The sequence below is a fragment of the Psychrobacter sp. C 20.9 genome (assembly GCF_001921765.1).
GTDB lineage: Bacteria > Pseudomonadota > Gammaproteobacteria > Pseudomonadales > Moraxellaceae > Psychrobacter > Psychrobacter piscatorii_B.
The window spans coordinates 1-54,536 of sequence record NZ_MRYC01000006.1 but is presented as its reverse complement, the minus strand read 5'-3'; the positions used below and the strand labels follow the sequence as shown (position 1 = coordinate 54,536).

Annotated in this window: 73 protein-coding genes and 2 riboswitches (1 of these 75 running past the window's edge); of the genes, 59 read left to right on the top strand and 14 right to left on the bottom strand. The window is 44.9% G+C overall.

Annotation, left to right across the window (positions count from 1 at the left end; genetic code table 11):
* The 7 genes from BTW00_RS05535 to BTW00_RS13835 form a co-directional block, all read right to left on the bottom strand.
* On the bottom strand, positions 1 to 24 hold the start of the coding sequence (locus tag BTW00_RS05535; RefSeq protein WP_075106596.1) for a hypothetical protein. The gene continues 789 nt to the left of window position 1, outside the view; the window shows 24 of its 813 coding nt (coding positions 1–24); it begins with the start codon at positions 22 to 24; its stop codon lies off the left edge, out of view.
* Positions 25 to 35: 11 nt separating this feature from the next.
* The gene (locus BTW00_RS05530) at positions 36 to 284 is read right to left on the bottom strand and encodes a hypothetical protein (protein WP_075106595.1); all 249 of its coding nucleotides are present in this window, start codon (positions 282 to 284) and stop codon (positions 36 to 38) included.
* A complete protein-coding gene (locus tag BTW00_RS05525; RefSeq protein WP_075106594.1) occupies positions 284 to 523 on the bottom strand; it encodes a hypothetical protein in 240 nt (79 codons plus the stop codon). The genes BTW00_RS05530 and BTW00_RS05525 overlap by 1 nt, the downstream gene beginning before the upstream one ends.
* A complete protein-coding gene (locus BTW00_RS05520) occupies positions 524 to 805 on the bottom strand; it encodes a hypothetical protein (RefSeq protein WP_075106593.1) in 282 nt (93 codons plus the stop codon). It lies immediately after the preceding gene.
* Positions 806 to 815: 10 nt separating this feature from the next.
* Positions 816 to 1,166, bottom strand: coding sequence for a hypothetical protein (locus BTW00_RS05515; RefSeq protein WP_075106592.1), 351 nt, complete (start codon positions 1,164 to 1,166; stop codon positions 816 to 818).
* 63 nt (positions 1,167 to 1,229) lie between these two features.
* The gene (locus BTW00_RS05510) at positions 1,230 to 2,249 is read right to left on the bottom strand and encodes a hypothetical protein (protein WP_083603582.1); all 1,020 of its coding nucleotides are present in this window, start codon (positions 2,247 to 2,249) and stop codon (positions 1,230 to 1,232) included.
* 432 nt (positions 2,250 to 2,681) lie between these two features.
* Complete coding sequence (locus BTW00_RS13835; protein ID WP_083603581.1) at positions 2,682 to 3,380, bottom strand: LexA family transcriptional regulator; 699 nt, start codon at positions 3,378 to 3,380, stop codon at positions 2,682 to 2,684.
* A 131-nt stretch (positions 3,381 to 3,511) separates the two neighbouring features.
* Between BTW00_RS13835 and BTW00_RS05500 the strand changes: the two genes are divergently transcribed.
* The 52 genes from BTW00_RS05500 (at position 3,512) to BTW00_RS05250 (ending at position 37,241) form a co-directional block, all read left to right on the top strand.
* Positions 3,512 to 3,769 (top strand): YdaS family helix-turn-helix protein, encoded by a 258-nt coding sequence (locus tag BTW00_RS05500; RefSeq protein ID WP_075106591.1) that lies wholly within the window; start codon positions 3,512 to 3,514, stop codon positions 3,767 to 3,769.
* A 3-nt stretch (positions 3,770 to 3,772) separates the two neighbouring features.
* Positions 3,773 to 3,985: a hypothetical protein gene (locus BTW00_RS05495; RefSeq protein WP_075106590.1), complete on the top strand. Its 213-nt coding sequence runs from the start codon at positions 3,773 to 3,775 to the stop codon at positions 3,983 to 3,985.
* Positions 3,986 to 4,018: 33 nt separating this feature from the next.
* A complete protein-coding gene (locus tag BTW00_RS05490) occupies positions 4,019 to 4,204 on the top strand; it encodes a hypothetical protein (RefSeq protein ID WP_075106589.1) in 186 nt (61 codons plus the stop codon).
* A gap of 29 nt (positions 4,205 to 4,233) precedes the next feature.
* Complete coding sequence (locus BTW00_RS14175) at positions 4,234 to 4,368, top strand: hypothetical protein (protein ID WP_256714011.1); 135 nt, start codon at positions 4,234 to 4,236, stop codon at positions 4,366 to 4,368.
* Positions 4,361 to 4,570 (top strand): hypothetical protein, encoded by a 210-nt coding sequence (locus tag BTW00_RS05485; RefSeq protein ID WP_075106588.1) that lies wholly within the window; start codon positions 4,361 to 4,363, stop codon positions 4,568 to 4,570. Before BTW00_RS14175 ends, BTW00_RS05485 begins: the two co-directional genes overlap by 8 nt.
* A 9-nt stretch (positions 4,571 to 4,579) precedes the next feature.
* Complete coding sequence (locus BTW00_RS05480) at positions 4,580 to 5,107, top strand: hypothetical protein (protein ID WP_075106587.1); 528 nt, start codon at positions 4,580 to 4,582, stop codon at positions 5,105 to 5,107.
* 67 nt (positions 5,108 to 5,174) lie between these two features.
* Positions 5,175 to 5,837, top strand: coding sequence for a phage antirepressor KilAC domain-containing protein (locus tag BTW00_RS05475; protein ID WP_075106586.1), 663 nt, complete (start codon positions 5,175 to 5,177; stop codon positions 5,835 to 5,837).
* A 2-nt stretch (positions 5,838 to 5,839) separates the two neighbouring features.
* Positions 5,840 to 6,628, top strand: a complete 789-nt coding sequence (locus BTW00_RS05470; protein WP_075106585.1) for a helix-turn-helix domain-containing protein — start codon at positions 5,840 to 5,842, stop codon at positions 6,626 to 6,628.
* Positions 6,618 to 7,157: a hypothetical protein gene (locus BTW00_RS14065; RefSeq protein ID WP_075106584.1), complete on the top strand. Its 540-nt coding sequence runs from the start codon at positions 6,618 to 6,620 to the stop codon at positions 7,155 to 7,157. The genes BTW00_RS05470 and BTW00_RS14065 overlap by 11 nt, the downstream gene beginning before the upstream one ends.
* On the top strand, positions 7,154 to 7,915 hold the full coding sequence (locus tag BTW00_RS05460; RefSeq protein WP_075106583.1) for a phosphoadenosine phosphosulfate reductase family protein: 762 nt from the start codon (positions 7,154 to 7,156) through the stop codon (positions 7,913 to 7,915). The genes BTW00_RS14065 and BTW00_RS05460 overlap by 4 nt, the downstream gene beginning before the upstream one ends.
* Positions 7,916 to 7,926: 11 nt before the next feature.
* Complete coding sequence (locus BTW00_RS14060) at positions 7,927 to 8,064, top strand: hypothetical protein (RefSeq protein WP_178379259.1); 138 nt, start codon at positions 7,927 to 7,929, stop codon at positions 8,062 to 8,064.
* 1 nt (position 8,065) lies between these two features.
* Positions 8,066 to 8,515, top strand: a complete 450-nt coding sequence (locus BTW00_RS05455) for a RusA family crossover junction endodeoxyribonuclease (protein ID WP_075106582.1) — start codon at positions 8,066 to 8,068, stop codon at positions 8,513 to 8,515.
* Between the two features lie 105 nt (positions 8,516 to 8,620).
* Positions 8,621 to 9,037, top strand: coding sequence for an HNH endonuclease (locus tag BTW00_RS05450; RefSeq protein WP_075106675.1), 417 nt, complete (start codon positions 8,621 to 8,623; stop codon positions 9,035 to 9,037).
* Positions 9,038 to 9,442: 405 nt separating this feature from the next.
* Positions 9,443 to 9,772: a hypothetical protein gene (locus BTW00_RS05440; RefSeq protein WP_075106674.1), complete on the top strand. Its 330-nt coding sequence runs from the start codon at positions 9,443 to 9,445 to the stop codon at positions 9,770 to 9,772.
* Complete coding sequence (locus BTW00_RS05435) at positions 9,762 to 10,049, top strand: nuclease domain-containing protein (RefSeq protein WP_075106580.1); 288 nt, start codon at positions 9,762 to 9,764, stop codon at positions 10,047 to 10,049. The genes BTW00_RS05440 and BTW00_RS05435 overlap by 11 nt, the downstream gene beginning before the upstream one ends.
* Positions 10,050 to 10,280: a hypothetical protein gene (locus BTW00_RS05430; protein WP_075106579.1), complete on the top strand. Its 231-nt coding sequence runs from the start codon at positions 10,050 to 10,052 to the stop codon at positions 10,278 to 10,280.
* Positions 10,277 to 10,690, top strand: a complete 414-nt coding sequence (locus BTW00_RS05425) for an antiterminator Q family protein (protein ID WP_075106578.1) — start codon at positions 10,277 to 10,279, stop codon at positions 10,688 to 10,690. The genes BTW00_RS05430 and BTW00_RS05425 overlap by 4 nt, the downstream gene beginning before the upstream one ends.
* 162 nt (positions 10,691 to 10,852) lie before the next feature.
* Entirely contained in the window at positions 10,853 to 11,098 is a 246-nt protein-coding gene (locus BTW00_RS05420; protein ID WP_075106577.1) for a hypothetical protein, read from the top strand.
* The gene (locus tag BTW00_RS14055; protein ID WP_178379258.1) at positions 11,095 to 11,256 is read left to right on the top strand and encodes a hypothetical protein; all 162 of its coding nucleotides are present in this window, start codon (positions 11,095 to 11,097) and stop codon (positions 11,254 to 11,256) included. Before BTW00_RS05420 ends, BTW00_RS14055 begins: the two co-directional genes overlap by 4 nt.
* A gap of 11 nt (positions 11,257 to 11,267) precedes the next feature.
* Positions 11,268 to 11,600: a hypothetical protein gene (locus BTW00_RS05415; protein WP_075106576.1), complete on the top strand. Its 333-nt coding sequence runs from the start codon at positions 11,268 to 11,270 to the stop codon at positions 11,598 to 11,600.
* Positions 11,601 to 11,930: 330 nt separating this feature from the next.
* Positions 11,931 to 12,368, top strand: a complete 438-nt coding sequence (locus BTW00_RS05405) for a terminase small subunit (RefSeq protein ID WP_075106574.1) — start codon at positions 11,931 to 11,933, stop codon at positions 12,366 to 12,368.
* Positions 12,334 to 13,581 (top strand): PBSX family phage terminase large subunit, encoded by a 1,248-nt coding sequence (locus BTW00_RS05400; RefSeq protein WP_075106573.1) that lies wholly within the window; start codon positions 12,334 to 12,336, stop codon positions 13,579 to 13,581. The genes BTW00_RS05405 and BTW00_RS05400 overlap by 35 nt, the downstream gene beginning before the upstream one ends.
* The gene (locus BTW00_RS05395; RefSeq protein WP_075106572.1) at positions 13,578 to 15,119 is read left to right on the top strand and encodes a DUF935 family protein; all 1,542 of its coding nucleotides are present in this window, start codon (positions 13,578 to 13,580) and stop codon (positions 15,117 to 15,119) included. Before BTW00_RS05400 ends, BTW00_RS05395 begins: the two co-directional genes overlap by 4 nt.
* A gap of 381 nt (positions 15,120 to 15,500) precedes the next feature.
* Complete coding sequence (locus BTW00_RS05390; RefSeq protein ID WP_075106571.1) at positions 15,501 to 15,866, top strand: hypothetical protein; 366 nt, start codon at positions 15,501 to 15,503, stop codon at positions 15,864 to 15,866.
* A gap of 58 nt (positions 15,867 to 15,924) precedes the next feature.
* The gene (locus BTW00_RS05385; RefSeq protein WP_075106570.1) at positions 15,925 to 16,725 is read left to right on the top strand and encodes a phage minor head protein; all 801 of its coding nucleotides are present in this window, start codon (positions 15,925 to 15,927) and stop codon (positions 16,723 to 16,725) included.
* A 387-nt stretch (positions 16,726 to 17,112) separates the two neighbouring features.
* Positions 17,113 to 18,327, top strand: coding sequence for a S49 family peptidase (locus tag BTW00_RS05375; protein WP_075106568.1), 1,215 nt, complete (start codon positions 17,113 to 17,115; stop codon positions 18,325 to 18,327).
* Positions 18,327 to 18,695 carry a hypothetical protein gene (locus BTW00_RS05370; RefSeq protein WP_075106567.1) on the top strand — a complete coding sequence of 123 codons (369 nt, stop codon included), beginning with the start codon at positions 18,327 to 18,329 and terminating at the stop codon, positions 18,693 to 18,695. The genes BTW00_RS05375 and BTW00_RS05370 overlap by 1 nt, the downstream gene beginning before the upstream one ends.
* Positions 18,696 to 18,707: 12 nt before the next feature.
* Positions 18,708 to 19,805, top strand: a complete 1,098-nt coding sequence (locus tag BTW00_RS05365; protein WP_075106566.1) for a major capsid protein — start codon at positions 18,708 to 18,710, stop codon at positions 19,803 to 19,805.
* A 55-nt stretch (positions 19,806 to 19,860) separates the two neighbouring features.
* Complete coding sequence (locus BTW00_RS05360) at positions 19,861 to 20,142, top strand: hypothetical protein (protein WP_075106565.1); 282 nt, start codon at positions 19,861 to 19,863, stop codon at positions 20,140 to 20,142.
* A 2-nt stretch (positions 20,143 to 20,144) separates the two neighbouring features.
* A complete protein-coding gene (locus BTW00_RS05355) occupies positions 20,145 to 20,582 on the top strand; it encodes a gp436 family protein (protein ID WP_075106564.1) in 438 nt (145 codons plus the stop codon).
* Between the two features lie 2 nt (positions 20,583 to 20,584).
* Positions 20,585 to 21,022 carry a phage virion morphogenesis protein gene (locus BTW00_RS05350; protein ID WP_178379257.1) on the top strand — a complete coding sequence of 146 codons (438 nt, stop codon included), beginning with the start codon at positions 20,585 to 20,587 and terminating at the stop codon, positions 21,020 to 21,022.
* Complete coding sequence (locus BTW00_RS05345; protein WP_075106562.1) at positions 21,019 to 21,441, top strand: hypothetical protein; 423 nt, start codon at positions 21,019 to 21,021, stop codon at positions 21,439 to 21,441. The genes BTW00_RS05350 and BTW00_RS05345 overlap by 4 nt, the downstream gene beginning before the upstream one ends.
* Positions 21,442 to 21,455: 14 nt before the next feature.
* Positions 21,456 to 22,196 (top strand): hypothetical protein, encoded by a 741-nt coding sequence (locus BTW00_RS05340; protein WP_075106561.1) that lies wholly within the window; start codon positions 21,456 to 21,458, stop codon positions 22,194 to 22,196.
* A gap of 110 nt (positions 22,197 to 22,306) precedes the next feature.
* Complete coding sequence (locus BTW00_RS05335) at positions 22,307 to 22,555, top strand: hypothetical protein (RefSeq protein ID WP_075106560.1); 249 nt, start codon at positions 22,307 to 22,309, stop codon at positions 22,553 to 22,555.
* Positions 22,556 to 22,564: 9 nt separating this feature from the next.
* Entirely contained in the window at positions 22,565 to 23,311 is a 747-nt protein-coding gene (locus BTW00_RS05330) for a hypothetical protein (RefSeq protein ID WP_075106559.1), read from the top strand.
* Positions 23,308 to 23,706: a hypothetical protein gene (locus BTW00_RS05325; RefSeq protein ID WP_075106558.1), complete on the top strand. Its 399-nt coding sequence runs from the start codon at positions 23,308 to 23,310 to the stop codon at positions 23,704 to 23,706. The genes BTW00_RS05330 and BTW00_RS05325 overlap by 4 nt, the downstream gene beginning before the upstream one ends.
* Positions 23,707 to 23,766: 60 nt before the next feature.
* A complete protein-coding gene (locus BTW00_RS05320) occupies positions 23,767 to 24,198 on the top strand; it encodes a hypothetical protein (protein WP_075106557.1) in 432 nt (143 codons plus the stop codon).
* Between the two features lie 68 nt (positions 24,199 to 24,266).
* The gene (locus tag BTW00_RS05315; protein WP_075106556.1) at positions 24,267 to 25,946 is read left to right on the top strand and encodes a hypothetical protein; all 1,680 of its coding nucleotides are present in this window, start codon (positions 24,267 to 24,269) and stop codon (positions 25,944 to 25,946) included.
* Positions 25,943 to 26,287 (top strand): hypothetical protein, encoded by a 345-nt coding sequence (locus tag BTW00_RS05310; protein WP_075106555.1) that lies wholly within the window; start codon positions 25,943 to 25,945, stop codon positions 26,285 to 26,287. Before BTW00_RS05315 ends, BTW00_RS05310 begins: the two co-directional genes overlap by 4 nt.
* Before the next feature lies 1 nt (position 26,288).
* A complete protein-coding gene (locus BTW00_RS05305) occupies positions 26,289 to 26,513 on the top strand; it encodes a hypothetical protein (protein ID WP_075106554.1) in 225 nt (74 codons plus the stop codon).
* 9 nt (positions 26,514 to 26,522) lie between these two features.
* A complete protein-coding gene (locus tag BTW00_RS05300; protein WP_075106553.1) occupies positions 26,523 to 27,413 on the top strand; it encodes a hypothetical protein in 891 nt (296 codons plus the stop codon).
* Positions 27,413 to 27,736, top strand: a complete 324-nt coding sequence (locus BTW00_RS05295) for a hypothetical protein (RefSeq protein ID WP_083603579.1) — start codon at positions 27,413 to 27,415, stop codon at positions 27,734 to 27,736. The genes BTW00_RS05300 and BTW00_RS05295 overlap by 1 nt, the downstream gene beginning before the upstream one ends.
* A gap of 9 nt (positions 27,737 to 27,745) precedes the next feature.
* Positions 27,746 to 30,205 carry a hypothetical protein gene (locus tag BTW00_RS05290; protein ID WP_075106551.1) on the top strand — a complete coding sequence of 820 codons (2,460 nt, stop codon included), beginning with the start codon at positions 27,746 to 27,748 and terminating at the stop codon, positions 30,203 to 30,205.
* Complete coding sequence (locus BTW00_RS05285; RefSeq protein ID WP_075106550.1) at positions 30,198 to 30,431, top strand: hypothetical protein; 234 nt, start codon at positions 30,198 to 30,200, stop codon at positions 30,429 to 30,431. The genes BTW00_RS05290 and BTW00_RS05285 overlap by 8 nt, the downstream gene beginning before the upstream one ends.
* Entirely contained in the window at positions 30,428 to 30,850 is a 423-nt protein-coding gene (locus BTW00_RS05280; protein WP_075106549.1) for a hypothetical protein, read from the top strand. The genes BTW00_RS05285 and BTW00_RS05280 overlap by 4 nt, the downstream gene beginning before the upstream one ends.
* 2 nt (positions 30,851 to 30,852) lie before the next feature.
* Positions 30,853 to 30,987, top strand: coding sequence for a hypothetical protein (locus BTW00_RS14170; RefSeq protein WP_256714010.1), 135 nt, complete (start codon positions 30,853 to 30,855; stop codon positions 30,985 to 30,987).
* Positions 30,988 to 31,040: 53 nt separating this feature from the next.
* Entirely contained in the window at positions 31,041 to 31,643 is a 603-nt protein-coding gene (locus BTW00_RS05275; RefSeq protein WP_075106548.1) for a hypothetical protein, read from the top strand.
* A 27-nt stretch (positions 31,644 to 31,670) separates the two neighbouring features.
* Entirely contained in the window at positions 31,671 to 31,964 is a 294-nt protein-coding gene (locus BTW00_RS05270) for a hypothetical protein (RefSeq protein ID WP_075106547.1), read from the top strand.
* A 69-nt stretch (positions 31,965 to 32,033) separates the two neighbouring features.
* A complete protein-coding gene (locus BTW00_RS05265; RefSeq protein WP_075106546.1) occupies positions 32,034 to 35,516 on the top strand; it encodes a tape measure protein in 3,483 nt (1,160 codons plus the stop codon).
* A 46-nt stretch (positions 35,517 to 35,562) separates the two neighbouring features.
* Entirely contained in the window at positions 35,563 to 36,042 is a 480-nt protein-coding gene (locus BTW00_RS05260; protein WP_075106545.1) for a hypothetical protein, read from the top strand.
* Between the two features lie 86 nt (positions 36,043 to 36,128).
* Positions 36,129 to 36,443 carry a hypothetical protein gene (locus tag BTW00_RS05255; RefSeq protein WP_218609005.1) on the top strand — a complete coding sequence of 105 codons (315 nt, stop codon included), beginning with the start codon at positions 36,129 to 36,131 and terminating at the stop codon, positions 36,441 to 36,443.
* 36 nt (positions 36,444 to 36,479) lie between these two features.
* Positions 36,480 to 37,241 (top strand): N-acetylmuramidase family protein, encoded by a 762-nt coding sequence (locus tag BTW00_RS05250; RefSeq protein WP_083603578.1) that lies wholly within the window; start codon positions 36,480 to 36,482, stop codon positions 37,239 to 37,241.
* Positions 37,242 to 37,557: 316 nt separating this feature from the next.
* Here BTW00_RS05250 and BTW00_RS05245 read toward each other — a convergent pair whose 3' ends face one another.
* Both BTW00_RS05245 and BTW00_RS05240 read right to left on the bottom strand, forming a co-directional pair.
* The gene (locus BTW00_RS05245) at positions 37,558 to 38,862 is read right to left on the bottom strand and encodes an MFS transporter (protein WP_075106543.1); all 1,305 of its coding nucleotides are present in this window, start codon (positions 38,860 to 38,862) and stop codon (positions 37,558 to 37,560) included.
* 222 nt (positions 38,863 to 39,084) lie between these two features.
* A complete protein-coding gene (locus BTW00_RS05240) occupies positions 39,085 to 40,728 on the bottom strand; it encodes a phospholipase D family protein (RefSeq protein ID WP_075106542.1) in 1,644 nt (547 codons plus the stop codon).
* Positions 40,729 to 41,157: 429 nt separating this feature from the next.
* On the opposite strand from BTW00_RS05240, the gene BTW00_RS05235 reads away from it, so the two are divergent.
* The 4 genes from BTW00_RS05235 to BTW00_RS05220 all read left to right on the top strand — a co-directional run bounded on the left by BTW00_RS05235 (position 41,158) and on the right by BTW00_RS05220 (position 45,042).
* A complete protein-coding gene (locus tag BTW00_RS05235; RefSeq protein ID WP_075106541.1) occupies positions 41,158 to 42,450 on the top strand; it encodes an O-succinylhomoserine sulfhydrylase in 1,293 nt (430 codons plus the stop codon).
* Between the two features lie 80 nt (positions 42,451 to 42,530).
* A complete protein-coding gene (locus BTW00_RS05230) occupies positions 42,531 to 42,860 on the top strand; it encodes a YbaB/EbfC family nucleoid-associated protein (protein ID WP_025651278.1) in 330 nt (109 codons plus the stop codon).
* A gap of 117 nt (positions 42,861 to 42,977) precedes the next feature.
* Positions 42,978 to 43,571, top strand: coding sequence for a recombination mediator RecR (recR, locus tag BTW00_RS05225; RefSeq protein WP_075106540.1), 594 nt, complete (start codon positions 42,978 to 42,980; stop codon positions 43,569 to 43,571).
* 136 nt (positions 43,572 to 43,707) lie between these two features.
* The gene (locus tag BTW00_RS05220; protein WP_256714009.1) at positions 43,708 to 45,042 is read left to right on the top strand and encodes an HRDC domain-containing protein; all 1,335 of its coding nucleotides are present in this window, start codon (positions 43,708 to 43,710) and stop codon (positions 45,040 to 45,042) included.
* Between the two features lie 190 nt (positions 45,043 to 45,232).
* On the opposite strand, the gene BTW00_RS05215 is transcribed toward BTW00_RS05220, so the two are convergent.
* A complete protein-coding gene (locus BTW00_RS05215) occupies positions 45,233 to 45,937 on the bottom strand; it encodes a triacylglycerol lipase (protein WP_256714008.1) in 705 nt (234 codons plus the stop codon).
* Positions 45,938 to 46,041: 104 nt separating this feature from the next.
* Here BTW00_RS05215 and BTW00_RS05210 point away from each other — a divergent pair, with 104 nt between their 5' ends.
* A complete protein-coding gene (locus tag BTW00_RS05210) occupies positions 46,042 to 46,527 on the top strand; it encodes a hypothetical protein (RefSeq protein ID WP_143506546.1) in 486 nt (161 codons plus the stop codon).
* 113 nt (positions 46,528 to 46,640) lie between these two features.
* Here BTW00_RS05210 and gcvP read toward each other — a convergent pair whose 3' ends face one another.
* The 4 genes from gcvP to gcvT form a co-directional block, all read right to left on the bottom strand.
* Entirely contained in the window at positions 46,641 to 49,538 is a 2,898-nt protein-coding gene (gene gcvP / locus BTW00_RS05205; RefSeq protein WP_075106538.1) for an aminomethyl-transferring glycine dehydrogenase, read from the bottom strand.
* A gap of 85 nt (positions 49,539 to 49,623) precedes the next feature.
* On the bottom strand, positions 49,624 to 50,382 hold the full coding sequence (locus BTW00_RS05200) for a nitroreductase family protein (RefSeq protein WP_075106537.1): 759 nt from the start codon (positions 50,380 to 50,382) through the stop codon (positions 49,624 to 49,626).
* Between the two features lie 311 nt (positions 50,383 to 50,693).
* Positions 50,694 to 51,074: a glycine cleavage system protein GcvH gene (gene gcvH, locus BTW00_RS05195; RefSeq protein WP_071001880.1), complete on the bottom strand. Its 381-nt coding sequence runs from the start codon at positions 51,072 to 51,074 to the stop codon at positions 50,694 to 50,696.
* 117 nt (positions 51,075 to 51,191) lie between these two features.
* Entirely contained in the window at positions 51,192 to 52,385 is a 1,194-nt protein-coding gene (gene gcvT, locus BTW00_RS05190; protein ID WP_075106536.1) for a glycine cleavage system aminomethyltransferase GcvT, read from the bottom strand.
* A 167-nt stretch (positions 52,386 to 52,552) separates the two neighbouring features.
* Positions 52,553 to 52,697, bottom strand: a riboswitch (glycine riboswitch).
* A gap of 66 nt (positions 52,698 to 52,763) precedes the next feature.
* A riboswitch (glycine riboswitch) is annotated at positions 52,764 to 52,902 on the bottom strand.
* 260 nt (positions 52,903 to 53,162) lie between these two features.
* Here gcvT and BTW00_RS05185 point away from each other — a divergent pair.
* Positions 53,163 to 53,483, top strand: coding sequence for a YcgL domain-containing protein (locus BTW00_RS05185; protein ID WP_075106535.1), 321 nt, complete (start codon positions 53,163 to 53,165; stop codon positions 53,481 to 53,483).
* 312 nt (positions 53,484 to 53,795) lie between these two features.
* Positions 53,796 to 54,392 (top strand): hypothetical protein, encoded by a 597-nt coding sequence (locus tag BTW00_RS05180; RefSeq protein WP_075106534.1) that lies wholly within the window; start codon positions 53,796 to 53,798, stop codon positions 54,390 to 54,392.
* Positions 54,393 to 54,536 lie beyond the last annotated feature (144 nt).

The window sequence follows — 54,536 nt, the reverse complement described above, 5'->3', positions numbered from 1 at the left end:
GATTAATTCTAATTCAGCTTTCATAGTTAAATTCCTTATTGTTGTTTGATTCTGCGTAGACTCTCATTCGCAGCCTTAACCGTTTGATACTGCTCAGACTGCAAATACTCGTCCGTATAGCCACTCTCGCTAACTGGCTGCCACTCGTTACTCACAAGCAATTGACCGTCTATCTCGACTAGCGTGTAGGCCTTGTCATCGACTATGACCGTGTTGGCAAGTGCCATGTTTGCGACCAATGCGCCAAAGGCAAAGTAAATAGCGTAGGTTAGGATTGATTTCATCAGTTGAACTCCCTGTCTATAGCGCTGTTTTGCCAGTCGCTAACGTCGTAATCACCACATGGGCTGTAAGTACGCGAGTTGTCCTCCTTACCTAAGTAAACCCACCAACATTCGTCAGAATCAAAAGAAAGCTCTTTTTTTGGTACAGCATAAAAATAAACATCACCTGTGCTGTCAACTGCTGCACTCTTAACCCAATCAGGCGCGTCTTTGAATATCGCTTGCGTTAGCTGTTTCATTTACGCCACCTCGCTTACTGTATGCACGTCATAACCGTGGCAATGTGCGCTCAATAAGCTCTCAAAATGCTCTCTTACATTGTCGTCATCTAGCGGTACATCAATAACCAACATACCGTCAGCCGTTGGCTCTAGCTGCACTCTATGAAGCACAGCGTAGGGTGGTTTTTCGTAGAAGTCAGGGTCACGGCATGAGTAGTCAACACACTCAAACGTAAGGATCACATTGCATGTGTTGTGCGAATTTTGGTCTTTGCTTTCAATTCTGATTGTCTCTAACATGATGCTCTCCCTATCCGTATAAAAAGTCTGAGTTGCTTAGCCCGTAAGTGCGCTGGTCGTGCCAATCGGGTTCGTATTCGTCACCGTCATCAATCGGGTTATCACGTAGAAACTGGTTGATAACCGCTTTAATCATCGGCTCATGCTCAAATTGCAGTGTGTAAGCGTAGTCTTCACTGACGCCGTTAATCTCTTGGTAGCAATCGCCTACGCTTAGTAGCTCGATGTTCTGTCTGTCGTCAGTCTCAAAGTAAATCTCAACTGATACATCGTTAGGCATTGCGATATAAACCGTACCGCTTGTGCCTGAGTCGCTTAACTCGTGATCTGCGTCATTGTCTAATCTGATAATGTCTGTCATAATCCCTTCGCTCCTTGTGAGTAAAGCCGCTTTGATTTCCAGTCGAGAGCGGCTTTTTATTGCCTAAAATTTGATGGTCACGTTGCTAATTTTGTTTGTGTGAATTAGCTTGATGACCTGCTTAGCGACTTCTTCATCGACACCACCTGCTACCAAGTCGTCTTTTGCTGCAATGAAAATAGCGTCACGATGTTTCTTGTTCGCCTGGCGCTTAGCTTCTAAACGCTCAGCTTCTAGCCGTTCCGCTTCGATAGCGTCACGCTCACGTTTGGCTGCATCAATTGCTTGCTGCTTTGCTCTTAGCTCAGATGCTTCTTTTTCAGCAATCAGACGCGCTTCACGTTCTTTTGCTTCACGCTCTTTGCGTTCTGCTTCTTGTGCTACTTGCTGTGCTTGTCGTTCTGCATCAGCCTTAGCTTTAGCGGTTGCTTCTCTTGCAATGCGTTCTTCACGCTCTTGCTGTTCACGGTGAGCTTGTTCGGCTCTTAACCGCGCAAGCTCTGCTTGTTCATCTTCACGCTGCTTGGTTTCAGCAAGCTGTGACCGTAGCGCCTTTAAAGCAAAGTCTTTGGCTTCTAACGCTTGGCTCTTGTACTCTTGCCAATCATCACCAATCACCTTGTCTTGCAGGGCGGTTAAGCGTTCGCTGATAGCCGAGCTGTCAGCGCCTACTAGAGCTGACAAGTCAACCATTTCATCAAGGTTCGCTTCATGCTGCGCCTTACGCTGTGCTTCTCGTTGTTCTAACTCGGTCAATGGCTGTCTGATTTCATCTTGTAGCGCCTGTAATCGGCTCTTAGCAAGATTGCGATCAGCGTCAATAAGCTTGGTAGTGACGGTGTATTCGTCCTTTTTGGCTTTACCTGCCTTGTCCAAGGCAGACTTGGCGCTTGCAATCTTGGCAGCCAATGAGCGACACGTCGCTTGACCGTCTTTGGTGTCAATATCAAAAGTGATTGAGCGCGATTCGGTTTCAATCTTGCTGATAACTTCCTCAATTGCTGCTTGGTTCTCAATACGCTTGCCAAACAGTTGCGGTAAATCTTCACGCTGCGTAATGATTGTTAATGCTTTTTCTGTCATAATAGTTTCCTTAGTAAGTTAGTAAGCCCTGTCTGGTGTCCGCCAATTGCAGGGCTTTTTTGTGGGTGATTGTTTAGTTAGTACGCAATAGCCGTCGATTAAAACGGCTATAACCTAATAACTTCTAATCTCTAAGTTTTTAAATAGTGATCGCTTGCGTCGTCCGCGTTTTGCCTTGCGATGTGTATAATTTAGCACATGCTAATAATTTAGCAAGTGCTAATTTTAATTTGCGGCAGAATAATTGTAATCAGTATGTAACAGACACAAAAAAACCCGCTCAATGGCGGGCTTTCGATAAATTTAGTAATTTTTTCTAATCGTCAAAATCTATTGGCTCACGATAAACGCACCAGCCAAAAGGTGGATGCTCAACCAAGTGTGAGTGTTTTATAAAATGACAAATCCAGTAATATTCATAGTTTTTCATTGTTATCTCAGTCTTTGTTTGCGTTCAACAGCGACACCGCAAATAGTAAAGCCCACAAACCTACCGTCAATAATAGGGTAGTCAGGGTTCGACGGTATTAGCTGGGCGTATTCTTTGCCAGTTCCTTCGTCAAAACCTCTTGGCCTCCACTTCTTAAATGTCGTTTCCTTTTCCCCACTACGCATAGCCAAAACATAGTCAGCAGGGTTTGGTTGTAAATCTGGATCAATCAATACCAACTCCCCTGATTTGAAATCAGGCTCCATGCTATCGCCTTCCAAAACCACCCAGTAAGCATTTTTACCAAACCCATCACCAATAATTGGCTCAAACTCATCGGCAATAGCGTCATCGTGGTACTGACAAAACGCACCTGCTTGCACAAAATTTAATACTGGCGCATAGCGTATAGGCTTATCAGTAACTCTTTTAGCATTGTCAAAACCATCATCAGCTTTTGTTGACGCTGTAGGGTCGCTAGGCTCAAAGTAGAACTTAGGCAGCCCTAGTGCAACCTCAAGCGTTCTGGCTGCTTCCTCACCAAAACCCCTGTGACCTGATTTTATTTGTGAGATATAACTAGGGTCAACAGGGTATTGGCGACAAACAGCAGCGACCGATTTAAACTTACCACTATCTTTCCATTCCTTTAGTAAGGCTATCAGCTTTTCCTTTCTCAGCCCTTGTATTGTCTCGCTCATCTTAAATTCCTATTGCTGTTTATTAGCATATTGACGTTATTTAGCATTTTGTAAATTACAATGTGCTAATTTTTTATTGCTATAATATTTAGCATGTGCTAAATTAATTACATCTTAAGGAGTGCAAAAACATGAAAACTCATATCGACAGCTTAAAAAAATATGTAAGTGATCTTGGCAGCGATTGCGAGCGCGAAGCATTTGCTGCTCGTTGTGGAACCACGCTTGGTCACTTACGCCAAGTCTATTACGGCAACCGCTCATGTGATGCAGGTCTTGCTATCGAAATAGAAAAACACACTAACCGAGCAATTATGTGCGAGGAACTAAGAGACGGTATTGACTTCGCTTATCTTCGCAACTTACTGCCAGAAACAGAGGAGGCTTAACCCATGTACGACAACCCTAAGCACATTAAAGACCAAAGAATTAACGCTCGTTTCAATGACGATGAGATTGAAGCGATCAATAGTGTGGCCAGTTTAACCGGTCTGCAAAAAAGCACTTTGGTGCGCCAAGCGACACTTAGATTCATCGAAGAATTAAAAGCTGAACTTAAAGGAGAGTTTGACCGAGATTTCACAAACTTGAAAGACGCGGGTTAGCCCACTTTTGGTAACCGCAAAATAGGAGGGCTTATGCCTGATAACGATCAGCCGTCTTTTAGCGAGGATGAGCTAGAGGATATCAAGCGAGCAGCAAAAATTATGGGCATGACAGTCGATGAACTTGTGAGCCATGCAACTAATAGGCACGTCAAGCGCGTAAAGGAGTTTTCTCGCAAATCAATTTATAACCCGAAGTCAATAAAGATACTTAAATGATTTTCGGTAACCGAAAAGGAGCTTAAAAGATGCAAGAACAAGATATCCAAGCATGGGAGCGTGAGCTAGAACACTCTCAAATGATGCAAGCACAACGCGAAAAGGTCACATTCGCAGGTGGCAAAACTTATGAAGTACCAATCAAGGACGACAGCAATGAGTGAATACAGCGCAAACAATCAGCTATCTAATAGCAAGGCGCAAGCCAAGCAAGACACGCTCAAAGCTCAAAATATCAGATACGACTTTGAGTTGAACGAAAGTAGAAAACGAGCTAACGAAATATTTTGGCGCGGTGTCATGCGGTTTATCACGCATATCACACTGGTATCAATCGTCGTTTACGCACTATTCCATTTTGCATAGGAGCTAATCATGTCATTCAACGAACCGTATTTCGCACCGATCAACAATTACAGCAACACAAACAAAGGTATGCCAGTCGATGCAGTAGAAGCATGGCTTGACCAATTCCCACAGAAACGCGCTGAGAACAAGCCCAACGGCGGCATCATTCGCAGTGTTGCAGATACTAGCAGATTGGATCTGCGTGAAATGAGTCCGAAAGAGCGCAAGGTTGCACGCGCAAAGGCTCAACGTGAGCATAAAGAGGCGCTGAAAAACTTGGCTAAGCAAGAGGCGCAGGACGCAAAGAAAATCGCTAAGCAATTAACGAAATGGAAAAAGGAGGAACGTGCATCAGAGCCAAAGAAGATGAGCAAGTCTTTGCAATGGTTTTTAAATGAAATACAAGCGAAGGGTATTTTTGAAGTTAGCGATTTTGACTTGTCAAAAGTCTATCTGCAAAAGCTAGTAAGAGAAGCGAGAAAACTTGGTTACCAAATCGAGCCAGTCAGAAAAAGCATAGCGATTGTTAGATATCGATTAATCGACACGCAATAAAAAACGCCCTCAAGTGCAAATTGAGGGCGTCTAACAAAAACTAACTACACAAGCGGAGTATAGCAACATGAATATCTTAAATCAACAGAAAGCGCAAACCATGACCAGTCAACAAATAGCTGACTTGGTAGGCAGTCGTCATGACGTAGTAAGAAAAAGTATTGAACGCCTAGCCACAGATAAGCCAAACAAACCAGCAGTTATTCAACTTCCACCAATGGCGGAAGTTAGAAATCACTTGGGACAGGCGGTCACTCACTACGTTTTTTCAGGCGAACAAGGTAAGCGTGACAGCATCATTATTGTCGCTCAGCTATCACCAGAATTTACCGCCAAATTGGTTGATCGCTGGGCTGAATTGGAGCAACAAGCACAACAGCCACAAATACCGCAATCATTCGCTGAGGCGTTACAGCTCGCAGCAGATCAAGCCAAGCAATTAGAGCTTGCAGCGCCAAAGGTCAGCGCCTACGACAAGTTAATAGAGTCTACGCACCTAAAGTCAGTCGGTGATGTAGCTAAAAGCATCGGTCTAAGATCAGCTCAGGCATTAAATAAGAAGCTAGAAGCAGTACGAGCCTACGACGGTCGCTGTGGTAATAGAGTTTGGAGTGGTTGGTTCGTTGAGCAGGGCTTAGGCGAAATGAGAACAACAGACGAAGGTTACAGCAGTAACAAGATGACCGCTAAAGGTCAGGCATGGGCGCTTAATTTATTTGGAGGCAAATAGTAATGAGTTTCAGATTAGCAGTAGAAGCGTTTGATGCAAAAGTTGGTAATCCACTGCGAAAACTGGTTTTGCTCAAACTTGCTGACCAAGCCAATGATGAAGGTCTTTGCTGGCCCTCATACGAAACGATAGCAAAAGCGTGTGAGGTTGATCGCAGGTCTGTTATTAGACACATCAAGAAGCTAGAAGCAGATAGTTTTTTAAGAATAGAAAAAGTGTATGACAAGGAAGCTAAGAAGAACAAAAGCAACCGTTATCACTTAACGATAGCTAAGGGTGTCAAAAAGTCACTGGTGACAGAGCGTCACCACCCTAGTGTCACAGAGTCACCACTAGGTAGTGTCACAGAGTCACTACCTAGTGACACAGAGTCACCCAAACCTATCAATGAATCTATCAGTAAATCTATCAATGAATCTATCACTGCGTTTGAGACGTTTTGGGAAGCATACGATAAGAAAATTGATAGAGCTAAATGTGAGAAGAAATGGAAGTCATTAACAGCAGATAACATCAAATTGATATTAGAAAACGTCGATGAATATGTAGCAGCTAACAATGACAAGCAATATCGGAAAAATCCACTTACTTACTTAAACGGCCAATGTTGGCTTGATGAAATTGTAGTACGACAGCCACAGCAAACAAATTATCAGGGGAATAACAATGCACCACATCAACCAGCTAACAGCCAACATCAGCCAAAACGTTCACAAGCAGACATCTACGCAGACAGACTTGACGCACAGCTCGCAGCAGAATCAGAACAACGAGAGCGAGTTGTTAACTAAAGAGCAGATTGCCAGTTTGTTCAAAGGCTGGAAAAAGCTCTATCGCTCAAAAATGAAAGATGAAGATTGGGACATGGACACTGTGAAAGTTTGGCTTATCGTGCTGAACGACATGAACACCACAGATCAAGAATTTAATCTAGCTAAGCGAGTTTCAATCAGACACGAATGGCCACCAACACACCCGGTAGATTTTTTAAAGCTAGGACGCACAGAGACAGCCAGTAACTACCCCGATATGCGTACTGAGTACCTAGCAGCAGCGCAGGGCAACTACAAGCACGAGGTAACGCTTGAGACCGCAAAACGAGTCGGTACGTGGGAACTAAAGACACAGCCTGAGTCGGTCAGCTACAAATCATGGCAAAAGCATTACGTTGAGGTCTGCAAGGAACACAGCGAAGGCGCAGATTTTAAAGTACCAGAGTCGCATCAAGTCGCTTATAGCCATACACCAGTACAGCCAGGCAGCGAAACGGACAAGCAGATCACAGCCAAATTAGCAGAATTACGGAGATTGAGCGCATGAGCAACTTAGTGAAGTGTGTAGTGCCAGTATCAGGCGGCAAGGATAGCCAAGTTTGTTTAGCGTTAGCTGTAAAGCACTTTGGTGCCGAGAACGTTATCGGTCTGTTTTGTGATACTCAATATGAGCATGAGTTGACGTATAAGCACGTTGAAAAGATGAAAGGCATGTATGGGGTAGAAATCATAACGCGGTGCGATGGTGACGTGCTAAACCTCGTTAGGAAGTACAAGCGATTCCCATCAGGCACAGCTAGATTTTGCACAGACCAGTTAAAGATAAATGTCAGTAAGAAATTCTACAAAACGTTAGCTGAGTATCAAGAACAGGGTTTTGAAGTCTGGTACGGCATGAGAAGCGGTGAAAGTCATGAGCGAGCCAAGCGATACGAGGACAAGATTGACAATGAGTTATATGAGCCGCACGAGATTTTACCGAGCAACTATCCGAAGTACCTAGGAAAAATGGGTGTTCGGTTTAGATTGCCAATCATGGATTGGACAGCCAAAGAGGTGTTTGAGTTTTTAGATGGTGCTGAGAATCCGCTATACGCAAAAGGATTTGACCGCGTGGGCTGCTTCCCTTGCTTGGCTGGTGGCGATTGGTCAAAAGAGAAGGCTTTTGGGCTTGATGAATTTGGAGCTGAGCAACTGGCAAAGGTTCGTATTGTCGAGAAAGAGATTGGTAAAAACGTATTTACAAGCAAAGGCGGCGTACAACGGAATAACCCAGATCAGCTTTGTTTGATTTGTCAGATTTAAGGAGAGCAAGCATGAAAACCAACCGATACAACGACAAAGTGGTGCAGCGCGAAGAATGGGTTAAGAGCGATACGGTTGTTATCAGATACACGGACGGTTCAAAAGAGACTATGAGCCGCAAGAGTTTTAACGAGATTATTAAGGATTGATATGACCGAACCATTTTTCAAAGCTCAACTGCCAATGCCGCCATCGGTCAATCATTACTGGGCGAAATCGGTTAAGCGAGCAAAGGGCAAACAGTACGTTCACGTCAGATTGTCCGACAGAGCTAAGAAGTTTAGAAGTGACGTAGTTGCACAGGTAGCAGATATTGCACAGCGTCACGGCTCAATTAGGACGCAAAACGGACGGATAAGAGCGGTGGTAACGCTGCATGGAGCGACCAAGCAAAGTTATGACGTTGATAATTTTATGAAGGGTATCGGTGACGCGCTCACACACTCGTTGGTCTACAAAGACGACAAGCAGATTGATGAGTTGTTTATTAAACGCGGCGAAGTGACAAAGGGCGGTCAAGCGACTATTGAGCTATACGAGATTGTAGATAACACGGTCTGGAATAGCGTTATGGATTTTATCAGAGGTGTTAAGCGATAAACACTCACACAAAAACGCATCAAATCGGCTAAATGCGAGGTTTTAAAGTTGGTTTGATGCAGGTGGGGCTTGATGGGGTTTAAATCGAATAGAGAGGGTTTAGTGATGAAATTAAGCAAAGCGCAAAGAGCAGAGTTAAAACTTAAATATGGCGGTCAGTGCAGCTATTGCGGTATCGAGCTAACCAACCGATGGCAGGCCGACCATTTGGAGCCGGTAGAGCGTGAGGTGATTTGGTACAAGTGCGAAAAGTCACGGACGATGAAAAGCAAGAGTGGTGATATGCGTAAGCCTGAGCACGACCACATCGACAACATGATGCCGTCTTGCGTTAAGTGTAATAACGACAAGTCAAGCATGACGCTGGATAGTTGGCGCAGGGTCATCAAAGACAGGATTAAGACACTAAATACAGATCCGAAATATGCAAGCTACCAAAAAGCTAAGCGGTACGGATTAGTAGTTGAAACTGATATTGATGTTGTTTTTCACTTTGAGAAATACGAGGCAACCAATGACTAATCTCAAACTAAAAAGACCAATCAAGGTTGGCACGCAATGGACTCACAAAAAACAGGGCATGGTTTGCGAAATATTGGAGATTTGGATCAACACACAAGGTCAAGCGGTCATTGAATCGGTCGATGAAAATAATGAGCTTAGCACAGACAGTGTAAGTAGTTTTATTAACAATTATCGTAAGGGGTAGGTTATGAGTGAGATTGAGAAGACAGTACTAGATGAGTTCGCGTGCATACACTGCGACCACAGATATGTCAGGCATCAACTCAGGGAGACGTTTTGCGATAACTGTAACGAGATTTTGAAAGTTAAAAAGGTTGAAACTGAGAATCTAGAAAGTGAATAGAAACCCAAAGCGGCTTGATGCTATCAGGGCGCTTTCTTGCTGTGAGTGTGGAGGTAATCATGAGTGAAGAAATAGAAAAGCCTTTGAATTGGATTAGAGATAAAGCCAAAGACTATGCCAGGGCGAAAGCTACTAGGGTTTATCTTGAGCAATTCCGCAAGTCTAAGAAGGCGATATTGATACAAGAAGCACCGCAAGGCACGGGACAGGCAAAAGAGAGTTACGCCTATTCACACGCTGAGTACATCGAGATATTGGACGCGCTCAGAGTGGCAGTGCAGGAAGAAGAAGAATTGCGATACATGATAAAAGCGGCTGAATTGAAGTTTGAGCAATGGCGCACAGAGCAAGCAACCAAACGAGCGGAGCACAGCAGATATGGCAACTAGCAAACTACGCAAAAGCGCACGAGGTCAGCAATGCACGTTAAGGCTCACAGGCTGCAACCATAACCCTGAAACGGTGGTACTGGCTCATATCAGAAACAACAAGTTTTGCGGCATAGGGATTAAGCCGCCTGATTATATGGGCTGCTTTGCTTGCTCAAGTTGTCACGACACGATAGATGGCAGGGTAAAGAGTGATAGCACATATCAAGATATTTTAAGAGCGCATTTTGAGACATTGCAAATTTGGGTAGATAACGGACTGGTGGAGATTAAGTAGATGAGCGACTACTGTAGATACTGCAACAAAGACTTGAGCGATTTTGAGATACAGCACATCGCCTTACATCATCCTGATAAGCAACTATGCAGACCTTGCTTTGTTTATCGTCAGCCTGAGCCATTAGAGCCAAGACCGCCATTAACAGACGAGCAGAAAGCGGCTAACGCAGAAGATATTGTTACACGCATTAATAAATTACTTGCATTGGCAACGGAGCAGAGCAAATGAGCGACTTATCAATAACAGATTTACTCTTTGCCTACGGCGCATGGGTGAGTGACGACAATAACGAGCTTGGCTGTAAATCGCCGTCACTCATGTTGATTAAGTCAGCCCCTAAGCTGTGCAAGGATAGCGCAAAGGCATCTAAACGACGCGTGGTGAGCTTCATTAGTGATGATGACGCACTAGCAGTTGATAGGGCAATGAATCGGCTCTTACGCCATTCTGTGCATTTGCATAATATCGTGACTTACTTCTTTATCTATAATTGGAGTGAGCGCAAGATTGCAAGGGATTACTGGTCAGGCTTTGAATATCCATGTGGCACAAAAGAGGCGGGTGTCTATCATGTGAAGCCATTGCTCAATCAGGGCATAGGTTTTATTAGTGGCGCATTATGCAGAGATATAGCGTAATAAGGCTTGCATTGTTAAACACTAGGTGATACATTAGTGATACGCTTATGCTTTCGCAGCGAAAAGAAGCAACGTAATACTTAAAATAAGCGAACAAATACCAAGCCCTATCGTTAATCCGATGGGGCTTTTTTATGCCTGTAATTTAGCGATGGAATGCTCATGATGCACACTCCCGAAGTGTCAGGCTCAGGTCAGTTAGGTGTGTGCGTAAAGTGCGGATTGATGCCTATTATTGATGGTGACGAGGTTTATGACGGCTGCATTGGCAAGTTGCCAGGCGATGTTATGAACGCTTGCTGTGGTCATGGTGACGATAGATCTGCGTACATACAATATTGTGATGGATCTTTAATATCGGGCGCTAGAGCTATTGACGAGCAAAATAAAATTAATGAGACGCTATGAGCAACTACGACAAATCACATGAGTGGGTTTATAACGAATACCACAAGACAGAGAACGTAATCACTAAGCGGTCTTACTTGGACATACTCAAGCGCCGAGCTAGTACAGGCAGTAAGAAAGCCGCTGAGTTTGTACGTAAGATTGAGGGTGGTAAATAACGAGGTGAGTGATGAAAGTATATGAGGTTGGATTGGTTTGTGAGATTGATAGGTGCGGTCGCAGCATGCTATTTGCAGCTAATGACGCTTTTATCAATGCAGCACGTGCTTGTCTTGTTGCTTGTGTGGATAACTACCTAAAGATTGCTGAGGCGAACCTAGTCGATGGTGATGAATACGAAAGACAAGAGGCTGCTACTAACAAGCTTGAAGCGGAAAATGCTATTGAATTGTTGTGTAAAGCAACAACCATTGATGAAATGTCCGCTATATCGTTAGATAACCACATGCTTATTGTAAGGATATATGAACGAGAGGTAATGGGTGTGATGTTTAATGATTAGTTCAATACTTGTCGGTCTTGTCGCTGTCATTATTTATGCGGTAGGTGTTGCAATGGGAATATGGATAGAGCGAGGTAAGCACAATGATTGAGATTATGACTTATGTAGGATTATACATTCTAATCTTATTAGCTATATCAATGACCGTTGGTTTTTCATGGTTCTTAATTATAGGTCGCTCAATGTCCATAGAGCATAAAGCTATGTCCAAGCAGATTAATGAGCGCAAAGAGCTTAACGGATTAGCTACGAAACATAAGATTGATTTATAACCCCTTTTGCCCACATTGATTTGATGGGCTTTTTTATATGTGAACGTCAGGAGGCGTTATGAATGATGATACGCCTCATGGTGTTGTGAGTGAGAGTAACGCAGGTAGAAAGAGCAATCTAACGCCAGAGCTAATAACTAAAGCTAAATTATATATTAATGAGTTTAGAGAGGGCGGTTTTGTACTGCCTACTGTTGAAGGATTGGCTTATTACTTAGGGGTAGCAAGGTCGTCAGTTTACAAATACGAAGGTGAAGATTCTGAATTTTCGGACATCGTAGAGACGGTTAGGCAGTTACAGGCAATTATGCTGATTAATGGCGGTTTAATGGGTGATTTTAACGCCTCTATCGCTAAAGTGATGATGACTAAGCATGGTTATAGTGATAAGCAGGAGATTGATAACACATCAAGCGACGGCTCAATGAAGCCCGTATTTAATATTGTAGGAGTATCACCAGATGACAACAGCGCATCAGGTGACCGTACCGAATAAATTACTACCTGCGTTTAACAACCTATCACAAGCGCTCTATGACATCATCGTATGGAAGGGCGGTCGAGGTGCTGCCAAGTCTCAAGCGTTGGCTGCTATCGGTATATTAGAGAGCTACATTGATGACGGTGTGATTCTATGCTGTCGTGAGATACAGAAGTCGGTAAGCGATAGTATTTATTCAATGCTGGTGAGTTACATTGAGGACAAAGGGTTAAGTAAAGATTTTAAGATACTCAACACCTCAATAACCAATATTAGGACTGGCGCTGAGTTTATCTTTGCAGGTCTTAAATCAAACATTACAAGCATTAAGTCAATCAACAAGCTACGCGTTGTCTTAGTTGATGAGGCTGAAAACGTATCACAAAACAGTTGGGATATTTTACTACCAACACCTCGTTATGGTGCTGTGCGTATCTATGTTGTATTTAACCCGCGTTTTGAGGATGACCCAACATATCAAGAGTTTGTGGCTAAAAATGATGACCGTAAGCTAGTTATTGATATCCAATACACAGATAACCCATGGTTTCCACCATCGCTTGAGAGGCAAAGACAGCGCGACGCTAAAGGCGACGCTGGGCGCTATGCGTGGATATGGAAAGGTAAATTTTTACAAATCACGGATGCGAGTATCTACGGTAAAAAGATTGTCTCAAGAGCGTTTGATGTTGATGATAGCTTTGGTGATCCGCTAATCGGTGTCGATTGGGGCTTTAGTAATGACCCTAACGCCGTGCTGGAAAACTATATTAAAGGTAATACATTATACATACGCAATGCGGCTGACAAAGTAGAGCTTGAGCTTGATGATACTGCTGAATGGTTAGTTAAACATGTGCCAGTTATTAAGAAATACACGAGCCGAGCAGACAGCGCAAGACCTGAAACGATAAGTAAGGTTAGGAAAGATAAAGATAATCCGGTGCCGCTGATAAAAGCATGCAAGAAGTGGTCAGGTAGCGTTATTGAAGGTATTGCTTACATACAGTCGTTTGATGAAATCGTAATACATCCTGATGCTGACGCTTGTCGCGCTGAATTGACTGCTTATAGTTTCAAAAAAGATAAGTTTGACGAGATTACGGCTGTGCCGCAAGACGAAGATGATCACTACTCGGATGCTCTCCGCTATGCGCTTGAACCATTGATTCAAAACAAACCCACTAAACGACATAGAGCCACTGCTGGCAAACGGACGTATAGATGAACGATATAACTGAAAAACCGCGTTACCGTGTCACAGCAGGTAAAGCGCTAAGCCAAGAGCAAGCAACTGACCTACGAGGTAAGACCTTTTACCGCTACCTGATTCGTACTGACACTGACGAAATACTTAAAAAGGCCGGTATCAGCCGTCATGCGCTAAAGACATTGCTTACGGACCCAGACATTGACCAAGCGATTGATAGACGTGAAGAAGAGTTAGGTAGTGCTGAGTACACGATTACACCGAGTGAGGGCGCTGTTGCTGATTTTATCTATGAGCAGTTAGACCTGCATCTTGAAACGATATTACAAGGCTCATCGCTTAGTAAGTGGTACGGCTATGATTTGATTGAAATGCTATGGGGTAAAGATAGCAATGGGCGTAATGCGGTCACCTCGATGATGTCAAAACCTATTCAGTGGTTTGAGCCGTTATCTGGCGGTGCACTACAATGGTTTCCAAACGATGGTAGTCAGCCGATCATGATTAGTGATCAAGCTGACTTTTACTATCGCTATCTATACCAGCAGCATAAACCGACGTATCTAAACCCCAAAGGCAAGTCTATACTAAGCCGTGTCTACTGGCTGCATTACTTTAAAACCAACGGCTGGCGTTTTTGGTCTAAGTTCTTAGAGCGTTTTGGTTCACCCCTGCTTATCGGTAAGACTGATGCGAGTAGTGAAGAAGATGCGCAGAAATTTGCAGATGCAATACTGGCAGCACATAATTCAGGTGTTGTGACTATTGGCGCTGATGAGGATGTGACAGCGGTAACAGGTGGTAGCAATGGCGAGGCATTTGTTAGCTATGACTCAGTAGTTAAGCAAAGTATTACGACTTACTTACTAGGTCAGACGCTTACCAGTGGTACGGATAAAGGCGGTACTTACGGTCAAGGTGTTGTGCACCAAGAGCAGCAAGAGATTATCTTTAGTAGCGACCGTAAGCATGCGCTTAAAGCCGTTCAACGATTCATTGATGTGATCTGTACAGCTAACGGCTTTGAGATACCTGAGTTTAAATGGGTTGCCAAAAAGTTTATCAATCAAGAGCAGTTAGACGCGGACAAAAAAGCTCATGAGATGGGTGTTCGTTTTACTAAGTCGTATTTTGTAGACGAGCATGGCTATAACGAGCAGCATATCTCGCACATGGATTATGGTGATGGACAAGGCGCTATTAAGTTGCCAACGTCAACACAAGCAAATCGCTATACGTCAATGGTTAACAAAACATGGCTGCCGTTTAAAGCTGCTGACAGCGATAGTGAATTTACTGACGAGCAGCAAGAGCTTGAACAGGTCGCAGATGACGCACTTGAATTGAGCATACAGCCGTTTAAAGCAAGTGATATTAAATCTATTATCGCAAGTGTCAAGGGTGATACTGATGATGATAGAGTCGCTAGCTTACGCGAACAGTTATTTAATCAATGCGGTGAAGATTTAGCTGACAGTGATTTCACTCAATTAGTTAATACTTTTTTAGCTGTGTCTGATGCTCATGGTTTTGCTGATGAATCGAGTGAGGTTTGATGTATTATTCTCGGTAAAAATGCTATAATAATCACACTATTGTCCTACCGTCGGCTGTCCTTACGGATAAAGGTAGTAACGGCATAGTTGGTTTAAAGTCCTTGTGTGAACATTCGCGATAAGTAGCACTAAAACCTTATTTTTTTTGGGTAAGAAACCCTTGTCACTAGGGCTGCTTAGCAGGGATAGTGAACAGTCTAAGCTAGTAAGTGGGCTGCATAGAAAAACACTAGCAATTAAGGCAGGTAATTACCTCTCTTTATTGAGAACTCTACACTTGTGACTTAATCGATTCATGCGCGATAAGCATATTTCTCAGAGCAGCCGCTATCTATTGCAAGTAGGTGGCGGCTTTTTATTCACCGATAAGAGTATTTGATTATGAAAGTATATGAATATGGCGAAGAAGATAACGAAGAAGGTATGTATTGGTCAGGTCTAGCCCTTAGTAATGAGCAGTCATTTGAGGCTATTAAGACCGCCATTGTTGCCAAGTTTGAGCTTAATTTATCACTAACTACCGAAGCGTTAGACGAGCATAATGATGATGATTATATCAAAGGTCATCTTGAGCAAAGAGAGTACGATAAAACTAGATTGAACCTTGCTAGACACGCAAAAACAATGATACACCTATGTAGAATTGACAGAGTATTCGTAAGACAGCGTGACGTTGCTGAGTATGTCGGCTGTGATTATTGGTCACTACTGGCAGCTAAAGAGATTGCAGAAAAAACAAACGCATAATGATTTACAGCCACCTTAATTGGTGGTTTTTTAATGTGCAAAATAAAGTGAGCCACTAATGGCAACGACAACAGCAGGATTTGACGTAAAGTTCATCGAAGCCATTGCTTACGCGCTTAATCGTAACGTAGTGCTTCCTGATGAATACTACGACCGCATGACACCGATACAGCGTCAGCAAGCGGTATCTATTGCAGGACTGGCACAAACTGAGCAGATTAAGCATGTGATGGGCTTGGTCAATGAGCAATTAGTCGATGGCGGTACGTTTGCAGACTTTCAGAAAGCTGTTAAGGCGGGCGATATTGATATTAATCTGCCAAGACATCGACTAGATAATATCTTCCGCACCAACATTCAAGGCGCTTATGGTCGTGGTCGATGGTATCAGCAGCAACAGAACAAAGACGAACGCCCATATTTGATGCGGGACGGTATCAATGATATTAGACAGCGCCCAGCTCATAAGGTGCTAGATGGCGTAGTCAGACATATTGATGATCCATTCTGGCAACAGCACTATGCTCCATCGGGCTATCGCTGCCGGTGCATAATGCGTTCGCTTACTGAGTCTCAAGCACAGGCCAAAGGTATTACTGATGATGGTGATTTGCCTGACGTGCCAAATGATAAAGACTGGATTGGTGGCACACCCGCACAGTACACGGGCAACATGAACAAGCTGGTCAACGATAAGATAGCTGAACTCGCTATCACGTACTACAAGCAGTCAGATGCGATATTGGCAGCAAGACAGCGTATTGAAGCAGCTATCACGGTGATGTTGGCTCAGCCAGTACCAGAGCTTGCAACGTTGATTAGTGAGGCGCAGGAATTGATTGATGAAGAGGGAGCATGATTGTAGTTATGTACTTGGTTGGATTGCTCACAGGGTTGGGTATTTGGTTTTTGACTCACTGCATTAAAAGCGAGCCGCAAATAAAAGTTAAACTTGATAGATATGGGCGCGATAGGTCGGTAGTAGCCTTCACAAAGGCCAACTTTAGACCGCAAGCATTACCGCCAAGTCCGCCTAGGCGTGGTGATTGGAATGGTCCTGTACCGCTAAGCAGACGAGCGCCACCGAAACCACCATATAATCCGCATAAGTGAGCACGCTATGAATAAGCGTAAACGATTGCTCGAAGCTATTGTGCTGATAGCTGATATAGCGATGACCATCTACACCAAGCGCAAGAAACAAAAACAAGACCGCCGATAAGGGCGGTTTTTTAATGGGTGAAATATGAACTTACAAGCAAAGATTAAGCGCGACATTGACAGCCATGCGCTCATGAGCTGCACAGGGCTTGAGCATCAGCTTGCGTCTATCGACTTCAAGGCGCTATCACGCTATGACGATGATGATGGCGAAGCGGCTTATACAGTTGAGAATGGCGTGGCGACTATTGATGTACGCGGTCTGTTAGTACCTGAAACGTCGAGTGATTATCGCTCATGGGGTGTCACAGGTTATGCAAACTTAGCTGACTACATACAGCAAGCTAATGACGATTATACGGTGACAAGCATTGTCTTAGACATTGATAGTGGCGGTGGTTATGTCGCAGGCCTTGACGGCATCACTGAGACCATCTACCAGTCTGCAAAGCCGATTGAAACGTTTGTTAGTGGTGATATGTATTCAGCCGCTTACTGGTTAGGTGCTAGCACAAGCAAGGTTACAGCATCTAAGCAATCAGGTATTGGCAGCATCGGTGTTTATGTGGTCCACACTGAGGAAAGCGGATGGCTTGAACGCTATGGCGAAAAGGTTTCATTGTTCCGATCAGGCAAATGGAAGGCAGCATTCAACTCATTTATGCCACTGACAGACGATGAAAAGCAGCGTCTACAAGAAGGCGTCGATGAATCAGCCAGTATCTTTTTTAATCATGTAGCAGCACAGCGTAACGTTGATGCTAAAACAGTCAAAGGCTGGGAAGGTGACGTGTTCACCGCCGTTAAAGCCAAAGAATTAGGTCTGATTGATGGGATAGCAGATAGCGTATCAACATCAAGCAGTGCCGCACAGAGCAACAATAACCCCGAGGAGTACGACTTGAACGAGTTAGAAAAGGCGCAAGCCAAAATCAAGCAGCTAGAAGATCAGGCATTGTCTGATAAAGCTGCATCCGATAAAAAGATTGCTGATGCTAAGGCTGAGGCGCAGGCCGCTAAGGACGCACTAGCAGAATCGCAAGCGGCAACCCGTCAAGCAGCTATCGATAAGTTAGCCGCTGATACTGGTCGTGAGTTTACCGACGAGCAAGTTACTGCGTTTAAAGCGATGGATGACGCGCAATTTGCTGTCGCTGAATTTATGGCAAAACCAGTCGAAAAGAAAGCGCCTGAGCTACCTGATGGTTTGGACAAGGCTCAAGCAACCAATGGCCGTGAAGGCGGCGAAAGTAAAATTCTAGCAGCTGTTGAAGCAGCTAAAGCACAAGGAGCTAAATAATGGTCGCAACTACGCTTACAACCCAGCACCCTTTACCAGTGGACATCATGCCAACAACTGACAGTGTTGTGCCAACGACTGCCACCGCCTATAAGAAAGGCGATTTGCTTGTGGTCGCTGCGGACACCAACGCCGCCACTCACAGCGCGACTGGTGCGGATTGGCACGTTATCTGCCTTGCTGACGTGACCGCCGAGCAAGCCACTGAGAAACTATCAATGGGCGTTGAAATGCCCGTGTATGTTGCAGGTAAATTTGACGTGTCACAAGTCAAGATTAATGGCACAGCGCTTGATGCAACGCAGACACTGGCTGCACGAGCTTACGCTAACCGAAACACTAAAATTACGCTTAGCGTAGTCAAATAAGGAGATTTATAGATGGCAACATTTACATTCGATAATGGCGATGCGCTTGACACTGCCAGTTTTGAGGAATTGGCTGCGGTCTACGACTTTAGCAATCCAGTAAGTAGCTTTTTTCGTGACCGTTATTTCCCAGATGCTGTTTACCTAAACAATGAAGACAAAGTACCTGTGGGTGATATTAAGACCTATGTGCCGCTAGCCCCTGCGGTTGTGCCGACTGCACAAGGCCGCGTCATCAAAGATAAAGTACAAGCCAATGTGGATTATATCCCCGCGCCTTACTTTAAGCCTGCGATGACGGTTGAGCCGTTAAGCAAGATTGATGCCAAGCTGCAAAAGTTGCTGCAAACTATGCGTGTCATTGCTACCAATGGCGCAGGTGTGCCACCAACCATGCAAGACGAGTGGGAAATGGCGGCGGCTTACTCTTACTTTACTATCCGTAAGTCTTTAAATGCCCGTATCGCCCTAATGTGCCGTGATGCATTGCTGTACGGCAAGGTGGTTGTGCAAGGTGATGATAACGCGGGTGTGACTGTTGATTTTGGTCGTCACGAAGACCTGACCTACAGTCCAACAATTGCATGGGACCAAACAGGGGCTGATCCATATCAAGACATCAAAAATATGGTTAAGAACCTACTTGAGCACGGTAAGCGCCGCGCCGTTGATGCTGTCATGCCAAGCCGCGTGTTCGACGCATTGAGCGACAATGATAAGTTTAACGACAAACTCACTGCTGCTCGTGGCGATAATGCTACTCGCGTATTTGGTGGGACGTTTGGCGGTCGTGAAGAAGCTGTGCTACAAGGCACGGTCGATGGTATCAACTTTTGGACTTATGACGCTGAGTTTGAAAAAGAAGACGAAACAAGCGAAATGATGATCCCAGAAGATGGCTTTTGGTTGATTGCTGAGGTCAATAATCCGTTGTATTTTTGCATGATTAAGCACCGCAAAAACCCTGCTAAGTTGGCAATGGAGTTGATGCCTTATCATGTATTTAGCGATGATCCATCTGTTGATAAATTTATCGCCGACTCAAGCCCGTTACCTGTGACCATCAATAAAAATGGTGCTTGTGGCGGTACTGGTTTTATCACTCTTTAATATCAACTAACTTTAATTGCCCTGTTTAATCGCAGGGCTTTTTTTGGAGCAAATTATGTCTAAGTATATTGCAAAACAATCGGTAGGCCGTTTTAAAACTGGCGAAGTTGTCGAAGGTTTGACCGAAGATCGCGCTGAATTTTTGCTAAGTAAAGGCGCTATTGTGGAAGCTGAAACCGTTGAAGGCGAAGATGTTAATACTGGCGAAGGTGGCGAAGTGGTTGAGTTGGAAAAGCTCACCAAAGCCGAGCTAACAGCTTTACTCGATGATGAAGAAATCGAGTACAACGACTCAGATACCAAAGCTGAGCTAATCGCACGCTTTCCAAAGGACTGATTATGTACGCGACTCATGACGATTTAATAAGCCGCTTTGGTGCGCTTGCTATAGCTGAGCTTGAGTCGATGCATAACGACGGCTTGCTTGCAGTCACTAACGCGCTGTCAGACGCGTCAGAGAAGATGAACAGTTACCTATCCATACGCTATCAAACGCCATTGAATAAAACTGAGCATCTAAAACTGGTGTGTGCTGATATTGCACGCTACTTGCTCTATATGAACGAGCCAACTGACGAGGTTGAGTCACGTTATAAAGAGGCGCTTAAATGGCTGCAAGACGTTGGCGCAGGTAAAGCCAACGTCACATTTGCTGAGCCATTGACAGCCGAGGAGCAGCAAAGCACTTATGTTAAGCCTGCTGTGCCAATTGGCAGTAGCTATCCTGGTCAAGTGTTCGGCGATGACGTGTTTGCCAAGATGCCTAATGTGAGATGACTATGTTTGATGCGGAGCTATCAGGTGGCGATGAGATAATCAGGCGGCTAGGTGATCTGTATTTTGACAGTAAAAAGATGCAAAAGTTTAGTCGCATGACTGGCGCTGAGATGGTCTATCAAACTGAGGAGCGTTTTGCTAATCAGCATGATCTACAGCGTCAACCGTGGCTGCCGTCTCAACGTGCAATCAGAGAGCGTGGTCAGACCTTGCGTGATACTGGTCGTTTAATGGCGTCATTGACCTATATTGCGCTACCCGATGGCGTCAAGTGGGGCACAAACGTGGTTTACGCTCGCATGATGCACTACGGCGGCACTAAAGCAATGTTTCCTCACCTATGGGGCGATATACCAGCAAGGCCGTATCTTGGTATGAATGACGACGACAGAGCCAGTGTGCTCAACATCATCAATCGGATTATGGACGTGGACTTATGAGTAATTATTTCGCGGTAGGTCTTGGCCTAATCGAGCATTTAGAGGCTAAGGCTGACGAGTGGGGTGTTAAGCACATTGGCACCGTTGCAGATATCAGTAAGATTACTAAGCAGATCACACCTGCGCTCTATGTCGTCAACACAAGCAATAATCCAAACGCTGTTGGCTCACTAGACAGTGTGGACGTGCAGCAATGGACGGTCGTTGTCGCTGTGAGCAATCAAGCAGCACAGACAGATACAGCGGCTCTTATGCGCGATGCAGGAGAGCTTATCGGCAAAGTAATTAATCATGTGCAGGGTTATCAACTAGATGACTGGCACGGCGCTTTACAGCGTACTGGCACATCAGGCAGACCGGACTATTTCAGCACGTTTGCGCTTTACCCTTTCACTTTTAGTACACAATTCAAGCCTTAATTGAGGACAAACTCATGGCAGATAATTTAAACCAGTCCCACGCCTTTATTGGTAAGGGTAAAATCTATATGACACCAGTTAAAGACGGTGTTAAGCAGTCAGCGTTTTGGGTGGGCGTAGCGTCAGCAATGGCGTTTAGTCACTCAGTCGATGGCAAACAAGAGTTGTTTGAGAACCACTCTGGCAACAACCAATTGTGGGATGTGAGTGAGGGCACCAAAAAAACCTCTGTCTCATTAACCATTCAAGAGCGCCGTGATGATGCAATGCGCGCAGCACTGCAAGCAACTGTTGAAACTGTGGCAGCAGCTACCGTAACAGGTGAAAGTCATAACATTGGCGAAAACATTGGCGATATGACCTTTTTGAAACACGGTAACGTGTCAGACGTGGCTATCACTGATGCAGCAGATGGACCATTGGTCGAAGGTGCTGATTACACGGTTGATGCTGACTATGGACGTGTTGAGCTACTAACAGGTGGTCATACCGCGCCGCTAGCAATCGATTACGGTTACGGTGAGTCTAAAGTAACCAAGCCAATGACCGACGATGTTGACTATTACGAAGTCCGTCTTGATGGTATCAACACGGTTGGTCAGCAAGGTCGTCAGATTACGACTGCTTACCGTGTCAAACTTGATCCAGCCGATACTTATGACCTTATCAATGAGAACTTTGCAGAGATGAGCATTGAGGGTGAGTGCTTGTTTGATGAAGATGCAGGTGCAACTTATCAGGTTGTGAACCTGTAGCTTGATAGGTCTATGTGAAATTGCATAGACCTATTTTTGTTTAATTAAGTGACTGCGTGACGGTTGCTTACTCAAATGAAATACTCACTACTAAATAAAAGGCTTTGAATATGGCAGCGACTACACAAGCAACAGTAACAAAGGCGTGGACTAAATTATCAGACGGTGACTGCACTGTGCAAGCTGCTTACATCGGCGACTTTTATCACATTGCTATTAGTGCGACCGCACCAACCGATAGCGCTAGCATTAAAATAAAACTGGACGAACCTGCTAATTTTGCTTATAAAACAGCCGTTTATTGTAAATTAGCGAGCAATAGTAAGCGAGACAGTGCACCTATCAACGTCATCAAGTAAGGAGCTATCATGCAGTATTTTGGATTTGATAGACCGAGCTTTGGTATTAAGACGTTTGGTTTTGGCTCGAGTGAATTTAGCCCTTTAGACTTATTCGCAGGTGGCAAACAAGGCGTATGGTACGACCCCTCGGATAAGTCAACCTTGTTTCAAGACGTAGCAGGGACAGTGCCAGTCACTAAAGATGGCGACCCTGTGGCGCTTATGCGTGATAAGTCAGGCAACGGCAATCATGCAACGCAAACATTGAGTGCTGCAAGACCCACCTACCAAACAGATGGTATTTTGTATTGGCTAAACTTTGACGGTGTGGATGATGAATTACTCATTTCCGTAACGCTTAAAAATAACAACTCAATTAGCGCGTCCTTGCGAACCGATAGACCCATCAATAGTTTGATGTTTGGCGGTAGCAACGGAAGCGCAAAAATGGGGGTATTTAGGGACTCAGCATTTTTTCGTTTAGTGCCTAATGGTGATGAGGTGACAATTCCTTATGTGGCTGCAAGCAAGCACATTATCACAGGTTTTAGAGATAACGGTTATACGGCTGGGCGATTAAACGGGGTTGAGAGTAAGGCGACTGCACCTAATGCGACGGCACAAACAACTTGGGTAACGCTTGGTTCAGCTAACTTTACTGGTCAGTATTTTTCAGGGAGTATTTACGGTGCAATACTACTAGATGATTACAGTGTAGATAAATTACTAAAAATAGAAAATTACCTATCAACTAAATGTGGAGGTATTGCATGAGTGACTACACGCACAGAATGACCCTTGCTGTGCCTGAAGCTTTAATGCCGCAAGCCAATCAACTTGCGTTAATCGTAGGCGAAAGCTCAGACGATGATAAGACGTTTGCAGCAGCTAATTGGCAGGACAAAGACGGTAATTTGTACGCAGTATGCTCAACAGCGATTAAGTCAGTTGTCTTGGGGTTGTTTGGTGTTAGCTTAACTGATATCACACTACCTACTCATGCTGTTAATGCAGACGTTACAGCAGCACAGCAAGCACTAGATAAAGTCGTGATGTATAAGCAGGGCGATAAAGTAAGTACAGCTAAGATTATGTGTGCGATTGACTTTGAGCCGCTGGCAGCTTTTGACGATATGGGATTGACGATAATTGAGAGTGATTTGGTTTAATGTTTTTATTTAACTAAGTCATTGCGAGTCGATGGCTTAATTAAATAAAAAGGAATGATTATGCGTACTAATGCACAAACTAAGCTGACAAATATTGTCACGGGTAACGTTATTATCTTGTCTGATAGCTTATATCCTGATGCTGAGCATGATTGGTCATCAGTAGTATCAAATACCAAGTACGCGCTAGACGGTACGATGATAGTCGAGCAATCAGAGCGTAAAGCCGGCAGACCGTACACGATGCAAGCACCTGATAGTCATGGCGTACTGACTAGAGAAACGGTTAATGCTCTCAAATCTGAGCGTGACAAGCTGGGCGCTACGTTTTGGCTAGACTATCTAGCCGATGGGACAGTAAAGCGTGTAAAGGTGATGTTTGACACAACAGGTGAGGCGATTGAAGCTAAGCCAGTCAAGAACACGACCAGTCCAGAATTGACCGATTACTATAATGTGACGCTTAGGTTTTTAGAGATACCTAGTAATTAATACATAACAAGCCACAGCCCACTCATCGCAGTGGGTTTTTTAATGCCTAAAATTTGACGGATGACGACATGGCGATTACTCAAAACGATTTAGAGATACTAAAGTCAGAGATTATGGCTGATACACCTGATGGTGGCGGTCTGCCAACGGGTATTGCTGTCGTGGATGGCGTATCTAACAACTTGTTTCCTGACGTGTCGGATATTGACGCGCTAGAGGGCCGTGTTAGATTCCGCAAGGTTTTCCCGTCAGTCAATACCGCAAACAATGATTTGTTACAAGCATCAAGGCTTGTTGTGACAGAAGTACCAAGCAATCCCAATATGTCAATATTTATGATTGCCGGCACACGTTTTGCTGACGAGCGTACCGATATTGAAGAGGAAGTCTATAAGTACGCCACACCGCAAGAGGGTTACGAAATCCTTTATCAAGGCAAGAATTATAAAGGCCTGCGAGTATTGCAGTTTTTAATAAAACAGACTGACGGCCAATTCGTATCCAATGGCGACGTTATAAAGATAACGCAGTTAATGCAGCCAGTGCCAGATGGCGAAGTGCAAAGTCCGCCAATCGGTACGGTTTTGTACGATCAATTTGTCAAAGTCCTAAGCGTCTCTTATACGGAAGTGCAGATAGATATTACCAGCTACTACGTGGCATCAATGACAATTAAAGAAAAATTAGATTATGATTTTGGTGGCGCTGCTAATAGCGTACAACCTGCCACTGTTTTTGCTACACGCCAAGACCCTGATTTGAAGTTTTACGGCGCCACAAAACTAGGCTTGGCTGCCAATTTTGGTGCTGAGCAAGTAACGCTATCATCTAGCAAGCTTCGTATTGCTCCATCTGGCGTATCGCTGGATAGTAAAAAAGTAGGCGTCAACCTAACAAGATTGCCTGACGATGGCCTTGTAGACTTGGTTGATATTGGCGACCTCGTTACGATTACCGAATTAAAGCTGATGGAGCTGCCGACCAATGCGCCAAATGACACGTTTGACTTAGGATTTGAGCGCCTATCTGATATATCAGTTGTTGACGTAAACGGAGCAAAAGTAAATAGCGACTACCTTGATATTGATTTGGACGCTGGCACTTTGACCTTGAATGGCATGTTTGATATGTCTTTTTACACGTCTCCACTAACTGTCAGATATCGCATTATGGATTTGGCTAAAGTTGAGTCAGTAAATAGCAACGTGGTCTCTTTACTAAATCCAATAACGCATGACTACACAGATGCGGCTGTATTTAGCACTATGTTGCTGATGGGTGATATGCAAGCGAGAGACTACAATATTTTTAGTCAAAAATCATGGGGCAATGGTGTTTGGAGTGACACGCTAATTGGTGACGCTACAACGTCACAATTGCAAGTTACTAATAATCCCATCGTGGTGACAAACCGCGATGCTATCGAGGAGCGTTGGGCGCTGGTGTTTACCAGTCAAACAGCGTTCCGCATTATTGGCCAAACAGTCGGTGAGATTGGCTCAGGCTCACCGACCACTTTGACAGCGCCAATTAACCCTATGACTGGCTATCCGTATTTCACGATACCAGCAGCAGCATGGGGTGGTGGTTGGTCTGCTGCTAACGCAGTCAGATTCAATACCGCTGCTGCTAAATATCCTATATGGATTGGCAACGCTATCCAGCAGCATCAGGGCAGTAGTAAAGATAACTATGATTTTACTATTGGTTACCACGCAAACATCGACCGCGAGCGAGGTGATTCATGATATTAAGTGTCGATGCAAAAAACGCCGCTTTGCAAGGGATTGCTGACAAGTTAAACGAGGGCACTAACTCAGTGCTCTCTTTGTTTATAGGCGAGACGTTGGCTGCTGAGTTTTCTTTACTTAATCCGGTGCAAGAGTCTATCGCTAATGCTGTCATGACGTTTAAAGTGCCGCCAAAGGTCATGGCTATCGCGTCAGGTGTGCCAACAGCGGCCAAGATTTTAGATGCAAGCGGCACGTTAATCGCTGAGCTTGATGTAGCAACAGAGATCACGCTTGATAAGTCGCAAGTGTATCAGGGTGGCTATGTCACGCTGACAGCGCTAACAATAGGTATCTGATATGGCAACAATCACAGGCAGGGCTAAACGCTATGACGGCACAGCGATTGATTATATTTTGATTTTTCGATGGAAGGACGGGAAGTTCTTAGGTAAGTCGATACCCGATAGGGCTGGTAATTGGTCGTTTATTTACGATACTAATTTAATAGCAGGTATTACTTACGTTGCCGATGGGTGCGAGCCTGTCAGTCATGGGCCGTATGAGTTTGTACTAAATAAATAGGGATAAAAAATGAGTTTATTAACACCAGAAATTTTGCCAGTTAAAGTTTATAAGTGGGATGATGCTGGCGCACCTGCGTTAGATAAAACAGCAGGTTGTGTCGCTACTATTTTTAAAGCTTGTCTGGCTGTGGGATATGGGACAAAAGAGCCTGCGGGTTGGACAATGCCTTTCGAAGATACAGCAACAGGCATTAAAGTTTTTCGACCAGACGTTGGGCCTCATACTGATTTTTATCTACGATGCGCGGCTGATACTGGTACAGAGATGGCGTCTCAGGTCTATCTTAATATGACTGATGCAAACACTGGCGACCTAAAATTGCAGTGTGCAACAGCGTTTAAGTACGCAAAAGCAAACTCAACAGGCAAGTGGCTGCTCGTGGCAACACCTAGGGGTTTTTGGTTTTTTTGCGATCAAAGATTCTCCGATGGCAACCCCACTAAAACAGGGGCATATTTTTATGTGGGCGACTTACAAAACGCTGTAGCTGGACAGGACGCCGTTTATCTACAACATACAGGTGGCGCAAATAACGATGGCGCTTACTCTGACATTTTTTCTAGGAGTTTAAACAATACTGTTGATAAAGCTACAAATAGGTATGTGTCTGGCAAGATACTTTTGGGGGCAAACACCGTGCTTACTGTTGATGTTAATAGCATGTCAGATAGTCTAGTGTCAAAAACCACATCGCCACACTTAACGCCGATATTTATTGTAGCAGAGGGCGATTTGTACCTGTTGCCTAGTGTATATGCGCCTTTAAGCACAGCAACAGCTAATAATTTTGATGTGGTAACCGCTGTTGTAGACACCTCGTCAAACATGGTGGTACACGCTACTGGGGGTAGGTCTAGCAGCAACCTATATATTAATGCTGATACATGGAGCTACTAATGATAATTGGTATTTATTATGGGCAGCTTAGTGCAGGCTATATCGCAGGTAGCGGAGACGGCATTGTTACGGTACAAGGCAAACCTGCATCACGTAAAATTTGGTTGCTCAATGCCAACACAATGGTAGTCGAGCAAATCGTAACATCACTTAAAAACGGTCACTACTTATTTATGGGGCTAGACCCCAACAAAAAATATCTAGTCATGGTGCGCGACTACAAACGCGAGTATGAGCCTTTTGTGTGGGATTACTTGACCCCATCGGATGATTTGACAATTGCTGAGCAGCAAGCGCTGCGGCTGTCATGGCAAACTAACTAAGGCGGATATATGGCAAGCTCATTAAAATTACAGCTTGAGCGTGTCATTAGCGCTAATCGTGTTAGTAGTGCGCTAGAGCTACCGCTTGAGCGCAAGCTGGGCGACCTGCCGCGCCTTAAATACGTGTATGCTGACGCACTGCCGCTACCGCTTGAGCGTAAAATCAGTGAGCAGCCAGCAGCTAATGCGCTGTATATGTCGCTCGACCGGACGCTTGGCACGTATGTACCGCTGGTATATGTGACAGCCAATGCGCTACCGTTGCCGCTATCTGAGCGTATAAGCAACCAACCGCCAGCGAGTGCGCTACCACTAGGACTGACGCGCAAACTTGGCACAACCACGGGCGGTTATGTGCCGCCAGTGATACCGCCAGTCAGTGACGATGTGTCGGTCGCTATCGCAGCAGTAGCAGACATAACGCCTACTGCGTCAGCAACTATGACAGCGGAGGTCGTTGAGGTCAGCGTATCGGTTATTGCTCATTGCGATCTAAACGCTACCGCAAGCGCGACTGTCGATTATGACGCGAATGTGTTTAGAGGGCTGATTGCTGACGCATCTAGCGACATGCAAGATGCAAAACTACAGGGCATTGATAGAGGCGGGCAGTTTGAGGGTAACGAGCAGCTAGTCAGCAATACAACAGCAGACTGGCAGCAATCGAGATTGATAAGCACTGACAATCAGGCGCAATTTGAGGGTAACGAGCAATTACACTCAAGTAGTCAGGTATCTTTTGAGCAATCAAAACTGATAGGCGATAGCAGTAAGCAAGGCGCGGAATACCAAGCATTTATTGCTAGCAAGTCACAGCTACAATATGAGCAATCAAAGCTGATTGGTCAAGGACAGTGGTACAGCTTTGAGGCGATGCTCAAGCGTCAAATCGAGCGCACATTAGGTGCGGAATACGCCGAGCTAGTGACAGACAAACTAAGCTCATATAACGAATACAGCCGTTTATTAAATACCCGTACCGATTTTTTAATCGAAACAGCAAGGCTGCCATTTAGCAAATTACGTTATGTACCGCCGCCGCTGTCTCAGACCGTCATACTCAAAGAGCAAGTCATTGCAGGCTGGGAGTGCGGTAGCGGTGCTTTACGTCACTATGTTTACAATGACGAATTAGCGTTACCGATGCACAGGCGCATTGCTGACAGGGGTGCGTCTAGCAGTCTAGCAATGCCTCTGACCATGCCTCGTGGGGTGCTGGAGCTATCAGCAGCCGATGCCGATGCGATGGAGACAAGGCCATGTAGGCGCAAGACGCTGGCGGTAAATCCAGATTTGGATATAACGCTGTGTCAGCCTAAAGTGTTTGGTAAAGCGTCATCTATCGCAGTCAGCGCAAATACTACGCTAAGCGCTACCGCGTTACTCAATCTGCTAATCGGCGAAAAAGGCGAGGCGTATAATAAGGGAGTTATATTTGTGACAAACAGCGTAGCTCTAACGCGCTCCGATGATGGGCGTGAGATTAAGCTATTAGGCTTTAGCGTGGGTGTTGATAGTAACAGCTATACATGGTCATTCAGTGCGACTGTACCACTGTCTGAGCTATCAAAGGTCGATACGGCACGAGAGCAGCAGATAGGCGTTGATTTCGTTTGTAACGGCAATCTATGGAGATTTATCTTAGATAGTTGTGATGATAGCGCGTCATTTGGCGAAAGCTCATTGACGATTAAAGGTAAGTCACGCGCTATGCTGTTAGCGAGTCCGTATTCAGCTCAACGTGGCTTTAAGTACGACACAGCTATGAGCGCAAGACAGATTGCAGAGGACGAGTTAAACCGCTTTGGTGTACCTAGTGGCTTTACACTTGATTGGCAGCTTGCAGGGGTCAATGGCTGGAATGTACCGGCTAACGCTTATAGCTACTCAAACAAGACGCCTATCAACTCGTTGCAGTGGATAGCCGAGGCAGCAGGTGGCTTTATCAATGCTGATATGAGTGCTGATGTATTGCACGTACTCGCACACTATCCAGTACCAAGTTGGGAGTGGGCAGCGCAGACACCGAGCATCGAGCTACCGATGTCGCTTATCACCAGCCGCAGCCGTGGCCGTGTCAATAAACCCGCTTATAATGGGGTAACGATATACGGAGAGAATGATAACGGTATCGGCGCTCTAATCAAGCGCACAGGCACAAGCGGAGGTTATCAGCCGCCTATGGTCACTAGCGACTTAATGACCGACACAGCGGCCGCTATTAGCCGTGGTGAGGCAATACTGAGCGACACAGGCGATATTGGTAACATCGGTATCTCAATGCCGTTGCATAGCGATTTTGGTGTTTTGCTGCCATCGACACTTGTTGGTGTTAATGATGGCGAGTCGTGGGTAGGTATGGTCAGAGGAACAAATATTACTGGCAGACTTAATAACAACCGAGCACTTGAGGTTGAGCAGATCACAGATTTTGAGCGTCATTTTGATAAGGAGGTCGTCAGTGGCTAGCGGTAATTTATGGCAGTTATTCAAAGGTGTCACTGAGCAGGGGGCTAAGCAATTGGCGACCGTCATTGACCGTAACGGCTCAAACTATACCGTCACCATGCAGGGCGGTGGTAACACTATCGTGCAATCAAGCGCAGCTTACGAGCTGCAAACAAAGGTATTTATCAGGGATGGTCAGATAGTCAGTGAAGCGCCTGACTTGCCATTCGTGGAGATTGAAGTATGACAGACAATACAGAGAAAGTGATCCGCGTCGCTGATACCGATATTGCTATCAAGCGCGTCAAAGTTAAAAATTTAAACGAAGTGACACGGGGCTTTACACCATTCGTGGCTGAGTTTGAGCGTATCGTAAAAGCAAATAAAGGACTGCCTGAGAGCGAGCTATTAGCACTGATTGGCAGCTATACAGATGAAACGGTCATATTAGCATCGGTACTAACAGACCAAACGCCTACCTTTTACCGAGAGCTTGAGCCGCTTGAGATGCTGCAAGTGATGCAGGAGGTCGTCGCCCATAGTGGCGATTTTTTTATGCGTCAGATTTTCATGCCCCTAAAAAGTCTAGGGGCGCAGTTAGCGTTACTTGGTTCGACAGCTTACTACCATTCTACAAAATCGGACTCAGAGAGCACGATGTCTTAGATATGGCGTTTGGTGAATGGTGGGGGCTATCTAAAGCATTTGCTAAAGCTCATCAGCAAAACATCAAAGATATGGCTATCGCTATGCGAGTATCGCAGGCAGACGCGAAAGGCTGGAAAGAGTTTATGAAAGACTAGCGTAACAAAGAACAATCAACTAAGATTGAGTAAATATAATTTTGGTGATTGTTATGGATATTAAAAAAATAGTAATTATCGCAGCTGTATTTTTATTGGCTTTGATAGGCTTTAATTACTATAGTAGCGCCCAATCCGAGAAGGCTAGGGCTGTGCGTATGGCTGAGACTGAGGCTTTGCGCAATCAAATTAAAATTCGAGAGATAGATCAAGCAAGAAATACTCAAATTCAACAAGATCGTGAGGAATTAGAGAGCATGCCTGTTGCCGCGCAAGAGATAATAACAGCTAAAGAATCTCAGCCGGAAGTTGGTGTTGAATACCAAGATTTTAATGCGCAGAAAGAGGATAGAGCTAAGCTTGATGATGTTATGGATCGATGGAACGATGCTAGTATAGTGGCGAGCAGAACATCAAGGATAGCACTATCTAACGTGGTTCAAGATATGCAAGCATTAAGGCGTGAGGCAGATAAACTTGTTGTAACGCCATGCCTTACAAGGGCGCAAGCGAATTTATTGGTAGGTATGGATTCAGAGCTTGCAGGGTACTTAAAATTCATGGCAGACCCTGATGCCAGTATCACACAAGATGTTATTGGTAAGTATGAGGCGCACGCTAAATATTATGAGTTAGTCAAAAAGTGTACCGATTGATTAAATACACAAATATGGACGTAAATTATGACTGATATAAATTACATGACGCTAAAAGAATGGCCAACAGCTCACAAGGTTTGGGGCGATGATGGTTTTGAGCGTATCAATCAATTGCTAGATAAAGCAGTGCATTTGGTTGGCAGAAAAGCACCAAATGAGGTTGTACACTATGCTGGACTATCTGAAAACAAAAGTAAGCCAGGTAAAACACCAGTTGTCTTTATCGATTGTGATAGCTTAAACCGCTACCACATTAGCGAACGAAACATCAAGAGTGGCAAGCTGCCAAAGCCTGATAGGGCAAGCGCCTTTAAATAAACAACGAATAAATCAACAAGCTCACCTAATTGGTGGGCTTTTTTATGCCTATAATTTGAGGTGCGCCATATGGCAGGTGATTTAGATTTTAACGTGCAGTTGCGTGTGCTCAATGAGCAGTTTAACAACGGCATCAATCAAGCGCGTGATAAGTTTACGCAATACGCCCAATCCGTGCAGCGTAATGTAGCACAAATGAATACTGATACTGAGCGAGCTACTACGATGCTAGCAGGGCTTGCCAATGTTGATGCCAGTCGTTTAACAAGTGAGATTCGCGCCACAGCCGACCAGCTACGCCAGATGGGTGCCGGTGCCAACATATCAGGCGAGCAGGTCGAGGCGGCTATGCAGGCATCTGCGCTCCAAGTTACCCGCCTTGGCAGACAGTTAGAAGTTGCTAGAGCTGAGGCAGTACGATTAAGCCAAACAGGGGCGTCGCCTCAAGATTTAGAACAAGCAGCAGCCAACGTGAACCGTTTAGAGACTGAATTAAACGAAGCTCGCAGCGCCAGTGTTAGTTTAGCAAACGAGCTGTCAGGCGCAATGAATAGAGCTAGCACGACCGCTGACAATGCACGTAATTCCCTCTATCGTATGGCTAACATCCGAGTGCCTGAGACGATACGTGGTGAGATTGATAGCATCAGTCGAGCATTGGTAGATTTTCAGAACAATAGTGGTCGCCCCGCTGCTGAGATTGAGCGAGCGACGCGCGCAGCCGAGGAGCAGATCAGACGGCTAGAGAATGAGCTGAACGGTGTTGATGACACGATAAGACGGACAGATACCAGCACAGGAGGTCTAAGTGGTGGTGTTGATAAGCTAAAAGGCGCATTTGGCGGATTGCAAGGTCTATTGGCAGCAGCAGGCCTTGGTATTGGTGTCGCTGAGATTATCGAAGTGTCGGACGCATTTAAAACACTAGAGGCTCGCGTTAAATTAGCGACTGGTGAGGGTGCTGCTTTTGTCACAGGCTTTGAAGGCGTTAAACAGATTGCTAATGAGACATTTAGTAATATTGAAAGCACGGGTGAATTATTTGCCCGAATATCACAGGCAGGTGAAGAGTTAGGATTAGCGCAATCGCAAGTATTGGAAATCACTCGCACCATTAACGAGGCTATTCAGCTATCTGGTGGTAGTGCTGCCAGTGCTGACGCTGCAATCACTCAGTTGATCCAAGGTTTGCAGTCAGGTGTGGTCCGTGGTGAGGAATTTAACTCCATCATGGAGCAGGCCCCACGCTTAGCTCAGGCTATGGCTGACGGTTTAGGCGTGACTCGTGGTGAATTACGAGCATTGGCACAAGATGGCAAGCTAACATCAGAGGTCGTCATTAATGCAGTGCAGTCGCAAGGAGAGGCGATTGCGAGCGAGTTTGGTTCACTGCCTAATACGGTTGGCAATGCTTTGCAGGTAGCTAAAAACCAAATTTTTGAGTTTGTCGGTGAGATGGATAAGTCGGTAAATCAATCCTCGTTACTAGCTAATGCCGTCAACTCAGTCAGTGATAGTCTAAGCAATATGGACCCATCAACAGTTGCGGCTGTTAACCAAATATTCAATCAGCTGATAACCACGGTTGGCACATTATGGAAAACGATTGTCGATACATACAATCAGATTAATGATTGGATTGGTGCAATTACTAACAGCTCGGAAACAGCAGAAGAAAAAGTAGGTCTTATCACAAGAGCTATGCAGGGTGTAAGCATTGTACTTGGCGCTATCAATGATGGATTTGAGACTATTGGTATTGCCCTAAATGTTGTTTCTGGTGTAGCTGCAAATTTTGTGGCTGTACTAGCTCGCGGGTTATCAATGCTTACATTTGGCGAAGCAGCTCAATCTTTAAAGGATTTTGCTGATCGTTTGGATGAGGCAGCAACAAGCTCCTACGCTAAAGCAGACCAAGCAATATTAGACTTCACGTCATCCGCTAAAGCAGCGCTTGATGATGCAGCCATGTCAGCTCAAGACAGAATGGGCGCTGCGGCTAAGGCAGCAACAGACGCTTATGACACAATGACAGCAAGTGGTACGGCGTCAGCCGACGCTGTAGAGGGTGCTTTTACCAAAATGGCTAATGCTCAGATAACAGCTTACGGTGAGTCAGCATTGGGAGCGCTACAAGCAGAGGCAGCAGAACGCAATCTGACAGTTGCTATCGGTGAGACAGGTAAGGCTATTGTCGAAAAAATGACTGATGAGCAAGCAGCGTCAGCATCAGCGCAGGGTGCAGCAAAAGCTTTAGATAAAACCTATCGTGAGCTTGCTGACTCGCTAAGTGTTGGCATTACGCAAGGTTATGCAGATGCAAAAGCATCGGTGCTAGAGCTATCAGATAGTTTCGATGTTCTGACTGATGCAGGTTATCAAACAGGTGAGGTGCTGTTTGCTGCCTTGAATGACATGACCAATAAGGCTAAAAACACTGACGAGCTGCAAGATATTATCTTAATGTGGGAAGATTTAGGCAAGCAAGGGCAGCTTACAGGTGAAGACTTGGCAGCGGGTCTTGACTTGGCTAATGAGCGCCTTGACGCATTGACAGATGGTGTTAACTCAGTCAATGAGGCCTACAAAGTTTTAGGTCTGACGACACGCGCTGAGGCAGCGAAACAGGCAGAGGCATATACGCAGGCTTACGGTATCATCGTCAAAGACGGTGAAGCCACCGCAGGTCAGCTTGCAGACGGATTTAAGAAGTACGCCAAGGCAGCAGTAGCAGCTAATGGCGATGTGGTGACGGCGCAGTTAAAGGCTGAAGCAGCGCAGCGAGGGTTAACAGTCGCAGTTGATGAAACAGGCCGTGTCACATTTGAAAAGATGGGACAGGCTAAGGCCGCAAACGATAATGTCACTCGCTCAGTCCATGGTATCCGTACAGCATACGACGGCATATCGAGCAGCGCAGGCAGTGCAGGAAATAGCATGGTACGCGCCGCTAATGATGCGTCATCCGCTTATGATAAGTTGCAAGCTAAGATTAAAGCGGTCAAAGAAGCGCAAGCGGTCGAGAATGAGCGCACGACGATGCAAAACTTGCGAATTTACGGCAAAGAAGAAGCGCCGGCTATTGGTGATCAGTTTGGCACCAGGTTAGGCGTTGAAAACTTTTTGAAATCGCAAGGATTATCAGAAGCTCAAGCTATTGAGGAAGCGCGTAAGCTGTACGCAAAACAAGGCACATCTAGTGGCAAGCTCGACTTTGGCACGCTGCAAGGCTTCCAAGAAGGTCAAATAATGACAACAGCTGATCTGGACAAATTCAAATCAGCGACAGTTTATCTTGCCGAAATTGCAGAGAAAGCGCGCCAAAATGACAGGCAACGTGATAATTATGAAGCGGCAAGAACCGCAACAGCGCAGATCACAACGCAAGAGTATGGGCGCTTTGATAGTCAGCCGCGGTCAACGAAAACCATTGACGTTAATTTAAGGCTTGGCGGTACATCAGTGCCGGTACAAGTTGCCGAAAATCAAGAAAACGCTTTAATGTCATTGCTGCAACAACTACAAGACAGTAAAGCAATCGCAGGTTACTAGCCACTCGATGAGTGGTTTTTTTACGACTAAAATTTGAGGGGGCGTTATGCCTAGTAATCAATGCGGCTTGATAGGCCGCTATTTTTTTAAGTTTGACGAGTTGATAGATTGGATATTTCCAACAGCAAATAGTGTAAGGCCAGTTGAAGTTGCAAACGTCGGTATGCTTTGGTCATTCTCGATCATCTTTATCATTGGCGCGGCCGACATTATCTTGCAGCACCCATATCGCGGTTTTACTTACGTGTCCTCAATATGGGTATGGATAGCAATGTTTATTCTCGGCACTGGCTGTTGGTTCGCACTCGTTAAGAAGTCTTTACGCTCAGATAGGCGGTCAGCAATAGGACTAGCATTGTCGTCAGTGGTGTTTATCGCGCTGTCAGGCATCTTTGCAAGTGATTACCCTCCATTATCCACAGCCGTTCCAATCTACTTCTTACATGGCGTTATGTGCTTACTAGCGTCAGTCAAGCGAATGAAAACAGTTCGAATCGTAGCAGACGAATTAGCCAATGAGGGGTAAAGGTGGAAATTGTAAATTTACTTTTACAGTCGCCTTTACTTCAAATATTGGCGGCTATATGCGGCTGCCTAATCGGATCGCTAGCTATGAATCCGGTCGAGCGTTACGGCATTAGAATAGCAATCTTGTTCACAATGCTGTCAATGCTCATCGCTAGCGCACTATCTGAATATCTAGCTGTAACTAAAGGAATGGAGTTTGTCACAGTCCATGCTGCCATTGGTGGCGGCATCGGTCTAACTGGTCAGTTTTTAATTGAGGAAATCAAACAAAGCGCACCTAAGTTTTTTAAGTCACTGCTTAACGTCCTAACATCAACACTCATAGATAGCATTGTCGAGACTATCGTGATGTTTTTCGAGGGCATCAAACGCAAGATTAAAAAATGGTTGCCGAAATAACTTAGCCGCTTAATTGAGGTTTTTTTGGGGGTAAAAATGGCTTACGGTCATGTAGTACAAGCGCAGACAGCGTTATCTAATGCAGGGTTTTACCATGGCAAGATTGACGGGGATTTTGGCGGTGGTTCACTTCGAGCCGTTGAGAGTATGATTGCCAATACAGGAAAAGCTGTCAACGTATTAACTAAAGCGGATGGCTGCACAAAAAACAAGCCAAAACTAGGCCGCTCTGATATTATCACTGCTGCAAAAGGTCTAGGCGTAGAACCTGCGACACTAAAAACGGTTATTGATGTTGAAGCTCGCTCAAGCGGTTTTGATGATGAGGGCAGACCAACCATCTTATTTGAACGTCACAAAATGTGGAAATATCTAGGTGAAGCGAATTACTTTACCAAGCGCGATCAGCTTAGCGCACTATTCCCTGATATTTGCCATCAGTCACCAGGGGATTACAACGCGCGGTCCCAGTATGAAAAACTAGCGATTGCAGAATCATTGCATTGGGAAGCAGCCCACTTGTCAGCCTCATGGGGTTTAGGTCAAGTAATGGGCTTCAATTATGAAAGTCTAGGCTATCCATCACTGAAAGCCTTTATTGATGCCATGTATGAGAGCGAGGCAAAACAGCTTGATGCTATGTGTCGATACATCAAAGTAAATTATCTGGTCGATGAATTGCAGCGTCATGATTGGGCTGGATTTGCAAAAGGCTACAATGGCAGTAATTACGCTATCAACAAGTACGACCAAAAACTAGCAGCCGCTTATGCAAAGGCCAAAAAAGAAGGTTGGTAGCATTTGAATAGGTTTACCCTGTGCCCCATCATTAATTTGGTGGGGCGTTTTTTATTGTCTAGGTTTTGAGTGAGTTGTCGTACCATATTCGTACCATGAGTTAAAACAAAAAACCTGAAAGCGTTTGTCTGTAAAGCCTTAAAGTGATTGGTTGATACTATCAATCATTGGCGCAACAGAGAGGCGTTTGTTGGTCATATCAACCATGGTTATCAAGCCTTAATATCTGTGTCTTAAACAAATGGATAAGGTGCAATGAGATATCTCATTGCACCTTAGTTTTAAACATCGTTCGAATTAGTGACTGATCTATTATTTATAAAATAACATGATCAATCTTTTTGAATTCAGGCAAATTATAGAAATAAAGCCCCATAATAATACCGATAGAGCCCACAAAGGCAATATATAGCGCTGGCGAGAAACTGATGAGTGTCGTGGCGTAACCAAGACCAAAGGGTATCAGCACACCCACGATACCGTAGGTAATATTATAACAAAAAGAAATGCCGGTGAGACGTACATTGGTCGGAAATAGCTGCACTAAAATGGCAGGGATCATGCCCACGATACCGGCACAGAACCCTAGCAATGCATACATGATTAATATATAGTCGCCACCCGCCTGCAGATGATAAAAGAACGCCAGTGTTTGAGCGATAAGTAAAACAGAACCAATGACCAAAATTTTACCAAAGTTCTCATGGGTCGAGATCATGCCATAAAAGACACAGCCAAGAATCATAAATACGATGCCCAAGCTATGAGAAAAGCTAAACAAATCACTGTCTAAAGTAAAGTTGATTTCTATTAGTTCTGGCAGTAGTAGGACAATGACGGAGGTGATACTTGATATCACTATAGTCAGTACCATACTGACAAAGATAGAATGTTTGCAGCGCTTGAATAATACCGTAAATGGTCTACCTAGATTCTTACCAGTTTTTGGCTTATCTAACGCCAAGAAAAACGGAGTCTCTTTAACCAATCGCCATACCAACAATGGCAGACAGGTTAGTAAGGCGCCAACAAAAAACGGCAAACGCCAGCCATAATCAGTCAGCTGTACGGTGGTCATAAAGTCAGTCAGCCACAGAAAAAACGCATTAGAGAACAGTACACCTACCAAAAAGCTAGCCGTAACGTAGCTACAAGCCACTGACAAATACTGCCGAGGGACATGCTCCGCCACAAATACCCAAGATAGCGGTGCGTAAAGACCAAATGCCATACCTTGTATGATTCTCAGCAATATGAATAACGCAGGTGCAAGCGCACCCCACTGCGCATAAGTAGGCAGACACGCCATTGCGAGCAAGCTACCTGCCGTAACGATTATGCTCAGGAAAAAGGTCGGCTTTCGACCTTTGAGATCACCATAACGCCCGAACAGAATACCACCAAATGGCCGAGCCAAGTAACCAATGACAAACAGCCCCATTCCTTGCAGCTTAGCAACCGTAGGATCGTTATTAGCGGGGAAAATAGCAGATGAGACAATGTCTGCAATGTACAAATAAATCAAGAAATCAAAAAAGATTACAGCGCTGATAAAGCTTACGAATATGACTGTATTTTTGTCTTTTTTAGACATCAGGGCGTATTGAGAACGAGTCGGCATAATAGATCACGCATCCACGGAGTAAAGTGGTCATTAAGACGATCATCGTTTAGATAATCGGCCATGATAAAAACCGGCAAATCAAAGTATATAAACAATGATTCGCCGGAACAGTAATTTTGTGTATTGTAATAAGAACTTTGATTACAGGATTTGGCTTTTAACAAAAGCAAAACTGCACATCCTGCAATTTTAGGGACTATTTAGAAAAGAGTTTACATATTACAGTAGCCAGTCAATGGGTAACCAAGACATAATAGTAAGCCAGATATGATCACTCATATCGACCCGTGGCTCTGACTCGTAAACGACTTCTTTGCCATCTTCCATGGTGTGCCACTCCAAGCTACCGTTGTCTAGCAGCTTAACTTCATAAGCTTGGTTTAGTAAATCATCACTCAGCGCCCCGTGCAGCTGTCTTGCCAACTCATCATCATTGATGATTACACCCATTTCAGTATTGATATTGGCAGAGCGAGGGTCAACGTTGTAGGAACCGATAAACACTTGATAGTCGTCTACCGCAAACGTTTTTGCATGTAGGCTGGTTGATGACTGACTGCGTGCACGCCAGAGTTTATTGTCACGTTTTTCTTCAGCTGCCGTTGATTTTAGCTCGTATATTTTTACGCCTGACCGCAGCAGGCTAGGGCGCCATTGACTATAACCAGAATGAACAGCGGTCACGTCGGTTGCATCAAATGAGTTGGTTAATATTTTGATATCAACGCCAGATTCGGCGAGCTTCACCAAAGTATCGACCCCATCTTTGGTCGGGACAAAATAAGACGAGATGATGGTCAGCTTTTTGGTTGGGCTACCGAGTAACGTACGCAGTTGATGCACCAAGTTGGTCTCAGATGAGACGCTTTTGGACAGCTTGCCAACATCGTCACTCAAAAACTGCATGTCTGTCCAACGAAACGGCACGCGTTTGTTGATCAGATCAGTGTCTATCGTCGAGTCTTTGATGGCGGCTTTATAAACCGTCAAGCTACTGCCTTCGTTATTTTCCTCATCTATACCCAGCTTGTCTAATGCCTTCAAAAAATCAGGCGTGACGTCATCGTCGAACTTGGCTAAAGTTTCGATGTCAAACGACAGCGGCGATGACCAGTAACTGGCAAAGCTATTATCAATGTCTGCGACGACTTTACCAATCAGTAAAACATCCAAATCCGCAAACTGGCTGCTTTGATCGTTACTCAGGTACTCATTACCGATATTACGTCCGCCGATAATGGTAATCTGTTTATCAAACGTCATGCTTTTATTGTGCATACGGCGATTGATACGCGGCAAACCTGTGACGTAGTTCAATGTTGAAAATTTACGATGCATTAATGGGTTGATGATACGCACCGCGATATTAGGGTGGCTTGCAAAACGTAATAGGTGCTGATCAAACTTTGCACTGTTATTAAAATCATCCAACAACAAACGCACGATCACACCGCGCTCAGCCGCTTCCCACAAGTCTTTTAATAGCAGTTGGCCAGCCTGATCATTATGCCAAATATAATACTGCGCATCGATATTGCGCGTGGCCATACCTGTTAACATACTACGGGCGGCAAACGCATTTGCCCCAGTGACGATCGGATGATAGCCTGACAAATCAGGATGAATTTCATTCTGCGCACTAACAGCGGCCACTAGATCAGTATTGTTGGTTGTAGTCGCTGTATTTTGCTCAATCTTTGGGCTGTCTTCTTGTTGGTATAAAGCATTGACTCGCGCTGATAGCGCTTGGCTCTCAGGTAGATGTGGCTGTTTGGGTAGGCTCTGGCAAGCGCTCAGACCTAAAGTCAGCCCAAGTGTCAGACTCAACGATAAGCTGCTTGGTTCTATACTGAACATCGACATAACGAATTTACCTTGATGAGCCTAAATATACTGATAAATAAAATGAATGGATAAGTAATTTGCTGAAATTGTTCATCTATTTTTAAGGATGATAGCATTGATTGGACGGTCTATAAAAATATCACCAACGCCAAAATTCAAATCGTCGCTAAGCTTAGCAGCTGTTAGCATATCTGCCTATTATAAATACGTTATTTTTGTTAGGTTTGACGATTGATTTTATCGTGATTTATTGTCGGTTAAGTCTGCATAATGGCTGTCATATTGAACATCCAGTTATTTTAATAGGCAAAATTAATAATTAGATGTTATCTGAAACCAGATGTGTGGAATAAGTCGGCATGTTATGATAACGCTGATGAATTTGCTTAATAATCAAAAAAATAAGCAGTCCTTTTATACCAACCAAAACAAAGCAACGGAACGTCTATGAGTCAGTCGCAAACGAAAGATGAGAATAATTTGAACCAAAAAAACTCAAACGATGGGTTAGATCCAAACTGGCGTAACGATGCCTTAGATTTAGGATTAGATTACGGTATGCAAACCATCGCTGTGCGGGCAGGTCAACACCGTACCGACGAGGGCGAGCATTCAGAGCCGATTTTTACGACAAGCTCTTATGTTTATCAATCAGCAGCTGATGCTGCGGCACATTTTGACGGTACAAAGACAGGAAACGTTTACTCTCGTCATACCAACCCAAGCGTCCGTACTTTTGAGCGTCGTCTCGCTGCGCTAGAAAACGGAGAGCGTGCGGTTGCAACGGCCTCTGGTATGGGTGCAATCCTAACCATGTGCTTGGCATACCTAAAAGCGGGCGACCATCTGCTCGCTGCCAATCAGTTATTTGGCTCGTCTATCGGTCTGTTTAACAACTATATGGCCAAGTTTGGTGTTGAAGTTAGCTATGTTGATTGCTTTGACAATGATGCATGGACCAATGCCGTTCAACCAAATACCAAAGTGATCTATTGTGAAAGTCCAAGTAATCCATTGGCGCAGATTTGTGATATCGGTTATTTGAGCGAGCTGTGCAAAGCCAATGACATACTACTGGTCGTTGATAACTGCTTTGCCACGCCAGCATTGCAGCGTCCTCTAGATTTGGGTGCAGACGTGGTTATTCACTCTGCAACCAAATATTTGGATGGTCAGGGCCGAGTACTTGGCGGAGCGTTGGTTGGTAGTGACAAATTGATGCAAGAAGCGTTCACGGTGGTACGCTCAGGCGGTATCAGCATGAGTCCGTTTAATGCTTGGGTATTTACCAAGGGGCTTGAAACGCTAAAACTCCGAATGCAAGCGCATTGTAACAATGCCAATCAAGTCGCAGAATTTTTGGTCAATCATCCTAACGTTAGTACGGTGCATTTCTCTGGCCTAAGTGACCATCCTGCACACGAGCTTGCCACCCATCAGCATCATATGAAAGCCGGTTACGGTGCTATCATGGGTTTTGAAGTCAAAGCATCTGACAGCCGCGATACAAAAGAAGCGGCTTGGCATGTGATTGACTCGACTCAAATGGTCTCCATCACCAATAATTTGGGCGATGCTAAAACCACGATTACCCATCCTGCGACGACCACGCATTTCCGTCTCACCCCTGAGGCTCGTGCTGAAGCTGGCGTGAAAGACGGTCTGATTCGTCTATCAGTCGGTTTGGAAGATGTCGAAGATATTATCAAAGATTTGGCGCGTGGTTTAGACAGTTTGTAAAGATAGCGGTATAATGCCGTCAGTATTTTATTTTAAACTTTAAATTATCCCATTTATTATTATAAGACAAAGAGGCAGCTATGAACATTCAAGCATTGATGCAACAAGCACAAACGATGCAAAAGAAAGTAGAAGCAAACGTTGAAAATGCTAAGAAAGAGCTTGCGAACAAAGAAGTGCAAGCAGAAGCGGGCAGTGGTCTGGTTAAAGTCACCATGACTGGTCGCCATGTGGTCAAGCGTTTGACCATCGATCCAAGTCTGCTAGAAGATGAGCCAGATATGATCGAAGATCTTATCGCTGCTGCTATCAATGATGCGGTGCGTCAAGCGGATGAGCTATACGAAGAAACCATGGCTGGCGCGACCTCAGGTATGGGTCTACCACCAGGTATGCAAGGTATGTTCTAAGCATTAAATACTTTAGACTGAACACAAAAATGGGGTTGTTATCGACACGATACGACCCCATTTTTATAGCTACGATTTATAAATTTAGTTAAATAAAATCAACTAAAGGAAGCTACTTTGCTTACAGCCAAATTTGATCAGCTGGTCAAACAGCTGCGTATATTGCCAGGCGTCGGTCAAAAAAGTGCCCAACGAATGGCACTACATTTGCTTAGTAAAAAACGTCCGCAAGGCATGGCGCTTGCCCAAGCACTAGATGAAGCTATGCGCGATATCGTTGAATGTCAGCGCTGTCATAGCTTTAGTGATGAAGCGGTGTGTCCTCTATGCCAAGACCCTAGACGTGATGACAGTTTGCTATGCGTGGTCGAGACAGCAGCAGATGTGATGGCAATCGAGCAAACGGCAGGGTATCGTGGTCGCTATTTTGTGCTTGGCGGACACTTATCCCCGATTGATGGAATCAGTGCAGATGACTTAAATATTGATCAGCTGGTATGGCGAGTCAAGCAAGAGCCTATTGAAGAGATTATACTGGCGACAGGTACGACGGTTGAAGGCCAGACCACCGCACATTTTATTAGCGAGGCGGTCAGTCGTCATGTCAATAAAGTCACACGTTTGGCACAAGGGGTACCGATGGGCGGCGAGCTTGAGTATCTAGATAGTATGACGCTGGGTCAAGCCATGCAAAACCGCTCTTTTTTATAAGGTTTTGCTTGCATTAAAGTCTTACCCATTTCATTTCGTGAAATTGTTATAATTGCTTTATTATTGTTCTCCTTTTTCATTTTATTAAGACGCAGTATCGCGTTTTATTTTCTCCTATTTATGCAGGTATCTGCCCGTGTCCAACAACGTTTCAAACGCTTCAGTCAAATCAAACCCTTCTGAGATTACTGATAACTCATCACAAAAAGCAGCTAATACTGAGATGACATCAGTGACGACACCTTCGGAATCAAATGACGATGCACTGGATGTTGATGCAATTGATATCGATGCACTGTTGGATGTCGCTGATGCTGTTGATGTCACATGGGTGCGCGAGCAGCACCAATTGGCTGAGGTGATCAATGCCTTGGCAACTTGTGGCCGCGTCGCACTAGATACTGAGTTTATCAAGCGCGACACTTACTATCCGCGTTTGGCACTCGTACAGTTAAATACGGGTAATCACGTATATTTACTAGATGCGCCTGAGTTGCAACTGTCTGAGTTGTGGGAGGCCTTGCGCCAAGTCGATGTAGCTATTTGGCATGCTTGCGGCGAAGATTTGGGCATTTTTTATCTGCTGTCTGGTTGTCCACCATTGACCAATATTTTTGATACGCAAATTGCGTTGTCTTATTTAACCGGTCAATTACAAATGGGCTATCAGCAGGCGTTGGCAGATCAGCTAGATATGCATATCGATAAAGAGCACAGTCAGTCTGATTGGCTCCAGCGCCCGTTGACAGACGAGCAAGAGCAATATGCCATCGATGATGTGCGTTATTTGCCAGCGCTGTATCTCAGTATCGAACATGCGCTTAAGGCACAAGGCCTATACGATTACGTCTGGGCTGACTGTCAGCTTTATGCCAGTGATTTGTATGACTTGCAGCACGTCGAAGATGAAGCGATGTATCTGACGATGGCAGATTATCGTTATAACTCACAGCAAATGGCGATACTCAAAGGGATTGCGACGTGGAGAGAAGAGCTGGCACGTGCGACCAACCAGCCACGTACGTTTATCATTAAAAAGCAAGCGGTACGCGAGATCGTCACTGAAAAACCAAACAGCATGCGTGAGCTGGCGCACAAAACGACGATGCACCGTAGTATGCTGCGCTTATACGGCGAAGAGATGCTTAAGATAATAAGAGAAGCCAAAAGCCTACCACCTGCTGAGCATCCAGCTTGTCTTGTGCCGCCATATCGCTCAAAAAACAAAATCTTGTCAAAAGCAGTGCAGCAAGCGATTGATGATCACGCTAAGGCTATTGGCGTGCCTAGCAGCGTTTTAATGCGCAAAAAATGGCTAGGACAGCTATATGAAGTCATTGCTCTTGATAAAGATCTCAGCGAATTACCGCAAGGGTTAAAAGGCTGGCGCAATGACTGGGTCATCCAGACGTTGATTCCAGTGATCAGCAAGCATAAAACTGAATTGCAGCAAGGGATGGGCATCAGGTAAAAAGAAGCCGTGGCCAGCCAAAGCGCTGATGTCTGGATTTGCATGGTCTATTGTTTAAATAAATCAGCGCCTTGTAAACTAGTCAGCACCACTATCTGTTTTTTCTTTAGAGTAGCACCTGACTGCAAGCTTAATTTTCTCTTTCATTATTCAATACCATCTACGCGTGTTATGTGCTGCATAACACGCCCTAGCGTTCAAACTCACCATTCTCTAAAAAGTAAATCACTTGCCGGGCAACTTCTTTGTCGACTAGCATGCCTGTATGGGTCACAGGCAGTACGATATGGTCGTTGGCGCAGTCAAGACGTGTTTCGCTGACGTAAACTGTACCATCATGAGCACAGTTTTCTGTGGCTGCTGATTCGCTTTCTTTATTCAGTTTGCGATTATGATATTGCAAAAAAGGTTGTCCTAAGCCGCGCGGTTTATCGCCTGCAATCACGCCTAGATGGATATGTTCAGGACAGGACGTTGCTGTACCATCGAGCGCATCAACATAAGAACGTCCTACAATCAAAGGGCTCAAACGCCATACGTAATCGGCGCAAACACTCCCTACATGCGGCGTGCCAAGCGTGACGCAGCGCCCAATTTGCCACTTGGGATAATTGGCCAAAAAATCACGAATAATCAATCCACCCAAGCTATGACCGACCAAATCTATCGGCTGATCGGGATTGTGGTTGGCACTCAGCCACTCATGTAGTCGCTGGCTGTTGTTTTTGATACCGTCGCGCATGCTGCGATAACTGTATTGATGGGTGACAAAGCCTTGCGCTTGTAAACGCTTCGCTAAGGGACGCATCATCCAAGTCGTTTGATGCAAACCATGTATCAAAATCACAAGGTTTTTTCGTTTAGGCGCTTTTTGTGCCATGTCTTTTCGTTGCATAACAATATCCAAATGAGTAGCATTATAAGATTTTTTTATCGACGCTTGTTTATAAAAATGAGCGGATAGACAGACATCTTATATTAGCGCTTTAGGGGTAAGGGTTGTCAAATTATCTGAGTTTTTTAATCTCAATGTTAGCCATTGTTACGCTGTCAGGTTGTACCACTTATAGAGCGGAGAGACCACCAGTTGTTCAGGTAGAGATGCCAGAAATGATAGTAGTAAGCGAACCTGTAGCAGTTAAGACACCTCTGCAAATTGCTACTTGGTCCCCAACTAAACATAATGGTCGATTTACAGCGATGACAGCGGGTTATTTGACAGTTATCAATAACTGCCTTGCTTTGACTAGGGATAGTGACGAGGTGCCGACAAAAGATAATAGTCTTTTGCTAGTATTAGCGGATACGTCTTTTTCATGGGATGACGCTCAGGAAGTATTACTATTTGAAGGGAAACCTTATAAGATTGGCGATGCGCTTTATCTTGATGGTGCGGCGTTTACTTATCCCAATGCTAATATTACAGATCAGATGAAAGTGAACTGGATAGACTGTGGCTTGAATAAAGGTTGGTTGGGCGGTTAAGTCTCATTGACCGTGTCGAAATTTAACAATGCACGCATAAAACAAAACCGCCAAATCAGCGACTGATTTGGCGGTTTTTTATAAAATAAACGAGCAGTTATCGAAAACGATAATTACATATAGTTTTCGATACTTGGGCAAGAGCACATAAGGTTCTTGTCACCGTACGCATCATCGACGCGCGCGACACTTGGCCAGAACTTGTTTGTACGGATGTAAGGCAGTGGGAATGCAGCAGTCTCACGGCTGTATGGGTGCGTCCATTCTTCACCAGTAATCATAGCGGCGGTATGCGGTGCATTGACCAGTGGATTGTCTTCTAGCGTCCAGTTGTCTTCGCCCGCTTTTGCTTTCATCGCTTCAGCTTTGATAGATTTCAGCGCACTGATAAAGCGATCCAACTCCTCGACAGACTCAGACTCTGTTGGCTCAATCATCAGTGTACCTGCGACTGGGAAGCTCATCGTTGGTGAGTGAAAACCGTAATCCATCAAGCGTTTAGCAATATCGCTTTCGGTGATGCCAGTTTCTTCTTTTAACGGACGAATATCAATGATACATTCGTGAGCCACGCGGCCGTTTTTACCTGTATATAATACAGGGTAGTGGTCTTTTAGCTGGGCGGCTACATAGTTGGCGTTTAGCAAGGCAAGCTCGGTTGCTTTTAGTAGACCATCACGGCCCATCATGGCAATGTACATCCATGAGATTGGCAAGATGCTCGCTGAACCATAAGGCGCCGCCGATACCGCTGAGCAGTCTTTTTGCGCGTTATGAACAGGGCTTAGCGTATGGTTGGCCATGAAGGGTGCCAAATGCGCCTTCATACCGATAGGACCCATACCTGGACCGCCGCCGCCATGCGGGATACAGAAGGTTTTGTGCAGGTTCATATGTAGTACATCAGCCCCAACGTCTGCAGGCTGCATCATGCCTACCTGAGCATTCATGTTGGCGCCATCCATATAGACCTGACCACCGTGCTTGTGAGTCAAATCACAGATATGACGGATGCCTTCTTCAAACACGCCATGTGTCGATGGGTACGTGATCATTAAAGCGCCCAAACGCTCGCTGTGCTCTTCACACTTGGCGGTTAAATCCTCAATATCAACGTTGCCGTTTTCATCGGTTTTGACCACGACGACTTTCATACCCATCATCATGGCAGTAGCAGGGTTGGTACCGTGCGCTGACATTGGAATGAGGCAAACATCGCGATCGTTCTCACCTAGCGACGCGTGATAACGGCGAATCGCGAGCAGACCAGCATATTCACCAGAAGCGCCAGAGTTTGGCTGCATAGAGACATCATCAAACCCAGTGATGGCTTTTAATTGATCTTGTAAGCTATCGATCATCGCAATATAGCCTGTGACTTGGTCACGCGGTGCGAATGGATGCACATTAGCAAACTCAGGCCAAGTAATCGGTAGCATCTCACTGGTGGCGTTGAGCTTCATGGTGCAGCTGCCTAGTGAAATCATGCTGCGGTTCATCGCTAGATCTTTATCTTCAAGCGACTTGAGATAACGCAGCATTTCATGCTCGGTATGATGCGAGTTGAATACTGGATGTGACAAGATATCATCTGTACGCAGGTGTGCGCTGTCAAGTGAGATACGAGCGGTTTCAGGTAGATCATGTGACTTGTTGACGAATAACTGAGTCAATACGCCAAAATCTTGCTGATCACTGGTTTCACTAAAGGCAACGCTCAATTTGGTGTCGCTTAGACGCCATAAGTTGTAGCCAACGTTGTCTGCATTTTTAAAGATTTGCGTAGCTAGCTTCTCTGAGCCGCAATCAACCACGACTGTATCGAAAAATTGATCGTGTACCACGCTTAAGCTGCTGTCATTCGCTGCTGTGATGGCATCAGCAAAGGCGGTGGCAAACGCATGGATACGAGTCGCAATACGCTTCACGCCACTTGGACCATGATAGACGGCATACATACCAGCGAGATTGGCGAGCAATACTTGTGAGGTACAGATGTTTGAGTTGGCTTTTTCGCGGCGGATATGCTGCTCACGCGTCTGTAGCGCCATACGTAATGCGGTATTGCCTTGTGCGTCTTTAGATACGCCAATGATACGACCAGGTGCTGAGCGTTTTGCTTTATCAGAGAACGCAAAATAAGCAGCATGTGGACCACCAAATCCCATTGGAATACCGAAACGCTGTGTGCTACCTAGCGCTACGTCCGCACCCATATCGGCTGGTGATTTTAATAACACCAAGCTCATGATGTCACTGACGACACTGACGTAAGTCTTGTTTTCTTTTACGGCCGCGATGACGTCTGTTAAGTCTTTAACGTCGCCTTCTACGCCAACATACTGGAATAGCGCACCGAAATAGTCGCCTGATTTGGCCGTTTCAAAATCACCAACGACCACGTCCCAACCAAAGTATTTCGCACGAGTATTGATGACATCTAGCGTTTGTGGATAGACACGCTCATCGACGAAGTACTGCGTTGATTTGCTTTTACTCACACGCTTTGACATCGCCATTGCTTCTGCCGCTGCCGTTGCTTCATCCAGCAATGATGCACCAGCTAATTCAAGACCAGTCAAATCGATACATACTTGTTGAAAGTTTAGCAATGCCTCTAAACGACCTTGAGCGATTTCCGCTTGGTAAGGGGTATAAGCGGTATACCAGCCTGGATTTTCAAGGACGTTGCGCTGAATGACGGCAGGCATACGAACAGGAGAGTAGCCTTGACCGATATAGCTTTTGTTAACAGTGATGTCATCTGCCATCGTGCGTAGTTTGGCAAGTGCCGCATGCTCACTCATCGCCACTGGCAAATCCAATTCTTTGTGCAAACGTACCGGCTCAGGCACAGTGTCATTGATAAAGCTTTGCATATCTTTATAACCAACAGCGCTGAGTAGGTCAGCTTGCTTGGTTTCGTTCGAACCTAAGTGGCGATAGACAAATTCAGCTTCGTTGAACAATCCTTGAAAGGTATCAAACGATGGGTTTTGAGAGATAGTCATGACAATCCTTGGTTAAGGGAGTAATAAACAAAATAGCAATTAAGAAAACATTGTGAGCAGTTAAGGAAACACTGTGAGCGGTACGTTATACGTAATGCACAAACTGTTTTTGGTCAAAGCGGAATTGGGTGTTGTAAACGCCATTGTCAGCACGCTCGCCTGCGCCAATCATCATCACGATATGATGGTCGTCGCTAAGATTGAGCAACGCTTTCATGGCAGGCTCATCAAAGCCGCCCATAGGACAGCTATCAAAACCATGAGCACGTAGTGCCAACATTAGGTTTTCGGCGGCAAGGGCGGTGTTATTGGTTGCCCAGTTTTTGGTGTCTTCAAAGGTATAGTAAGGCGATTTGAGAGGGCCTTTGACGCGTCTGACCACTTGTGTGGCGCCCCATTTTGCAGCGGATATCACATTGGCAGGGCCACGCAAAAAGTCCATCGTAACGACTTTGTTATAGTAGTCTTTCACTTTCTTAGGGACTGGCTGATCAGGGTATTCGCGCAATATTTGCTGAGCATGCTCATGCCAGATGTCGGTGCGAGCAACGATAGCGATTAAGCGCGCCGATGTTTTTGCCGCGTTTTGGTTCATACAGTTTTTGATGGCGCGTTTGCGATTGTCAGTATCATCGATAACATAAAACTCCCACGGCTGTAAGTTGCTAGAGTTTGGTGCTAGCATGGCCAAACGCAGACAGTCTGCCAGTACGTCGTCAGGGATGGGCGTGTCAGTAAAACGGCGCACGGAACGGCGTGATTCTACGATATCGCGAAAGGCTTGTAGCTGCGGTGTATGGTTTGGTGTGGCGATGGGGTCTTTATTATCGGTGTTGGCATTCATATTAGGATCCATGCTGAGAATTGGGTTATCAGTTTGCGTCGTTATTGATAGTACGTATTCATTGGAATTCGAATAGGTGATCAATACGAGTCAATGAGATAACGCTTGAGAGCAATAACATCGGACGATAATGGTTTTTGGTGGTCTATATATAAAGCTGCTTTGTTATCAAAGGCGTCATCTATGAATCAACCCTGCTGATAAGAAAGGGGTATCAAATAGGAGATGTAGATACCCGCTTTTGCCAGTATCTACAAGTTTGGCTGCTATTTTGGTTTAGCTACTGTCTTTCTGCTAAACAAGGGCGGTTATTATAATTCGCTTTCGTATTCGTCAGCGGTCATCAGTGCTTCATAGTCAGCGATGTTGTCAGGCTTCACTTTAAAGAACCAGCCTTCACCATATGGATCAGAGTTGATGATTTCAGGATCATCTTCTAGTGCTTCGTTGATAGCGATGACTTCGCCTGAGATAGGCGCGTATACGTCAGAGGCGGCTTTTACTGATTCAACAACTGAGATTTCGTCATCAACAGCGATAATATCGCCCACTTCTGGTAGCTCAACAAACACCACATCACCCAATAGGTCTTGCGCATGGTCAGTGATACCAACAGTGATCGTACCGTCGTCTTCTAAGCGCAGCCACTCGTGACTTGCAATATATTTTAGCTCTGCTGGGATGTTGCTCATGGTCTCTCTCCTAAATGATAGAGGTTAATTAACAAAAGTAATGGAGGCTGGGCGTGTCGTCGTTTTTATCATTATGTCTAAAACGACAACGCGCTCTAATAATAAGATTTATAAGACCTACGAGTCAAACTGTTGCTTGCCGTTACGGACAAAAGGTAGCTTCAATACGCGTACATCAACGAATTTACCTTTGCCGCGTAGGTCGACTTGTACGTGATCATCTTCTGATAAGCTGGCAGGCACGCGAGCAATCGCGATGGAGTTTTTTAGGCTAGGGGAGAATGTACCGCTGGTGATAATGCCAGTTTGCTCATTGTCAGTGCCCTGATTGATAGTCACTGTCATGCCTTCACGCAATACGCCGCGCGTGGTCAATAGCAGACCTACTTGTTTCATAGCGGTGTTGTCTTCTTTTGCCTGCTTGCGTTTGCTGACCAATGCTTCACGGCCGACAAAGGCACGGTCGTCTTTAAGCGCTAGCGTCCAGCCCATATTGCACTCGTAAGGGCTGATGGTCTCGTCCATGTCATGACCGTAAAGGTTCATACCCGCTTCCATACGCAAGGTATCACGTGCGCCAAGACCGGCAGGTTTGATGCCATTTGCTTTTAGCTGCTCAAAAAAAGCAGGGGCATCATCGGCATGCATAATGACTTCGACGCCATCTTCACCAGTATAGCCAGTACGAGCCACAAACCAATCGGTGCCTTCGATATCAGTCAAGTCAGCACCAACGAAAGGTTTTAGTGCTGCTAAGGTATCGGCCCAGTTTGGTTTGGCTTGAGCCAGTTTCTCAATAGCATTTGGACCTTGAACGGCGAGCATCGCAAGCTCAGGACGCTCGGTAATCGCAATATCAAAACCGTCGGCGACTTTATTAAACTGTGCTAAGTCTTTGTCACGAGTGGCTGCGTTAGAGACGATACGGTACTCAGTTTCCTCTGCATTCATAAGATAGACGATCAAATCATCGATGACGCCGCCTTGCTCATTGAGCATGCCAGAGTACAGCGCTTTACCAGCGGTAGTGAGTTTGTTGATATCGTTTGCGAGCAGTTTTTGTAGCCATGCTTTAGTATCTGCGCCTTTGATATCTGTGACAACCATATGTGAGACATCAAACATACCGGCATCTGTCCGTACCGCTTCGTGCTCTTCGATTTGTGAACCGTAATGAATTGGCAATTCCCAACCAGAAAAATCGACCAGTTTGCCCTCACTATCAAGATGAGACTGGTAAAAAGGGGTGCGCTGAGGAGCTTGGCTTTGATCGTTTTGAGAAGTGATGTCTTGAGAATGGTTATCAGTCATAACAAATCCTTATGTGTACATCAGTCGTACTCGATAGAGTAGGCTTTGATGTGCAGCGTAAAAGTAGCGAGAAGCAATATTGCAAGGCGCAATATTACATCAAAGGGTGACACAGAAAGCAAAGATAAAGACACAAGCCAAACAGACGCTGAACGTCTATCTAAGCTAAAGCCCTATCTGTCCTGTGACCTGAGATTTTCAACACGCCTCATTTGTGAGCAATTATATAAAGCTTCAATGAATGATTGCGTATTTTCTCCCCTTCGGTGGGTAAGACGTCGTCCGTTCTTACCACTCTCCAGATTTGTTATGTCTGACGTTTGATAAAGTAGAGCGCTATGAGCGTGATGCTAGCAAACACTACCAAACAACAGTGACATGTGTTTTTCAGTCCTTTTACCTGAGCGATTGGCAGGGTGGATGCGCCTTCGGTGGTCGTATGGCAGTTGTAAGTTTGTATTACCAATAGGTTTTGATACAAAAACTGTGCCGACAGACTCTCTCCTGAAAAACGCTTTTATTATGAAAGGTTCAGAGCGCTTTTACAAGTCATCACCGCCATTAAAACAAATGAATTTGGCAAAAATGTTTGCTCACTAGGACATTTGCTCACGAAAGACGCTTAGCAAGATGGTGTTTTTTATCTCTATCAGCCGTTTTGAGAATCAATAAAATGATGTATGGGCGCAAAAATTACCATAGCAACACGCAAAGCGACTACTGGTGTTTGCCTGAAATATGCTAACCTACGACCATAGTTTCTGATAGGTGGTTTTTATGCATTGCGATATTTATAAATTTCCCAAACATGATGACATGTATGTATATATTGCGCGCCCTGATTATCCCGATGATACCGATGAGATCAAAGATTGGCTTGGCGTACTGCCAAAAGACTTTCGTGCAGGTTTAGGCCGTAGCAAGTTTGTCATGCACCTAGATCTGGCAACGACGCCCACTCTGGCGCGTGTTGATAAAGAAGAAGTACTGGCAAAGCTTCAGTCCCAAGGTTATTTTGTGCAGATGCCACCACAAGATGTCATGCGCCGCCAAGCAGAGCTACGCGCTCGTGAAGCGCAAGACAATATCTACGACTAGATACATTTTACGACTAGATAGCAGTGACGATTGGTATGCTTGTTGGCAAGACGGTTGTGGCAAGGTGATTGAGAGAGTGATCTTTACAATGCCATGGATAAAACACTCATGACACATTTGGTCACATGCATTTGGGTAGAAAGTCGTGATAAACTGACATCCCATGACATCTACATAAAAAAATACAGATAGAAAAGCACATGATGTATGCATCGATTATGTATTTGATCTTATTTTGGTACGACAGAACGCACCATACACTGTTAGACACACAACGTGTCACCGGTGATAAACGCAGGTAATGAAACACGCATGGACTGGTTAAAAAACATCTTACATAGCTTACCATTAGAATCTATCAGTGACATTCTCGGTGAGATTGCCATTTGGTGGGGTCAAATGGTAAAAAACGTACCGCCCGCCGATTTGCCAATGTATGCGTATCTTGGTGGTTCCATTTTGGTGTTGGTGTTATGGTTGCTAGTCGCTCGCATATTGCCCAAACCATTAGGTGGTATGAGCTGGATGATACTGTTTGCAGTGTTATTGGCGCCAGGCACAGCGCTTGGTGACTCTAGTGAGATTGCACCAGCCAGTATCAGCGTCGTCTATGCTGTTATGATGAAAGACTTTGCAGGCGCGATTGCCAATATGTTGCCAATATTGGTGGTACTGGTCATCGGTTTGTTTATCGGTTTTATGTGGCAGCTGATACGCGGCGCATTCGCATCGAGCTTGGACAAAGCCCGCAGTCGTACGGCAGAGGATACGCAAGCGACAATGCAACTGACGACCGGCAGTTATTTGGCAGAAGGTGCTACTGTCACCGAACAGTCCGATACTAATGTAAACCTAGAAAAAGATAGCACATTAAATAAGAAAGCCAATAGCGATATGTCCGATAAATGATAAAAGTAGACTAGAGCGTGTTGAACATTCGACCATGGCACTGACAGCGACTATTTTTTAGGCGATTCGATGTTAAAAATAATAAGTTTAGTCATTCTAAGCGCTTATTTTTAACGATGAAGCGGCAAAAAAGAGTCCTGTCCC

Bases quoted from the DNA above. Each gene is read 5' to 3' on its own strand.
- BTW00_RS05290 (WP_075106551.1), top strand. From the start codon at position 27,746: ATGGCAAGCTCATTAAAATTACAGCTTGAGCGTGTCATTAGCGCTAAT.
- gcvH (WP_071001880.1), bottom strand. From the start codon at position 51,074: ATGAGCAACATCCCAGCAGAGCTAAAATATATTGCAAGTCACGAGTGG.
- BTW00_RS05425 (WP_075106578.1), top strand. From the start codon at position 10,277: ATGAGCGACTTATCAATAACAGATTTACTCTTTGCCTACGGCGCATGG.
- BTW00_RS05230 (WP_025651278.1), top strand. From the start codon at position 42,531: ATGAACATTCAAGCATTGATGCAACAAGCACAAACGATGCAAAAGAAA.
- BTW00_RS05265 (WP_075106546.1), top strand. From the start codon at position 32,034: ATGGCAGGTGATTTAGATTTTAACGTGCAGTTGCGTGTGCTCAATGAG.
- BTW00_RS05280 (WP_075106549.1), top strand. From the start codon at position 30,428: ATGACAGACAATACAGAGAAAGTGATCCGCGTCGCTGATACCGATATT.
- BTW00_RS05270 (WP_075106547.1), top strand. From the start codon at position 31,671: ATGACTGATATAAATTACATGACGCTAAAAGAATGGCCAACAGCTCAC.
- BTW00_RS05240 (WP_075106542.1), bottom strand. From the start codon at position 40,728: ATGTCGATGTTCAGTATAGAACCAAGCAGCTTATCGTTGAGTCTGACA.
- BTW00_RS05395 (WP_075106572.1), top strand. From the start codon at position 13,578: ATGAACGATATAACTGAAAAACCGCGTTACCGTGTCACAGCAGGTAAA.
- BTW00_RS05475 (WP_075106586.1), top strand. From the start codon at position 5,175: ATGAATATCTTAAATCAACAGAAAGCGCAAACCATGACCAGTCAACAA.
- BTW00_RS05180 (WP_075106534.1), top strand. From the start codon at position 53,796: ATGGACTGGTTAAAAAACATCTTACATAGCTTACCATTAGAATCTATC.
- BTW00_RS05255 (WP_218609005.1), top strand. From the start codon at position 36,129: ATGAATCCGGTCGAGCGTTACGGCATTAGAATAGCAATCTTGTTCACA.
- BTW00_RS05365 (WP_075106566.1), top strand. From the start codon at position 18,708: ATGGCAACATTTACATTCGATAATGGCGATGCGCTTGACACTGCCAGT.
- BTW00_RS05335 (WP_075106560.1), top strand. From the start codon at position 22,307: ATGGCAGCGACTACACAAGCAACAGTAACAAAGGCGTGGACTAAATTA.
- BTW00_RS05530 (WP_075106595.1), bottom strand. From the start codon at position 284: ATGAAATCAATCCTAACCTACGCTATTTACTTTGCCTTTGGCGCATTG.
- BTW00_RS05305 (WP_075106554.1), top strand. From the start codon at position 26,289: ATGGCAACAATCACAGGCAGGGCTAAACGCTATGACGGCACAGCGATT.
- BTW00_RS05525 (WP_075106594.1), bottom strand. From the start codon at position 523: ATGAAACAGCTAACGCAAGCGATATTCAAAGACGCGCCTGATTGGGTT.
- BTW00_RS05400 (WP_075106573.1), top strand. From the start codon at position 12,334: ATGACAACAGCGCATCAGGTGACCGTACCGAATAAATTACTACCTGCG.
- BTW00_RS14175 (WP_256714011.1), top strand. From the start codon at position 4,234: ATGCAAGAACAAGATATCCAAGCATGGGAGCGTGAGCTAGAACACTCT.
- BTW00_RS05215 (WP_256714008.1), bottom strand. From the start codon at position 45,937: ATGCAACGAAAAGACATGGCACAAAAAGCGCCTAAACGAAAAAACCTT.
- BTW00_RS05375 (WP_075106568.1), top strand. From the start codon at position 17,113: ATGAACTTACAAGCAAAGATTAAGCGCGACATTGACAGCCATGCGCTC.
- BTW00_RS05245 (WP_075106543.1), bottom strand. From the start codon at position 38,862: ATGCCGACTCGTTCTCAATACGCCCTGATGTCTAAAAAAGACAAAAAT.
- BTW00_RS14060 (WP_178379259.1), top strand. From the start codon at position 7,927: ATGAAAACCAACCGATACAACGACAAAGTGGTGCAGCGCGAAGAATGG.
- BTW00_RS05420 (WP_075106577.1), top strand. From the start codon at position 10,853: ATGATGCACACTCCCGAAGTGTCAGGCTCAGGTCAGTTAGGTGTGTGC.
- BTW00_RS05440 (WP_075106674.1), top strand. From the start codon at position 9,443: ATGAGTGAAGAAATAGAAAAGCCTTTGAATTGGATTAGAGATAAAGCC.
- BTW00_RS05405 (WP_075106574.1), top strand. From the start codon at position 11,931: ATGAATGATGATACGCCTCATGGTGTTGTGAGTGAGAGTAACGCAGGT.
- gcvP (WP_075106538.1), bottom strand. From the start codon at position 49,538: ATGACTATCTCTCAAAACCCATCGTTTGATACCTTTCAAGGATTGTTC.
- BTW00_RS05520 (WP_075106593.1), bottom strand. From the start codon at position 805: ATGTTAGAGACAATCAGAATTGAAAGCAAAGACCAAAATTCGCACAAC.
- BTW00_RS05390 (WP_075106571.1), top strand. From the start codon at position 15,501: ATGAAAGTATATGAATATGGCGAAGAAGATAACGAAGAAGGTATGTAT.
- BTW00_RS05340 (WP_075106561.1), top strand. From the start codon at position 21,456: ATGGCAGATAATTTAAACCAGTCCCACGCCTTTATTGGTAAGGGTAAA.
- BTW00_RS05435 (WP_075106580.1), top strand. From the start codon at position 9,762: ATGGCAACTAGCAAACTACGCAAAAGCGCACGAGGTCAGCAATGCACG.
- gcvT (WP_075106536.1), bottom strand. From the start codon at position 52,385: ATGACTGATAACCATTCTCAAGACATCACTTCTCAAAACGATCAAAGC.
- BTW00_RS05515 (WP_075106592.1), bottom strand. From the start codon at position 1,166: ATGACAGACATTATCAGATTAGACAATGACGCAGATCACGAGTTAAGC.
- BTW00_RS05310 (WP_075106555.1), top strand. From the start codon at position 25,943: ATGATATTAAGTGTCGATGCAAAAAACGCCGCTTTGCAAGGGATTGCT.
- BTW00_RS05495 (WP_075106590.1), top strand. From the start codon at position 3,773: ATGTACGACAACCCTAAGCACATTAAAGACCAAAGAATTAACGCTCGT.
- BTW00_RS05185 (WP_075106535.1), top strand. From the start codon at position 53,163: ATGCATTGCGATATTTATAAATTTCCCAAACATGATGACATGTATGTA.
- BTW00_RS05430 (WP_075106579.1), top strand. From the start codon at position 10,050: ATGAGCGACTACTGTAGATACTGCAACAAAGACTTGAGCGATTTTGAG.
- BTW00_RS05325 (WP_075106558.1), top strand. From the start codon at position 23,308: ATGAGTGACTACACGCACAGAATGACCCTTGCTGTGCCTGAAGCTTTA.
- BTW00_RS05500 (WP_075106591.1), top strand. From the start codon at position 3,512: ATGAAAACTCATATCGACAGCTTAAAAAAATATGTAAGTGATCTTGGC.
- BTW00_RS05330 (WP_075106559.1), top strand. From the start codon at position 22,565: ATGCAGTATTTTGGATTTGATAGACCGAGCTTTGGTATTAAGACGTTT.
- BTW00_RS05320 (WP_075106557.1), top strand. From the start codon at position 23,767: ATGCGTACTAATGCACAAACTAAGCTGACAAATATTGTCACGGGTAAC.
- BTW00_RS05480 (WP_075106587.1), top strand. From the start codon at position 4,580: ATGTCATTCAACGAACCGTATTTCGCACCGATCAACAATTACAGCAAC.
- BTW00_RS05450 (WP_075106675.1), top strand. From the start codon at position 8,621: ATGAAATTAAGCAAAGCGCAAAGAGCAGAGTTAAAACTTAAATATGGC.
- BTW00_RS14055 (WP_178379258.1), top strand. From the start codon at position 11,095: ATGAGCAACTACGACAAATCACATGAGTGGGTTTATAACGAATACCAC.
- BTW00_RS05275 (WP_075106548.1), top strand. From the start codon at position 31,041: ATGGATATTAAAAAAATAGTAATTATCGCAGCTGTATTTTTATTGGCT.
- BTW00_RS05300 (WP_075106553.1), top strand. From the start codon at position 26,523: ATGAGTTTATTAACACCAGAAATTTTGCCAGTTAAAGTTTATAAGTGG.
- BTW00_RS05490 (WP_075106589.1), top strand. From the start codon at position 4,019: ATGCCTGATAACGATCAGCCGTCTTTTAGCGAGGATGAGCTAGAGGAT.
- BTW00_RS05355 (WP_075106564.1), top strand. From the start codon at position 20,145: ATGTACGCGACTCATGACGATTTAATAAGCCGCTTTGGTGCGCTTGCT.
- BTW00_RS05260 (WP_075106545.1), top strand. From the start codon at position 35,563: ATGCCTAGTAATCAATGCGGCTTGATAGGCCGCTATTTTTTTAAGTTT.
- BTW00_RS05510 (WP_083603582.1), bottom strand. From the start codon at position 2,249: ATGACAGAAAAAGCATTAACAATCATTACGCAGCGTGAAGATTTACCG.
- BTW00_RS05315 (WP_075106556.1), top strand. From the start codon at position 24,267: ATGGCGATTACTCAAAACGATTTAGAGATACTAAAGTCAGAGATTATG.
- BTW00_RS05470 (WP_075106585.1), top strand. From the start codon at position 5,840: ATGAGTTTCAGATTAGCAGTAGAAGCGTTTGATGCAAAAGTTGGTAAT.
- BTW00_RS05360 (WP_075106565.1), top strand. From the start codon at position 19,861: ATGTCTAAGTATATTGCAAAACAATCGGTAGGCCGTTTTAAAACTGGC.
- BTW00_RS05250 (WP_083603578.1), top strand. From the start codon at position 36,480: ATGGCTTACGGTCATGTAGTACAAGCGCAGACAGCGTTATCTAATGCA.
- BTW00_RS05455 (WP_075106582.1), top strand. From the start codon at position 8,066: ATGACCGAACCATTTTTCAAAGCTCAACTGCCAATGCCGCCATCGGTC.
- BTW00_RS13835 (WP_083603581.1), bottom strand. From the start codon at position 3,380: ATGAGCGAGACAATACAAGGGCTGAGAAAGGAAAAGCTGATAGCCTTA.
- BTW00_RS05485 (WP_075106588.1), top strand. From the start codon at position 4,361: ATGAGTGAATACAGCGCAAACAATCAGCTATCTAATAGCAAGGCGCAA.
- BTW00_RS05415 (WP_075106576.1), top strand. From the start codon at position 11,268: ATGAAAGTATATGAGGTTGGATTGGTTTGTGAGATTGATAGGTGCGGT.
- BTW00_RS05200 (WP_075106537.1), bottom strand. From the start codon at position 50,382: ATGAATGCCAACACCGATAATAAAGACCCCATCGCCACACCAAACCAT.
- BTW00_RS05295 (WP_083603579.1), top strand. From the start codon at position 27,413: ATGATAATTGGTATTTATTATGGGCAGCTTAGTGCAGGCTATATCGCA.
- BTW00_RS05345 (WP_075106562.1), top strand. From the start codon at position 21,019: ATGAGTAATTATTTCGCGGTAGGTCTTGGCCTAATCGAGCATTTAGAG.
- BTW00_RS05370 (WP_075106567.1), top strand. From the start codon at position 18,327: ATGGTCGCAACTACGCTTACAACCCAGCACCCTTTACCAGTGGACATC.
- BTW00_RS05235 (WP_075106541.1), top strand. From the start codon at position 41,158: ATGAGTCAGTCGCAAACGAAAGATGAGAATAATTTGAACCAAAAAAAC.
- BTW00_RS14170 (WP_256714010.1), top strand. From the start codon at position 30,853: ATGGCGTTTGGTGAATGGTGGGGGCTATCTAAAGCATTTGCTAAAGCT.
- BTW00_RS05460 (WP_075106583.1), top strand. From the start codon at position 7,154: ATGAGCAACTTAGTGAAGTGTGTAGTGCCAGTATCAGGCGGCAAGGAT.
- BTW00_RS05385 (WP_075106570.1), top strand. From the start codon at position 15,925: ATGGCAACGACAACAGCAGGATTTGACGTAAAGTTCATCGAAGCCATT.
- BTW00_RS05350 (WP_178379257.1), top strand. From the start codon at position 20,585: ATGTTTGATGCGGAGCTATCAGGTGGCGATGAGATAATCAGGCGGCTA.